We start from the raw sequence: 56,351 nt of genomic DNA, 5'->3' as shown, positions 1-56,351 counted from the left end.
CTGATGGATGAAACGGTGGTTTGGCGTTTCCCGAGGGGCCGGCGCGTCAGGCACATCGGGCTTGTATGTGTAGCGATCGGCGCGGCGCCAGGCGTCCACACGTTCGTGGCATTCTTCCGGGTCGAGCGCATCGAGCACCATCCAGCCGCGTGTGACGTTGTGCTGCCGTTCGGCAAGATGCGGATAGAATTTCTCCAGCACGAAGACGGCGTCGAGAAAGCCCATGCCGAGGCTCGTCAGCGTGGTGGCGAGCTGCTGGCCGGAAAGATCGAGCATGATGCGCTCGGCAAGCCAGCGGCTGGCCGACAGCGCATCGGCAAGCGCGGTCGCGAAATGCATCGCCTCGCGCGAGCGGGCGAAGCGCACCAGCAAAGCCTCCTGGATGTCGGTGAGCGTGCGCAGGCCGAGCCTGTCCTCCTCCTTATGACCGAGATGGCCGGCGAGACCGAGGATGCGCTCGCGCAATGCCTCTTCATTGGCAATCCGCTGTTCTTCCAGCGCATCCGCCTCGTTGGTCTCGGTCGGCGCCGGCGTAAGCGGCACCGTCTGCGATTCTGTGATCGGCGCCGACGCGGCCGCCGGCCGCGGCTGGGTCTGGCGCAGCGACACCAGCGCATCGATGACCTTCGGCGAAAGCGAATCGCGGCTGACGATCGCCCTGACATGCGCTGCACCCTGCATGCGGGCGATGGTGATCAGCGTATCGTCGGCGATCGCCTTGGAGGCGGCAAGAAAAGGGGCGGCGATCTCGATCGGCTGGTTGCCGATGAACAGCGCCACGGCGGCCGGCATTGTCGCGCATTGGGACAGTGCTGCGACCGCTTGGCGCTTAGCCTCGTCGGAGGAGGCCTGGAACAGCGGCATGAAAAGCTCGGCAAATTGACGCAGTTCGGACCGTGTCGGATGAGACAGGTTCTCGAAACTGCTGACAGTCGCCATCAATACCACGTCCTTTTTCCTGACGGCCAAGGGGCCCTCTAGGTCTCGAAACCGGTCACGCACACGAACACCCCGAAAACGCCGAACCAAGGGGAACCACGGGTCGATATGCGTTGGCGGGACGCATGCCGGACCACGTCGGTTATGAACAAATCCTACACCGGTAGGGTTAATGCATGCTGAAGATTTTATTAAAATGCACCAGAAATATACACGTCAGGCGTGTCGCGATTTGTTGAGTCGGCAATATAAAATTGCCCCTTGGAACGCGGCGCTGCCGCGATTGCTGATCGCTGATGTGATGGTGGAAAAGGTCAGGCGGCCTTGCGATCGTGCAACGCGTGCAGCAGCGTTTCGCGACTGTCGTAACCGGCCTGATAAAGGTCGAGTGCTGCGGATACCGCAAACTGCGCCTCGGCGCTCCTGATGTCGACGTGCTGTTCCACGCACCAGGCATCGAGCGCACTGCGCAGCACGTCGAGATCCTCAGGCGAGAAAGATGAATTCACCAGCAAAGACACAGCGTGTCCTCCGCATTCCGGCAAGAGCGTGGAAAATCCGCAATCGCTGGAAAATCCGCCGTCGACCGGCGCCCGGAAACGGCGATCGACGAGAGCAACCATACGCGCATTCGAGTTGGCCGCAATTAAATATTTTCATGCAGTATTTCTGCAACACCATCCATTTCGCCGCAGGCAATCCGCTTGGGTCTCCTACAACTACATGATTTATCTATAATTTAATGCGCCGGTCCGCGTCTGGTGCTTTGCACGAGCGGCATGAAACCAAATCAACTCGTTGCGCGTTACTGTGAAAGTGAGGTGAACTGTATTCGGCATCTGCCGAACATTAGTAAACTGTTAACTGTCATCTGTCTCAATTCGGATAGGAACGACGCGATTTGAGTAACTGGATCGTTGAAACTCCTGATCACGGTATTTCAATCTGGTGCCGTGGGAAAGGCGCGAATGCCCTCGGTCCGGCAATCCCGGCACCGCAGGACGCGCCGGCCCGCACATTGGCGGGCAGGGTGAAATCCATCGCAAGTTCATCCGTCTCGGGCAGTGCATGGAGACGAGCATGGCAATAGTAGTCGCATTGGCGGATCGGCTGCCGCGGGCGCCGCGTCGGCCGGACAAGGAGCCCCGCGAAGCCAAGATCCTATGGTTCACCGGCGTCCGCTACGAGCGGTTGGTCGAGAGCCCGAAACGGCGTCGGGCGTCCGCGCCGCGCGTCAACAAGAAGTAACCGCCTTCTCAACCTCAGCGAGCGGTGAATTGCTCGCAGCCGGCTCCCGTCAGGAAGTTCCGCGCCGCCTCGTCGAAACTCGCCTGCGGCGCCAGCGTCCGCAGCACGGCATAACCGTCCGGCCGTGCCATTTCCACCAGGATCGCCTGCTGCAATTCCTGCGGCAGGTTCTTGCGCAGGTCGGTCAGTTGGATCGGACCTCCGGCCAGCACGTCGAGCGCGCCGCCGACCGACGTCCTGTCGTTCATGCTGAAGACCTCGTTGGAGGCGCTGTCGTAAATCGCGATCGACCAGAAGGGCACATTGCCCTTGGCGCTGAAATGCACCGGCGCATCCTCGACATCGAAGGAGCAGACGGCGGTGCGCAGGAAGGGGTCGCCATTGGCAAGGCCGGCCTCGTCATACCGGTCGCCGAGCAGATAGAAATTGTTGAGGTCGCCCTCAGCCTCCACACGGGTCGCCGCATCCCTGCCGGTGAAATGCGGCAGCGACAGGATGATGACGAGGTGCAGCAACGCTGCGCCGAAAAGCCCGGTCAGGATGGCGAAGAAGATCCTAAGCATTGCCGCATCCGGTCTTGGTCAGCTTCGGCATGGCGAGGTCGATCACCCCGGAACTGCCGGCCGTCGGCGTGTCGAACAGCGTCAGCACCAGCCGGAAGGTGCCGGCCTGCGGCAAGGCCAGCCAGTTGCCCGGCTGCGCGGCGGCGGAGATGTCGATCGAGAAGCTGCTGTCGGGCTGGCGCAGTACCGTCCAGGAATTGAGCGCCGAGGGAAGCCCGCTCTTCACCGCCGCCGGATTGCCGCTATTGTCGGCGGTAAAGAGGGTCCACAGCCGGGCAGGCGGCGTCTGCCCGCTGATGCGGTAGCGGCAGCCGGCATTCAGCCGCGCCCCATCGTCATCGACGCTCGCCGTAAAGGTCAGTCCCTCGGCGCTGCCATACAGCAGCTTGCCGGCGCGCGCCCGGTGCGACTTGGCGTAAGGGTCGGCCTCGACAGTCTGCAGCGCCGGAAAAGCCTCCCAGGCGCCGAGCTTGATCGCCCCGAACCCCTGCGTCGCATCCAGCGCATACAGCGAAATCATGATGCCGCCGCCGAAGGCGACGATCAGCGTGATCAGGATGAAAAGGGGAAAGCGAAACACGTCATGACCTTGGAAACCGAGATGAAAGGGTTACCACTGATTCTGGCAGGGTGGAATGCCGCGCCATGAGATGAGCGTCGATTGATCCATGGTTATATCTGCGAAGCCGTCATGCCAAGTGCGGCAATAAGGCTGCCGGTTGGCGCTAAGGAAGACCCCTCCCCAAACCCCTCCCCACAAGGGGGAGGGGCTTGACCTGCCGCACCGGTTTTCCATATCTGCGACGTTTCGGGTGGAACGAGGCGGGCGCTCGGGGTTAGTCCCTCCCCCTTGTGGGGAGGGGTTGGGGAGGGGTCTTTCACACAGCCGGATGGGCAGCCACCGGCAATCTCCCGCGTCAGTCTACTCCGCGCTCGCCACCTTCGCCGGCGCCAGCGGCGCGGCAGTCTTCAGCTTCTCGCCGAGCTTTTTGAGGATGTCGGTCGATTGCACCGAAAGCATGCGCGGCCGGATGAGCTGCGGCAATCCGTCCTGCGGCTTGGCGGCGGCGGTTTTGGCGAGATCCTTTTCCGAGGGCAGGGGGTTCTGGACGCCGGGGATGGCGCGCAGCGTCACACCCTGGTGGGCGTAATCCATGGCGCGCTTGAAGGTCATCGCCGGCAGCGAGCCGCCGGTCATCTCGTTGGTCGAGGTATAATCGTCGTTGCCGAACCAGACGGCGCAGGTGTAGTTGCCGGTGAAGCCGACGAACCAGGCGTCGCGATAGGCCTGGGTCGTGCCGGTCTTGCCGGCGGTCAGGATGCCGTTGTCGAGGGCCGCCTTGCGCGCCGTGCCGACATAGGGAACGCGCGACAGCATCTGGTTCATATAGGCGTCGGCCTGTTCGGACAGCACGCGTTTCGCCGCCGGCTCGTCGCGGTCGAAATCATAGAGCACGTCGCCTTCGTAATCGAGGATCTGGGTGATGCCGTGGCGGCGCGACTGGTAGCCGCCGGCCGGGAAGGTGGCATAGGCGGTCGCCTGGTCGAGCACCGTGACTTCGGATGTACCGATCGGGATGGTGACGTCGTCGCGGATCGGCGTTTCGACGCCGAGGTTCTTGGCCATCGCCCGGATCGGCTGGATGCCGAGTTTTTCCTTGGCGAGCCGCACCGGCACGGTGTTGATCGACTGGGCGATCGCGGTCTCCAGCGTGATGCGGCCGGCGTAGCGGTTCGCATAATTATGCGGGCTCCAGTTGCCCCAGGAGATCGGCGCGTCGACGATCGTCGTCTGCGGCGTCATCCCGCTCTCCATCGCTACCGAATAGGTATAGACCTTGAAGGAGGAGCCCGGCTGGCGCAGCGCCTTGGTGGCGCGGTTGAACTGGCTCTCGCCGTAATCGCGCCCGCCGACCATGGCGCGCACGGCGCCGCCGTTCTCGATCATCACCATGGCGCCCTGCTTGGCGTGATAGGCCTCGCCATATTCGCGCAGCGACGTTTCGACCGAATCCTCGGCTGCCTGCTGGATGCCCATGTCGATCGTCGTGCGCACGATCAGCGAATGCTGGTGGAAACGCGGCGAAAGCCGCTGCACCTCGTCGAAGGCCCAGTCGAGGAAGAAATCGGGCGATTCCACCTCGTTGCGGTCGACGACGGTCGCCGGATTGCGCCGGGCGGCGATCACCTGGCCCTCGGTCATCAGCCCGCTCTGCACCAGATTGGTCAGCACCTCGTTGGCGCGCGCACGCGCCGCCGGCAGGTTGACATGCGGCGCATATTTCGCCGGCGCCTTGAACAGGCCGGCCAGCATGGCGGATTCGGCAAGATTCACATCGGTGATGTTCTTGCCGAAATAGAATTGCGCCGCCGCCGCTGCGCCAAAAGTGCCGCCGCCCATATAGGCGCGGTCGAGATAGGTGGAGAGGATTTCCTTCTTGGAAAGGTTGGCCTCGAGCCAAAGCGCCAGGAACGCTTCGGTGACCTTGCGGTCGATCGAGCGCTCGTTCGACAGGAACAGGTTCTTGGCCAGCTGCTGGGTCAGCGTCGAGCCGCCCTGCACGACTTCGCCGGCCTGGGCGTTGGTGACCATGGCGCGGAAGAGGCCGATGACGTCGATGCCGAAATGGTCGAAGAAGCGCCGGTCTTCGGTGGCCAGCACCGACTTGATCAGCGAATCCGGCAGCTCATCGATCGGCACGGAATTCTGGTGGATGACGCCGCGATGGCCGATGACGTTGCCGTAGCGGTCGGTAAAGGTGACGGCGAAATCACCGCGGTTGCGCCAGTCCTCCTTGGTCGCCTCGAAGGCCGGCTGGGCGAGCAGCAGCATCAGCACGGAACCGGCCGCCCCGAGCGTCAGCCCTTCGCCTGCAAGTTCGAAGACCATGCGCTTCCAGCCGCGCACCCGGAAGCGGCGGAAGAAGATGGTGATGTCTTCCCAGATCTCGGCGGCGCGGAAGCCGGCGTTCCAGACGGTCGAATCGATCCAGGAATCGATGCGCAGCAGAATGTGACGGCTCTTCGCCGGCCGCTTGCCCGCCGCGTCGTTCGCCGTTTTTTCCGGTCCGTTTTCTGGCCCGTTTTTTGGCCCATTTTCTGGGTTGTCCGGATCCTGCACGTCCTGTATTCCCGCCTGATCGCGCTTGCCTCATGTCCGTCCGTCGGAAGGCGATGGAACGCAAGCCTGCATATGGCCGCAAAGCTCTCCGATACCCCGGAAGAGAATTCTTCGGTATCAGGAGCATGCTGAAGAATTGATTGATTTTGTGGCCGATAACAAGAGAGATGCATGACGGTCACGTGAATTTGCGGGCCGCTGTTGCAAGAAACGAACGATGATCGATCTGCCCTTCTGGAAGCGCAAGACGCTTGCCGAAATGACCGTTGCCGAATGGGAAAGCCTCTGCGATGGCTGCGGCCTCTGTTGTCTCAACAAGATCGAGGAATGGGATAGCGGCGATATCTATTTCACCTCGGTCAGCTGCAAGCTGCTCGACGGCGAAAGCTGTCGCTGTTCCAGCTATCAGAACCGCTGGGATTTCGTGCCGGATTGCGTGCAGCTGACGAAGCAGAATGTGCCCGATATCGCCTGGCTGCCGCCCACCTGCGGCTACCGGCTGGTCAACGAGGGCCGCGATCTCTACTGGTGGCATCCGCTCGTCTCCGGCGATCCGGAAACCGTTCATGCCGCCGGCATTTCCGCCCGCGGCCGCACCATCAATGAAACCGAGATCGATATCGACGATCTCGAGGATTACGTCGTCGACTGGCCGCTGACCGTGGGCGAGGAGAAAGCCTAAGCGGATCAGGATGTCACGGCGGCGAGGAAGCGCCGCAGTTCCGTCTCCACATAGGCGTCCACCGGTCCGTCTGCGCCAAATCCCCACCAGGTCAGCGAGCCCTGCCATTGCGACAGCATCAGCCGGGCGATGGTCTCCGGCGCGCTTGCCGATGCAAAACATCGGGCGATATCAGCCGTCAGCGCGGTTCCCCAGGCCGCGCCGCGGGCCCTCAGCATCGGGTCGCGGAAATCCTCGCGAAGCACCAGCAATCCCTCGCCATAGGCAGCAGCATTGTCGCCGTAATCCTGCGACAGGCCGACGAGCAACGCGACGGCGCCTTCCGGGGTTTTCGCCACGCTCTCGGCAAGCCGCGCCGTCTCCGCATCCAGCCGGTCCCAGGCATAGAGCAGGGCGGCCCGCAGCATCGCCGCTTTCGTGGCGAAACGCTGCACCAGCGTCGAGCCGGAAAGGCCGCTCGCTTTGGCCACCGCCGCAAAGGTCGCCGCATCAGGCCCTTCGGAATGGATGACCGCCAGCACCATGGCGAGAAGCTGCTCATCGGACAGTGTACGGCGGCGCGGCATGACATTCCCCTTGCATTCGCCAATTTTATAAACGATCATTCGTTTATAAACAATAGGCCGGCATCTCGGCCGATCCAACTGAAATCTTGTCTGGCCTGGAGGATGGAAAGATGACAGCACAGTTGCGGGAGAAAGTGGCGTTGGTGGCGGGCGCGACACGTGGCGCCGGTCGCGGCATCGCGGTGGAACTGGGCGCTGCCGGTGCCACCGTCTATGTCACGGGCCGCACGACACGCGCCCGGCAATCCGAATATATGCGGCCGGAGACGATCGAGGAGACGGCCGAGCTGGTGACGTCGGCAGGCGGCAGGGGCATTGCCGTGCCGGTGGATCATCTCGTCGCGCCGGAGGTCGAGGCGCTGGTCGCCCGCATCCGCAGCGAAGCCGGCCGGCTCGATATTCTCGTCAACGACATCTGGGGCTGCGAAAAACTGTTCGAATGGGACAAGGCCGTCTGGGAACATTCGCTGGACAGTGGTCTGCGCATGCTGCGGCTCGGCATCGACACGCATCTGATCACTACCCACTACGCCCTGCCGCTGATGATCGAGCGGCCGGGCGGACTGCTGGTGGAAATGACCGACGGCACGGCGGAATACAACGCAACGCACTACCGGCTTTCGCCCTTCTATGATCTCGTCAAGACAAGCGTCACCCGCATGGCCTGGGCTCATGCGCAGGATCTGGCAAAACATGGCGCCACGGCCGTTTCGATCACACCCGGCTGGCTGCGCTCCGAAATGATGCTGGATGCCTATGGTGTCGGCGAGGAGAACTGGCGCGACGCGACCAGGGTGCAGCCGCATTTTGCCATTTCCGAAACGCCGCGCTTCGTCGGCCGTGCGGTTGCGGCCATATCAGCGGATCCCGACCGCGCCCGCTGGAACGGTCAGTCGCTGTCGAGCGGCGACCTGGCCAAGGTCTACGGCTTCGACGATATCGACGGTTCACGGCCGGATTGCTGGCGCTACCTGATAGAGGTGCAGGAGCCCGGCAAACCGGCCGATGTCAGAGGCTACCGCTGAAGCGCTGTCTGTCCCGCGGCTGCGAGCCGGGCCGCCTCGCGAAACGACACCAGCCGCTTCGTCTGCTCGTCCCACAGCACCAGCTTGACGCAGCGCAGGCTGTCCATGAGCGTGATGCGGCCGAGATCGGCGAGTTCGGGATGGTCCCGCAGCACTTCGGGCAGCCGGTAATAGGGCACCCGGCTGGACAGATGATGCACATGGTGGATGCCGATATTGCCGGTGATCCAGCGCAGCACCGGCGGCAGGTCGTAATGCGAGGCGCCGTGCAGGGCCGCATGCTGGAACTGCCAGTCCGGCTTCTTCGACCAGTGCGTTTCCTCGAACTGATGCTGGACGTAGAACAGCCAGACGCCGGCGGCGCCGGCTAGCAGCACGATCGGCAGATGCACCAGCAGGAAGGGGACGATCCCGACTGCCCAGATCAGCAATGCTGCTGCGAGTGCGATGGCAAGATTGGTCGCCATGGTCGAGACCCAGGGCAGGGCGCCGGAGCGCATCATGCCGAAAGGCAGGCGCTGCTTGATGATGAACAGCCATGCCGGCCCGATCCCGAACATCACCGCCGGGTGCCGGTAGAGCCTGTAGCCGAGCCGGCCCCAGCGCGACAGCGCGTTATATTCGGCGATCGTCAGCGTCTCGATGTCGCCGACGCCGCGCTCGTCGAGGTTTCCGGCCGAGGCGTGGTGTTCGGCATGCGCCCGGCGCCAATAATCATAGGGCGTCAGCGTCAGAATGCCGATCGTGCGTCCCACCCAGTCGTCGAGGCGGCGACGGGCGAAAAACGAGCCGTGGCCGCAATCATGCTGGATCATGAACAGCCGCAGCAGGAAGGCGGCGGCGGGAATGACGAGGATCAGACCGGGCCAGAAGCTATAGTGAACGGCCGCCCATGCGGCAGCCCAAAACAGCGCAAAGGGGATGGCCGTGACGGCAAGCTCGAAGGCGCTGCGGGCAGCCCTCGGCTGGCGATATCCGGCAAGGATCTTCAACCAGGCCTTCTCGGCGAAAGGGGCGGGATGTCCCGCGGGTTTTTCCGGGTTTTCACCAGGGGCGTCGAAAGTGGCGACCTCGATTTCCTCGCTCTCGTAGCGGCGTGCGGATTCGATCACTAGAGAACGCCGTGAAAGGCGGCGACCGGCGACGAAGTGTCGACGCGGCCAATTGGTTGAACAAGAGTCATGCTATGTGGCACCTTCCGGCCTTATTCGAAAACACGGGTCACCCCTCGCGCGTCCGGCAGGACGCGCCGCCGCTTTTAACCGCACATCATCCCCAGCGCAAATCGATCTCGATTTGCGCTGCCCTGCGCCGGTGAAGGCGAGAGGCCGCAGGCGATGCAGGCCTATTTCTTCGGAGCACTGCCGTGCGGTGCGCTCTGGGTCGCGGTCTTCATCTGATTGGCGAATGTATTATCCCCCTTCGCCGCCTGCTTGTCCTTCTTCGGCTTCCGGACCTCGCGGTTGCTTCTCAGTTGTCCCTTTGCCATGGATGAATCTCCCTCTGGATCGAAATTGAAGGCGATAGCGCTTTACCCGCCCCTGAACGAACCCGAGGCGCGGCGCTCGCGGGGCAATCCCTGTATAGCATAGCGATTGCAAACGGGTGTGACCGGTTTCGGTGGCGTCTTCGGTTTGCCGAAATAATAATCGAGTGCCTGTGAGAGCATGGCCGGTGAGGTGACACCCTCCCGGAACAGTCTGATCAGCAGCACGGCTGCGACGTTGAAGACCTCTTCGTCGTCGGCCGTGATTTTGGCGTCGTAGCCAGCAGCGTCGAGCACGCCCTGAAGCATGTCGAGATCGCAGGATGTCAGATACGGCCTTTTGGAGGTGGAAGACATCGGTCCTCCTTTCGTCGGGGCGAGGGGTTTCAAACCCTCAGTCGGCAGCGCCCGTGTAATGGCTGCCGAAGCTGAAACCATGCGCCTTTCGCTGAGGCAGCGCAATGGGATTCTTGGCTTCGATGGAGGCGCCTGTGCATGGGCCGCATCTCGATTTCAAGAGAGGCGGCCTGATCCCCGCCTGTCATCTATTAGTGACGGATTTGAACCATGTGCTGAAGGCGGAAATTGATTTTTGGGGCGATGCCTTGCGGATCAGAAAGTAATTCTCGTGTTCGAGAATCGAAACGTCCGAGAGGACGACAAGGTCGCCGTTTTCGATTTCGCGGCGGCATAACTCGACCGGACAAAGCGCCACGCCATGACCGGCAATGACGGCAGTTGCGAGCAAATTGAAGTCTTGAAACACCGGCCCCTTCAGCGTTTGGGTAAACGGCACGCCGGCCTTGTCGAGCCATTGCGCCCAGTGCGCGGTGGTCTCGTCATGCAGCAGATCTGCCGTTGCGATCTGTGTCGCCTGGCGGAAGTTGCCCTTTCGTTCGAGATAGCGCGGGCTGGCAACAGGTTGAGCGGCACGGGAGAAAAGCGGCTGGCAAACGACGCCTTCGGAGGTGTCGGCGCCAAGTGTGATCAGGATGTCGCAGCCGGTTTCACGCAGGCGCTGTTCGGCCATGGCGTAGACCACCCTTATTGTGACATCCGGATGCCTGGCGAGGAAATCGCCGAGCGACGGTATGAGCCATCGCGTCGCGATGGACGGGATGCAGGCGACGGTGATCTCGGATCTGGTGCTGAGCTTCAGCAATTCCGCTTCGATAGAAATTCTCTCAAAGCTGCTCGATAGGATCTCGGCAAACCTTTTGGCCTCCGGTGCCAGCCGCACGCCGCGTTTTTCACGCAGAAACAAGGCGCGCCCGAACCATTCCTCCAAATGACGGATCTGATGGCTGATCGCCGCATGGGTAACGCGCAATTCGTCGCCTGCGCGCGAGAAGCTCGAGAGACGCGCTGCTGCTTCGAATGCTCTCAATGCGCCGAACGGGAGTGTCATCTGTAAGTTTTCCTTACCTGTCTGATGAGGAATCATCATTTGTCCAAGCAGGAAAATCAAGAGACTATGACTGCGTAAAGCAGATCTCCATAACTGCTTGCATGTCAAATTTTCTTACAGAGGGAGAGCGGAATGTACGTGCGCAGCCTGAAGGATGTCGAAACAACGGACCACTTCGTGGAATGGGGCAACGGAACGAGCCATCGTTTGCTGACGGAAAAGGACGGGATGGGCTTTACCCTTTGCCATACGATCGTACGTGCCAACACCGTCTCACTTCTCGAATATCGCCAGCATCTTGAAGCCTGCTATTGCATCGCCGGCGAGGGCGAGGTGGAGGATATGGCAGGCACTGTCTTCCCGATCCGCCAGGGCGACATCTATGTGCTCGACAAGCATGACAAACATCTGCTGCGCGGCGGCCGCGACCAGGACCTGATCCTTGTCAGCGTCTTCAATCCGCCGCTTCAGGGATCCGAGCGGCACAATCTGAACGACCCCTCGGGATCGGCTTATTGACATTGGCCGGATAGGAAGAGCGCGGGGCTTTCTGCGGCTAACGGCCTGTTAAAGCTCGCCTTTGTGGAAATAGGCTTCAAGGCGGTAGCCGTCCGGGTCGATGATGAAGGCGGCATAATAGAATTGCCCGTAATCCGGCCGGATGCCTGGTTCGCCATTATCCGTGCCGCCGGAGGCGATTGCCGCTGCGTAAAAGGCATCGACCGCCGCCTCGTTCGGGGCGACGAAGCAGAAATGCAGTCCGGATCGCATGTCGGCAGGAACGGGGTGTTCGACCTGCATCACCCAGAGACCGACCCTTTCCGGGCCGTAGCCGATCATGCTGTCGGAGTTGGATAGCCGCTCATATCCAAGCGGCGCCAGCGCCGCATCATAGAAACGGCGGGCTCTTTCGAGATCTTTGACGCCGATGGAGACGTGATCGAACATGGACCGAAAAACTCCTTTTCCCGCTCACTCCCAAGATGGCACGGCGCCGGCATTTTTCAACCGCTGGCTTTGAGTGAACGAACAGACCGGCACCGTCATTGCAGCCTGCCTGCTCGTTCACGGTGGCTGGAATGATCGCAAGCACAGATGGCCGGCGGCTTCACGACGCCGGTGCGCCCTTACTGCAACTGCGGCTTTTTGAGAAAGCTGTTGCGGTCGGCCGACTTGATGCGTAGCCAGGCTTCGCGGCCGTTCCTGAGGATGCGCATCGGAATCTCGGCGCCGGCCGGGCCGCTGCTCCAGACCTTACGGTAGAAATCGGCCAGGCCATCGACCTCTTCGTCGCGAATCTCCGAGATGATATCGCCCTGCCGCAGGCCCGCCTCGGCGGCCGGACCGCCTTCGGCGACGCTCATGACCACGACGCCGCCATTGCTTTCGGCGGAGAATGCGCCGAGCCAGGGCCGTGGCGGTTTGTTGACCTGGCCGCGGTTCAACAGATCGTCGAGGATCGGCGTCAAAAGGTCGATCGGCACGACCATGTTGATGTCGGCGACCTCGTCGCCCTGGCTCATTTGCAGGCGAAGCGAACCGATGCCGAGAAGCTTGCCGTCCGAACCGATCAGTGCCGCACCGCCCCATGAAGGATGGGCGGGAGCCGTGAAAATCGCCTCGTCCAGCAGATATTCCCAGTAGCCGGCAAATTCCTGCCGGGCGACGATGTTGGCCTCGACGAATTCGCCGATGCCGTCGGCAAGCACCACGGGATCGCCGGCCTTGGCGCTTGCCGCGTCGCCGAGATCCACTGCCGGCGCGTTCAGCGCCCCCAGCGCCTGCACCAGGCCGAAGCCGCTTTCCTGATCATAGGCAAGCGCATGCGCCGGAACGACACGCCCGTCATGGGTGGTCAGCCAGACCTCTTCGGCCTCGGTGATGAGATAGCCGATGGTCAGCACCAGCCCATTGTCGCGAATGACCACACCGCTGCCCTCCCGGACGGTGCCCAGCGTCTCCGCCGTGAAGGCATCTTCCGGAATGGAGGAACGAACGGCCACAACTGACCGCAGGATTGGATCGATATTCATGCTTTCATCCCGATCGGCGCGACAGGCTGGAAGCCGGCGCCTTCCACCTAGAATAAGTAAGAAGATGGATGGGCGGCGGCAAGACTGCAGGGCGGGAATTTGCCGAAACCACCTCCATGGCGCGGTAGACAGCAGCGTCATGCAACAATATACAGTCAATCCCATCAGCAATCAGACTGACGCGGATTACGACATGAAAGACTGGCATCCCGATCTCGGCCGCAGCAGCAGCCCCCGTTATATGGCGATCGCCGACGTGATCGAAATGGATCTGCGCAGCGGCCATCTGGTGGCTGGAGACCGGCTGCCGCCACAACGCGAACTCGCCAAGCGGCTGAATGTCGACTTCACGACGGTGGCGAGAGGCTATGTCGAGGCGCAGAAGCGCGGGCTTGTCGATTCGCATGTCGGTCGCGGCACCTTCGTCACCGGTGGTGCGGATAGGGAACGCCGGGGTTTCAGCGCCGACGCCGCGCCCGATCCGCGCCGCGCCTCCGTCGTCGATTTCTCGATGAACATGCCGCCGGAACCGGACGATCCGGACTTGATCGCCCGCATGCGCGAGGGCATGTCGGCAGTGGCGGCGAACCTCATTCCGCTGCTGCGCTATCAGGGTTTCGGCGGCGCCGGCATGGACAAGGCGGCTGCCGCCGCTTGGCTCGACCGTCGCGGGCTCAAGCCCTCGCAGGAGCGGATCTTCGTGACGCCGGGCGCCCACCCCGCCCTGCTGGCGATCTTCGGCCTGCTGGCGAAGCCGGGTGAGACCGTGCTTTCGGAAATCGTCACCTATCCCGGCATGCGCTCGATCGCCGCCCAGTTGCGGCTCAATCTGACCGGTCTGCCGATGGACGAGGACGGTATCTTGCCGGACGCCTTTACCGCAGCCTGCGAGAGATTGAAGCCCAAGGCGCTCTATCTCAATCCGACGCTGCAGAACCCGACGACGCTGACCATTCCGGCCAAACGCCGCGGGGAGATCGCCGCCGTTGCCCGCAAATATCACCTGCCGATCGTCGAGGACGATGCCTATGGCTTCATTCCGCTGGAAGGCCCGCCGCCGCTGGCGGCAACGGCACCCGATCTGACCTGGCATATCGGCGGACTGGCGAAATGCATCGGCGCGGGCCTGCGCCTCGCCTATGTCGTGGCGCCCGACAGCAAGGCGGTGTGGCCCTTCGTCAGCGCCATGCGCGCCAACAATGTCATGGCCTCGCCGCTCAACGTGGCGCTCGCCACCCGCTGGATCGAGGACGGCACCGCCGATGCGATCCTGCGCTTCATCCGTAGTGAAGCCGCCGCCCGCCAGCAGATGGTCGCCGCCATCCTGCCGGCCGGCAGCTACCGTGCCGATCCGATCAGTTTCAACATCTGGCTGCCGCTCGCCAATGGCTGGACCCGCTCCACCTTCGGCAGCCACATGCGCTCCTCCGGCATCGGCGTCGTCGCAAGCGACGCCTTCACGGTCGAGGGCGCAGCACCCGAGGCCGTGCGGATCTGCCTCGGCGGCCCGATCACCCGGGAGAAGCTGCAGGGCGCGCTGGAATTCATGGCCCATGCGCTGGAAGGCCCTCCCGAGATGGCCGCCTCGTTCTTCTGACGTTCAAGCCTCACTGACCGTCAGGCGCGTCCGTCGCGCCCAGCGCCTTGTGCGGCGACTTTTGAATGCCGCCACCATGTTCCCTCTATCAGCCGAGATGTCGGAGCCTGTCCGGCTCTTGGTACGACGCGGAAAATCTGCGGTCAGCCCGCCGGTTCACGGGAGGTGTGCGGCATTCTGACGAGTTGACTGGCAATAGCGAGTCAATGTAGCTATATTGTATGCATGCATTGTCGGGCATTGATTGACTCGATGTCCGCGCAAAACAAGGCGAGATCATTATGGAGACCGAATTCCCCCCGCTTCCTCCGCTGCAGACCGGCATCAGGGGACGCTGCCCGCGCTGCGGCCAGGGCCATATGTTCAAGGGCTTCTTGACGTTGCGGCGGGAATGCGAGGCTTGCGGCCTCGATTATTCCTTCGCCGATCCGGCTGACGGCCCGGCTTTCTTCGTCATCTGCTTTGCCTGTATCCCGAGCGTGCTGCTCGGCGTCTGGCTGGAGGTGGCCTTTTCGGCGCCGATCTGGGTGCAGCTATTGGTCACCGGCCCGTTCATGCTCGCCACCTGCATTCCGCCGCTGCGGCCGCTGAAGGGCTGGCTGGTCGCCAGCCAGTATTTCTACAAGGCGGAAGAGGGCAAGCTCGCCTAGATCCGCGATGATTTTAGGCCGACTGGCCTGGAATCTGAATCCGCTCACACCTTTCGGCATCATGCTCTGGGGCCGTTCAGCGTCGCGCGCAGGCGCGGCGTGGCGAAATCGAGCAGCGCCCGCAATTTCAGCGGCACCAATCCTTGCGCGGGGTAGACGAGATGCACCGGCGCCGGCGGCGATTCGAAATCGGCAAGCAGCGGCACCAGCAGGCCTGACGCCTCGGCGCGGGCGGCCTGGTAGGAAAGAACCCGGGTGATGCCGAGGCCGGCGACCGCCGCATCGACCGCAGCCTCGGCGGTGTTGACGGCAAGCCGTGAACGGATCGGCACGGGGAGATCGCGTTTTCCTTCGGTGAAAGTCCAGCTCACCTTCGAGGCCATGGCCTCGAAGGTGATGCAGTCATGCGCGCTGAGATCGCCCGGATGCAGCGGTGTGGCGTGCCGCGTCAGGTAATCCGGGCTGGCATAGACCGTCCGGCGGATCGCCCCGAGCCTGATGGCAATCAGGTTGCTGTCCGGCAGGTTGCCGATCCGGAGCGCCACATCGATATGATCCTCGACGAGGTTCGACAGCCGGTCGCCAAGCATCAGCCGCAGATTGATATCGGCATAGGCCTTCAGGAAGTCCACCACGACAGGCAAGACATGCAGCCGCCCGAAGACGATCGGTGCGGTCATCGTCAGCTCGCCCTTCGGCGCGCTGTATTCGCCGGCCGCCGCCCGTTCCGCCTCTTCCACCCGATCGAGAATTTCCCGCGCCGCCTCGACGTAAGAGCGGCCGGCCTCCGTCAGCGCCACCTTCCGGTTGGTCCTTTGCAGCAGCCGGGCGCCCAGATGTGCTTCCAGTTCCGAAACCTTGCGGCTGACGGTTGCGAGCGGCGAGCGCAGATGCCGTGCGGCGGCCGACAGGCTGCCCTGTTCGACCACGGCCAGAAGCACGGTCATGGCATCGAGGCGGTCCATTCTATCCTTCCATTAATTGGTAATATCCCTTCCGATTATGCATTCTACTGCTTCCCTGTGGAAGGCAATAAATTACGCCGCAGATGGTTCGAAGCGGCCATCGTCAATCCCCCCAACCGGGGCGACCGAAGGAAACCATCATGAAGCTCTATTATCATCCGCTTTCCGGCCATTCGCACCGGGCTCACCTGTTCCTGTCGCTGCTTGGCGTGCCCTATGAGCTGGTCGAAGTCGACTTGGCGGCAGGCGCCCACAAGGCGCCGGAGTTTCTCAAGCTCAATTCTTTCGGCCAGGTGCCGGTCCTCGACGACGACGGCACGGTCATCGCCGATTCCTCCGCCATCCTCGTCTATCTCGCCCGCAAATACGGCCGCACCGACTGGCTGCCGGAAGAGGCGTTGGCTGCGGCGCGGATCCAGAAATGGCTGTCGGTCGCGGCAGGCGAGATCGCCTACGGGCCGTGTGCTGCTCGCTTGGTCACTGTCTTCGGTGCCGATTTCCGCACCGATGAGGTGATCGCCCGGGCGCATCGCATTCTCGCGCTGATCGAGGCGGAACTCTCTGGCCGCAATTTCCTGCTCGGCGACAAACCGGTGATATCCGATGTCGCCCTCTACAGCTACATCGCCAATGCCCCGGAGGGCAATGTCGACATCTCGGCCTATCCAGGCCTCCGTGCCTGGCTGGCGCGCATCGAGGCGCTGCCGGGTTTCGTCGGCTTCCGCAAGACGAAGATCGGCCTTGCTGCATAAACCATCGGGGCGGGGTCGCCGTCCCGTTTTCCCCAATCATGCCCGTAAGGAGGTCCGTGATGCTGGAGCAGACAAGACAGGACGCGCCGTCACCCTGGCATGAGGGTGAACTTGCCATGCAGCGCAGTGTCGGCGTCGTCGAGCGCATGGACGGGCCGGGACGGAATTTCGTCCGCAAGGCGATGCCGGAGCAGCATCGCGCCTTCTTTCCGATGCTGCCTTTCCTCGTGCTCGGTGCCGTCGACGCCAAGGGTGATGTCTGGGCGACGGTGCGGGCTGGGCGCCCGGGTTTCTTGGCCTCGCCGGAGCCGGAACTCCTTGATGTCGACCTGCCGCGCGACGCCGCCGATCCTGCCGATGCCGGCATGGGGGATGGCGATGCGGTCGCGATGCTCGGCATCCAGCTCGAGACCCGGCGGCGCAACCGGCTGAACGGCGTGATCCGCAGGACGCAGGCTGGGGCTTTCCACGTCCGCGTCGGCCAGAGCTTCGGCAACTGCCCGCAATATATCCAGCCACGCTCTTGCGCTTTTGTCCGCGATCCCGATCTGCCGACGGCAATGCAGCCGCTGCGTTCCGGCCAGCTCGACGATCGCATGCGGCGGATGGTCGAGGGCGCCGATACCTTCTTCGTCGCCTCCTATGTCGATCGCGACGGTGGCGAGCGGCAGGTGGATGTGTCGCATCGTGGCGGCTATGCCGGCTTCGTGCGTCTCGGTGCCGACGGCGTGCTGACCATTCCCGATTTTTCCGGCAATCGCTTCTTCAACACGCTCGGCAATTTCCTCGTCAATCCGAAGGCGGGGCTGGTTTTCGTCGATTTCGAAAGCGGCGACATGCTGCAGATGACGGGAAGAGCCGAGGTGCTGCTGGATTCACCTGACGTCGGCACCTTCGAAGGGGCGGAACGGCTGTGGCGCTTCACCGCGGAACAGATCGTGTTTCGCCCGGATGCTCTGCCGTTGCGGTGGAGCAAGGAGACCCCCGACTTGCCGCGTCGCTCCCGCGGGTGAAAGGAGCCGCGGTTCGGCCTCTGAGGTGAAGCGTGGCTTCGGCGACTTGCCAAGATTGTACCGATCAGTACAATGATAACTGCTCAGTACAGGAGCACCCAGGAGAACCTATGTCCAGTCTCGTCCCACCCTTCACCCTTGAGACCGCCACGCGGAAAGTCCGCCTTGCCGAGGACGGCTGGAACAGTCGCGATCCCGAGCGCGTTTCGCTCGTCTATACGCCGGACAGCCGCTGGCGCAACCGCGCCGAATTCGTCAACGGCCGCGCCGAGATCGTCGCCTTTCTCACCCGCAAATGGGCGAAGGAGTTGGACTATCGGCTGATCAAGGAAATCTGGGCCTTCACCGATGATCGCATCGCCGTGCGCTTCGCCTATGAATGGCACGACGACAGCGGCAACTGGTTCCGCTCCTATGGCAACGAGAACTGGGAATTCGATGCCGCCGGCTTGATGCAGCGCCGCTTCGCCTGCATCAACGACCTGCCGATCCGGGAAACCGAGCGTAGATATCACTGGCCGCTCGGCCGGCGGCCGGACGATCATCCCGGCCTGAGCGAGCTCGGCCTCTGAAAGGCGGCGGTGGGTGAAGACCGTCTATGAACGCGCCGACATCGTGCCGCTGCTGGCGGAAATCTTCCGCGAGCTTGGCTATGAGGGCGCGTCGCTCAGCCGCATCACCGAACGCACCGGCATCGGTAAGGGCAGCCTCTATCACTTCTTTCCCGGCGGCAAGGAGGAGATGGCGGCCGCCGTGCTTGCCGAGGTCGACGCCTGGTTCGAACAGACGATCTATCGGCCCTTGAGAACGGAGGACCCTCATCAGGCGATCGCGGCAATGTGGACTGATGTGAACGATTATTTTCGCTCCGGCCGCCGCATCTGCCTCGTCGGCGCTTTTGCCCTTGACGAAACCCGGGAACGATTTTCGACAGCAATCGGCGGCTATTTCCTCCGCTGGGTCGACGCCTTGCGTTCGGCGTTGATGCGGGCAGGCTGTCTGCAGGAGGAGGCGCAGGCGCTTGCCGAAGAAAGTGTTGCCGGCATTCAGGGCGCACTGGTGCTGTCGCGGGCGCTGGATGACACAAAGGTCTTCACCCGATCGCTGCAAGTGCTGGCCAAACGGCTCGATGCCGTGATGCGATGAGGGGTGGTCAAGCCGCTGGGATGTTTATGGCAGCTGTCAAAAATTCGCCCGGCCAGGTCGATTGGCCGGGGGCATTGATCGCCGCTCGAGCTTACATCGCGACGGTTTTGCGTATATCAGCGTTGCTGTTGAGGCTGCTGGGCCGGGCGCGGATTTTCCCGTTCAAGGCGAATCTGGCGCCACTCGTTTTCCATCTGGTCGACGAGGTGCTGGGGAATGGTGGTTTGCGTCGTGGCGGGCGTCTGCATCGGAAGTCTCCTCAAGGCTTCAGGGCAAGAAGATGCATTGCACAAGACAAAAGGCGTGTAAATCAGTAGCTTAAACACTTTAAACGATTAAATTAATTTTAATCGATTAACTCGGGTTTAACCATGTCATTTTGGAGGAGGCGCGGAATGGTTGTCCACATGGACCGCAGTTTCTTTTTCGAGGCGGTGCGGAGCGAGCTCTTCAAAGGAGAAGTGACGCATCCTCAGGTAGTGGGTATCACGGCGATTCTCGACGCCTGGGAAAAGCGGTTTTCCCATGCCGACCGGCGGTGGCTCGCCTATATCCTCGCCACCGCTTATCACGAAACCGCCTATACGATGCAGCCGGTTCGCGAGACGCTGGCGGAAAGCGATGCACGCGCGGTCGAGATCCTGGAGACGGCTTTTGCCGCCGGTCGGCTCTCCTGGGTAAAGACGCCCTACTGGCGGCCGGACGAGGATGGCCGCAGCTGGCTCGGGCGCGGCCTCGTGCAGCTGACCCACAAGCGGAACTATGAGGCGATGAGCGTGCTGACCGGCATCGACCTCGTTGCCGATCCCGACCGGGCGATGGACATGGATACGGCGGTAACGATCCTGATCGAGGGCATGCTGCAGGGCAGTTTTACCGGCCACAAACTCGCCGATCATCTGAACGCGACGACCGCGGACTGGGTGAATGCACGCCGCATCGTCAACGGCACCGATCGGGCGGAAAAGCTCGCAGCCTACGCCATGGTCTTCGATGCGGCGATACGTCCGGATGCCGGGCAAGGACGCTCGCGCGGTTGAAGGCCTGCGGCGAGCGTGTTATCGCGCGGATGATCTCTGAATCTGACAGGAGCTGCCGCGTGATCCGCCATATCGTCTTCTTCACCGTGCAGGAGGAACATCTGCAGGAGGTGAGGGCCGGGCTTTCGATCCTGACCGCCATTCCGCATGCGCGGCTGCTGGAAATCGGCACCAATGTGAAGACCGATCAATTGGGCACCGAGATCGATCTCGTCGTCTACGGCGAATTCGACGACGAGGCGGCCCTTGCCGCCTATAAGGCTCATCCCGATTACCAGCTGTCGATCGAACGCGTCCGGCCGCTCCGGGAAAAGCGCATCGCCGCCGATTACGACAGCCACACGGCGGTGACGCGGCCGCTCTGATTTTCGCAGACATCCGGCTGCCGTGCCATATCCATTGAATTTCAAATGGATGACTGATTTTCCGGATTCGGATCGGCGCGAAGCTCGCTCAACTTCCGAGCCACCGGATTCAACTTTCGAAAAAGCGGCGGCAAGCGATTCAAAAGATTCGCCAAAAGCGGCTGTGCGCTCATTGCGAACTGGCCGCGACAGGAAAGCGGCCCTCGTCCGGATCTCGATGATAATCAGGACATATTAAGAATGGCTGAGTTGGCGGGTCGGGCTCTCAAGGAACGACCGGGCTCGGCTGCGATGCGTGGGCGCCGCGCACCAGCGCCATCAGCATCAGTATGAAGGCCAGCGCCAGGGCCGCGAGAGCGGCGCCGGTGACGAGCGCCGGGCCGATGCCGGCGCGGTCGAGAATGGCGGTGAAGATGACCGGGGCAATGGCATTGGCAAGGTTTTGCGGCAGCGACAGCCGGGCCGCTTGCAGGCCGTATTCGCCCGGCGAAAACAGCGCCAGCGGCAGAAGCGCGCGGGCGACGGTCATGACGCCGGCGCCGAAGCCATAGAGCAGGACGAAGGTGACGAGCATCGGTGCCGACGGACCGGCGACCAGCATCACCAGGAAGCTCGTTGCCATCAGGCCGATGCCCATGGCCGCGCTGAGCAGGGGGTTGCCGCGCCGGCCGAGCAGCATGTCGAGGAACCGTGCCGAGATGCCGAGCACGCCGCGCGCCGAGCCGAGCTGCAGCGCGAACGCCGGTGAGGCGCCGGACTGGCGGAAGATTTCGAGCAGCGATGGCGAGATGCCGAAGGTGATGAAGGTCGTGATCGTCGTCGCCGCGGCAATCAGCAGGAAGGCTTTGCGCCGCGCCGCCTTGGTGAGCGGCACCGGGGCAATGTCGGCCGCGCCGCCTTCGCCACGCGTTGCGATCGGCTTCGGCAAGGCAAAAAGATGCAGCGGCAGGCAGACGAAGAATTGCAGCGCTGCGCAGACGAGAAAGGTCGGGCGCCAGCCGATCGTCTCGTTGAGCAGGCTGAGGATCGGCCAAAAGATGGCGCTCGACAGGCCGGTGAACAACATCAGGATGGCAATGACGCGTTTGCCGTTTTCGCCTTCGCGCTCGACGACGGCGGTATAGGCCGGTGCCGAAAGGCCGAATGCACCGCCGATGCCGATGACGACCCAGGCGCTGGCATAGAGCATGATGCCGTCTGCGGCGGCAAGCAGACAGAGGCCGAGCGCAAAAGTCAGCGAGGCCGCCGAAAGCACCCGGGCGGCACCGTAGCGGGAGAGCCAGCGGCCGGTCGCCGGACCAAGGATGGCGCTGACCATCATCATGATCGTCAGGCCGGCAAACACCACCTCATTCACCAGGCCGAGAGCGGGCGCCACGATCCGGCCCATGACGCCGAGCATGTCGAATGTCGTGCCCCAGCCGATCAGCTGGGTGACGGCCAGCACGGTCACCGTCTGCGCCGAGCGGAAGCGGAAAGAATTTGGCATTGGTGCTGAAAGGGCCTGAATGCGGGAAGCCACGGACATAACAGTTTCAATCGGTCGGTCAAAGCTGCGATCGCACTTACGGCCTGTGCTTTTTCCCAAGGGACGGAAAGATGGAATGGTACAATTTCAGGACGACCGGCGCGTGAAAACCGGGCCGATGCCAGCAACTGCGGGCGCGGCAGCCAAACCGATGCGGCTGCTTCACGGGTGATCGCATTGGGGTCGGCTCAACCTCGTCCTGCCTTTGCAGGGACCATGTTGCTCCCGAGGTCGAAGGCGATTTTTCGCTGCCGGGAAGGCCGCCGGAGCTGGCCGCGGCGGCGGTTTTCAGCAGCCGGTACCGGCTGCCCGCAAATAGTCGAGAACGGTTCTAAATGCCCTGCATTACAGCGCATTCATTTGCCATTCAGGTCGCGTGAGTACATATTCGCAGCACGTTGGCATTACCTTGAAAGCATAGCACATGGCCCTTCCTCTGAGCGTCGCAGCATTGGTCGCCGGACTGGTGGTATCGGCGCCCTCACCGGAGGGCGCGGGCAACCTCGTCCTGCGCGTGGCAGCCGATTGCAGCGCCGCCGCAGCCCAGGTGGTCGAGCAGACGGGCGGCCAGCTCCTGTCGGTACAACCGGTGGGCGATAGCTGCATCATCACCGTTCTGGTGTCGGGCAACGGCCAGCGTCCACGCAAAGTGACGGTAAAGGTTCCGATGTAGGCGGAATCGGTCTATTCAGGACATGATCGATTTGAAGCGGGCGAAGGCGGACCGATGCGCATTCTGGTAGTCGAAGACGACGTCAATCTGAACCGGCAGTTGGCCGACACGCTGAAAGAGGCGGGTTATGTCGTCGACCAGGCGTTCGACGGCGAGGAGGGGCACTTCCTCGGCGATACCGAACCCTATGACGCCATCATCCTCGATATCGGCCTGCCGGAGATGGACGGTGTCACCGTGCTCGAAAAATGGCGCAGCGCCGGCCGCGGCGTGCCGGTGCTGATCCTGACGGCGCGCGACCGCTGGAGCGACAAGGTCGCCGGCATCGACGCCGGCGCCGACGACTATGTCACCAAGCCCTTCCATGTCGAGGAAGTGCTGGCGCGCATCCGGGCGCTGATCCGGCGCGCGGCCGGGCATTCCTCGTCCGAGATCATTTGCGGGCCGGTGCGGCTCGATACCAAATCCTCGAAGGCGACGGTCAACGGCACGACGCTGAAGCTGACCTCGCATGAATACCGCCTGCTTGCCTATCTCATGCATCACATGGGTGAGGTCGTCTCGCGCACCGAACTGGTCGAGCACATGTACGACCAGGATTTCGACCGTGATTCCAACACGATCGAGGTCTTTGTCGGCCGCCTGCGCAAAAAAATGGGCGTCGATCTGATCGAAACGGTGCGCGGTCTCGGTTACCGCATCCAAGCGCCGAAACATGCGAATTAAGTCGCTCACCGCCCGCGTTTTGCTGCTGACCACGGTCTGGTCGACGGTGGCGCTTGTGGTGATCGGCCTTTTGATCTCCACCCTCTACCGCAAGAGCGCCGAACGCGGTTTCCAGGATCTGCTGCGGGCGCAGCTCTATAACGTCATCAACTCGGTGACGATAGGTGATCAGGGGGCGCTCAGCGGCAGCCCGCAACTCGGCGACCTGCGTTTTGCCCAGCCGAAGACCGGCTGGTATTGGGTGGTGGAGCCGCTCGGCACCTATACGACGGCACCGCTGGTGTCGCCCTCGCTCGGCTCGGCGCTCATTCCGGTTCCCTCCGTCGTCGAGGCGCCCTTCGACAAGAATTACGAACGCTACTATCAGGTGACGGATGCCTCCGGCAATCGCGTGCAGGTGGCCGAAACCGAAGTGGTGCTCGATACCGACGGGCGCGCCGCGCGTGTCCGCGTCACCGGCAATGTCGATGTCGTCGAGGACGATGTCCGCACCTTTTCCCATAGCCTCTATCTGGCGCTCGCCGGTTTCGGCGTCGGCAGCCTGATCGTCAACGCGCTGGCGATTCTCTATGGCCTGAAGCCGCTCGACAAGGCGCGTGCCGCGCTTGAGCGCATCCGCGCCGGCGAGAGCGAGCAGTTGAAAGGCGATTTTCCGCGCGAAATCCTGCCGCTCGCCAACGAGGTCAACGCGCTGATCGACAGCAACCGCCGCATCGTCGAGCGCGCCCGCATGCAGGTCGGCAATCTCGCCCATTCGCTGAAGACGCCGATCGCCGTTCTCCTGAACGAAGCGCGGGTGCTGGAAAAATCCCATGGCGAACTGGTGCGCAGCCAGGCGGAATCGATGCAGGGGCAGGTGCAGTCCTATCTCAACCGGGCCCGCATCGCCGCGCAGCGTGAATCCGTGCTCGCCCGCACCGACGCCGAGCCGGCGCTCGAGCGGCTGGTGCGCGTCATGCGCCGGCTGAACGTTGATACCGAATTCGATCTCGTCGTCTCGCCGCCGCATCTGGCCGTCGCCATGGAGCAGCAGGATCTTGAGGAGACTGTCGGCAATCTTTTGGAGAATGCGGCGCGTTTTGCCAAAAGCAAGGTACGGCTTTCGGCCGTCGAGGCCGGCGACGACGTCAAGGGAGCGGAGGCGAGTGCGCGGCGCCATTGGGTGGAGCTCGCCGTCGAGGATGACGGGCCGGGTCTGGAGCCCGATCAGATCCGTGAGGCGCTGAAGCGCGGCCGCCGGCTCGACGAAAGCAAGCCCGGCACCGGGCTCGGCCTTTCGATCGTCACCGAGATTTCCGGTGAGTATCAGGGGCGGCTCGAACTGTCCCGCGGCGAATGGGGCGGGCTCAAGGCGAAGCTTATTCTGCCCGGCATCACAAAGGATGTTGCATGAGCAACTGCTTGATGTCACAAAGATAGTGGCAAATGCATAGCATGCTTTGCCTTAATGCTGACACGGGGACGCTGCACTTCGATCGGCTGAATTTGACCCCTGATCGTGGTTCGACGCAATGATTTTACGCTCGCAAGGCATGATCGCTTCCGCTCTGCTCGTCGCCGTCGCGCTATCCGGCTGCACGACGACGAAGGGTGGCGCGTCGCGCGGCATTTTTTCGAGCAAGCCCTCGGCCTCGGCCGCCTTCCTGACCGCGCTGCAGGGCGGCCTTGTCGGCCGCAGCGGCGTGACCTTGAGCGATAGCGACAAGCAGCGGGCGCTCGAGGCAGAATATCGGGCGCTGGAAGGTGCCGCCGTCGGCCAGCCGATGCAGTGGACCGGCAAGGACGTCACCGGCAAGGTTGTCGCCGCCGCACCCTATCAGGTCGGTTCGCAGAACTGCCGGCAATATACCCATACGTTGACTGTCGACGGCAAGGACACGGTGGTACGCGGGGCTGCCTGCCGCAACGCCGATGGCAGCTGGTCGCCGCTCGGCTGAACCCGGTGAATTGCGGCGAATAGCCTCAAATCTTCGTCATTCCGGCTTTGGCAGTTGGAATGACGGCCCGCTTCACGTATTTGGGCCGCTATGCTGTTCTGGATTCTCGTTGCCGCTCTGACGGCAGTCGTCGCCGCCATCCTGCTTTACCCCCTTCTGCGTGGAGCGAAGGCGGCGGAAAATAGCCGTGCGGGCGAGGCGGCGGTTTATCGCGACCAGTTGCGCGAACTCGACCGCGATCTCGATGGTGGACTGATCACGCCGGAAGAGGCCGATTATGCGAGAGCCGAAATCGGCCGGCGGCTGATCGCCGTCTCCGACGGCGAACCGGGGCAGACGCCGAAAGCCGCACGGCATCACCGTTTCACCGAAGCCTTCGTCCTCCTGCTTCTGCCGGTTCTCGGGCTCTGTCTTTATTTGACGACGGGCAGGCCGGACCTGCCGTCGCAGCCGCTGCAGGCACGGCTCGATAATCCCGGCAACGATGTGGCGGTGCTGATCGCCAAGGCGGAACGCCACCTGGCTGAGAAGCCCGATGACGGCAGGGGCTGGGACGTGCTGGCGCCGATCTATCTCCGCACCATGCGCGTCAACGACGCGCAGGTGGCCTACCGCAATGCCGTCCGGCTTCTCGGCCCGAGCCCGGTCCGGCTCGACGGCCTGGCCGACGCGCTGATGGCGGTCTCCGAGGGCGTCGTGACGGAGGAGGTGCGTCAGGTGCTGGAACAATCGCTGACGCTGGAACCCGACAATCCGCGCGCCCGCTTTTATATCGCCCTCAGTATGGAGCAGGCGGGACGTTCCGTTGAGGCGCGCCAGGCCTTCGAAGCGCTGGCGAAACAATCGCCGGCCGACGCACCCTGGCTGCCCTTGGTCAACGACCATATCGCCATGAACGGCGGCGCGCCGGCAAATCCCGGCGCCGGTCCGGCTGTTCCCGGCAATCCGAGTGCCTCTGGCAATCCGAGTGCCCTCGGCAATCCCACGCAGCAGGATGTGGCAGCGGCGGAGAATATGAGCACCGGCGACCGGCAGCAGATGATCCGTGGCATGGTCGAGAGCCTCGATGCCAAGCTCAGCGCCGATCCGAACAATTTCGAAGGCTGGGTGCGGCTCGTCCGCTCTTACGCCGTATTGAACGACAAGGATCGCGCAGCCGGCGCCCTGAAGCGCGGGCTTGCTGCTTTTCCGGCAGACAGCGAGCAGGGCAAGCAATTGCTGGCGCTTGCCAGCGAACTCGGCCTGCCCACGGAAGGATCATCACAATGACGCGCAAGCAGAAGCGGCTGGCGGTGATAGCAGGCGGCATGGGCTTCATCGCCGCCGCCGTGCTGCTGGTCATGTTCGCTTTCAGCCAGTCGGTCGCCTATTTCTACATGCCGGCCGATCTGGCGAAGACGCCGGTGGCGCCGGAAACCCGCATCCGGCTCGGCGGCCTGGTCGGCGAGGGCAGCGTCGTGCGCGGCGCCGGCTCGACGGTGGAATTTGCCGTCACCGACGGCAGCGCCAATGCCGTGAAGGTCCAATATACCGGCATCCTCCCCGATCTCTTCCGCGAAGGCCAGGGCGTCGTCACCGAAGGCATGTTTACATCCGGCACGAGTGTCTTCGTTGCCGATACCGTGCTTGCCAAGCATGATGAGACCTATATGCCGAAAGACGTGGCCGACAGGCTGAAACAGCAGGGGCTGTGGAAGGAAGGCCAGGGCCAGGAAAGTCCTGGGAAGGAAAATCAGGCCCAGGAAGTGAAAGCGACGCAATGATCATCGAGATCGGCCATTACGCGCTGGTGCTGGCGCTCGCAACGGCGCTCATTCTTTCCACCGTGCCGGTGATGGGAGCTCGCCGCCATGACCGGGCGATGATGGATGTGGCGACGATCGGCTCGCTGGCGATGTTTGCGCTCGTCGCCTTCTCCTTCGGCGTCTTGACCTATGCCCATGTCGTCTCGGACTTCTCGGTCGAGAACGTCTGGGAGAATTCGCATTCGCTGGTGCCGTTGATCTACAAATATTCCGGCGTCTGGGGCAATCACGAGGGATCGATGATGCTCTGGCTGCTGATCCTGACGCTGTTCAGCGCCCTGGTCGCCGTCTTCGGCCGCAATCTGCCGGAGACGCTGAAGGCCAATGTATTGGCCGTGCAGGCCTGGATTTCGGTCGCCTTCACGCTGTTTATTCTGCTGACCTCCAATCCCTTCCTGCGGCTTGATCCGGCGCCGGCCGAGGGCCGCGATCTCAACCCCGTCCTTCAGGATATCGGCCTGGCCATCCACCCGCCGCTGCTCTATCTCGGTTATGTCGGCTTCTCCGTCTGCTTCTCCTTTGCCGTCGCGGCGCTCCTGGAAGGCCGTATCGACGCCGCCTGGGCCCGCTGGGTCAGGCCCTGGACGCTGGCTGCCTGGACCTTCCTCACATTGGGCATCGCCATGGGCTCCTACTGGGCCTATTACGAGCTCGGCTGGGGCGGCTGGTGGTTCTGGGATCCGGTGGAAAATGCCTCTTTCATGCCGTGGCTGGCCGGCACTGCGCTGCTGCATTCGGCGCTCGTCATGGAAAAGCGCGAGGCGCTGAAGATCTGGACGGTGCTGCTCGCCATCCTCACCTTCTCGCTGTCGCTGATGGGAACCTTCCTGGTGCGCTCCGGCGTGCTGACCTCGGTGCATGCCTTTGCCAGCGATCCGAGCCGCGGCGTCTTCATTCTCTGCATCCTGTTGATCTTCATCGGCGGGGCGCTGTCGCTCTTCGGCTTCCGCGCGCCGCGGCTTTCGGCCGGCGGGCTGTTCGCGCCGATTTCGCGCGAGGGGGCGCTCGTCGTCAACAATCTGATCCTGACGGTCGCCTGTGGCACGGTCCTGACCGGCACGCTCTATCCGCTGCTGCTGGAAACGATCACCGGCGACAAGATTTCCGTCGGGCCGCCCTTCTTCAACCTGACCTTCGGCCTGCTGATGGCGCCCCTGATCGTCATCGTGCCCTTCGGGCCGCTGCTCGCCTGGAAGCGCGGCGATCTGCTCGGCGCCCTGCAGCGGCTCTATGTGGTGGCGGGCCTCGCCTTTCTTGCCGCGGTGGCCTTCTTCTATATCGAACATGGCGGTCCGGTGCTGGCGGTGCTGGGGCTGGCCGCCGGGCTGTTCCTGATTCTCGGCGCCATTGCCGATCTCTGGTATCGCGCCGGCATCGGCAAGGTTGCGGGCTCCGTCGCCTGGCGCCGCCTGACCGGCCTGCCGCGTTCGGCCTTCGGCACGGCGCTCGCTCATGTCGGGCTCGGCGTCACCGTGCTCGGCATCGTCGCGGTCACGACCTTCCAGACCGAGCACGTCATCGAGATGAAGCCGGGCGAGACCGCCGATGCCGGCGGCTACAGCCTCAATTTCGACGGCATGCAGGCGGGCAGAGGGCCGAACTATACCGAGGAGCGCGGCCACTTCACCGTCCGGCGCGCCGGTGTCACGGTCGCCGACACCTGGTCGGCCAAACGTCTCTATACCGCCCGCCAGATGCCGACGACGGAGGCAGGTATCCTGACCTTCGGCCTCAGCCAGCTCTACGTCTCGCTCGGCGACGCCACCAAGGACGGCGGCATCGTCGTGCGCATCTGGTGGAAGCCGTTCATCCTCTGCATCTGGGGCGGCGCAGTGATCATGGCTTTGGGTGGTTTCGTGTCTCTCAGCGACCGCCGCCTGCGCGTCGGCGCGCCGCGGAGGAAGGCGAAGGCAAAACCGGCAGCGCCTGCCATGGAGCCGGCCGAATGACGCGCCGCTCCCCACCTCCCTCATTCCTGTGCTTGTCACAGGAATCCAGTGCGCCCAAGTCTTTGGGCGCAGGAGACTCATTCAAGGGGGGAAAAGATTCATTCACAGCGCGGACGCGCCGTGGCTGGATTCCTGTGACAAGCACAGGAATGAGGGGAGGAGAGGTTCGGCGCGTTTCGCAGGTGTCGCAGTTTTTCTCCCGACTCCTCGTTATCCTTTTCATCCTTTTCACCCCCATGTCCGCCTTCGCCGTCAATCCGGACGAGGTGCTGGCCGACCCGGCGCTCGAGGCCCGTGCCCGCGCCCTGTCGGCGGAACTGCGCTGCATGGTCTGCCAGAACCAGTCGATCGACGATTCCAATGCCGATCTCGCCAAAGACCTGCGTCTGCTGGTGCGCGAGCGCATCACCGATGGCGACAGCGACGATCAGGTCTTGAACTATATCGTCTCGCGCTATGGCGAGTTCGTGCTGCTGAAGCCACGCGTCGGCGCGAAGACGGTGCTGCTCTGGGGCGCGCCGGTGCTGCTGGTGCTTGCCGGCGGATTGTCGTTACTCCTCTTTGCGCGCAGGAGATCCGGTAAGCCGACCGGCAGCAAGCTGACGGCGGACGAGCAGGCGCGGCTGAACGAGCTTCTGGAAAAGTGACAGCCTGAAACGGCAATGGTTTGCCACGCCAAGCGTGCCGGGACTTCATCGCAAACATTACCAACTTTTCATTGGCCGGACAGTTCGCAGTAAGGTGCGGCGTCCTATATCTTCATCCATCGACTGATCCGGCGCCGCCGGTTCTGAGAATTAAGAACAAGAGAAGGTGCTCCAATGCTGAAGAATTTCAACGGACGTCCGTCCCTCGCCACGGTGCTCAAGGCTTCTACCGTTGCCGGTATCGCAGCTGCTGTGCTCGCAACCGGCGTTCCGCTCGAAATCACCAAGTCTTATGCTGAAGCCGTGAAAGTTCAGGCGCCTGCCGTGCCGAGCTTCGCCAATGTCGTCGATGCCGTTTCCCCGGCCGTTGTCTCGGTTCGCGTCGAAAACCGCGTCAATCCCGTCTCCGACAACAATGACGGCTTCTCCTTCGACTTCAATGGCCGCGGCTTCGACGACCTTCCCGACGATCACCCGCTGAAGCGCTTCTTCAAGCAGTTCGGCCAGGATCCGAATGACCAGCAGGGCCATCAGCGCCGCTTCGGCCAGAACGGCCCCGGTGGTCCGGGCGGCCCGAATGGCCCGGGCGGCAAGGGCCGTCTGCGCCCGGTCGCTCAAGGCTCCGGCTTCTTCATCTCCGAAGACGGCTACATCGTCACCAACAACCATGTCGTTTCCGATGGCCAGGCCTTCGTCGCCGTGATGAATGACGGCACCGAGCTCGATGCCAAGCTGATCGGCAAGGATCCGCGCACCGACCTCGCCGTGCTGAAGGTCGACGGCAAGGGCAAGAAGTTCACCTACGTCAACTGGGCCGATGACAACAATGTCCGCGTCGGTGACTGGGTCGTCGCCGTCGGCAACCCCTTCGGCCTCGGCGGCACGGTGACGGCAGGCATCGTTTCGGCCCGCGGCCGCGATATCGGCTCCGGTCCCTATGACGATTACCTGCAGGTGGATGCCGCCGTGAACCGCGGCAACTCCGGTGGCCCGACCTTCAACCTCAACGGCGAAGTCGTCGGCATCAACACCGCGATCTTCTCGCCGTCCGGCGGCAGCGTCGGCATCGCCTTCGCCATTCCCGCTTCGACCGCCAAGGATGTCGTCGCCGATCTGATGAAGGACGGCCAGGTTTCGCGCGGCTGGCTGGGGGTCCAGATCCAGCCTGTCACCAAGGATATCGCCGAATCCATCGGGCTTTCCGAGCCGAGCGGCGCCCTCGTCGTCGCCCCGCAGTCCGGATCGCCGGGCGACAAGGCGGGCATGAAGGCCGGCGACGTCGTCACCGCGCTGAACGGGGAAACGATCAAGGATGCCCGTGACCTCAGCCGCCGCATCGGTGCGATGCAGCCGGGCAGCAAGGCCGAGCTGTCGGTCTGGCGCGCCGGCAAGGCCCAATCGCTCACCGTCGAACTCGGTACGCTGCCGGCCGACCAGAAGGATGCGAATGCCGACGACAACAACCAGCCGCAGCAGCCCGAGACGCCGGCGTCCGAAAAGGCGCTTGCCGATCTCGGCCTGACGGTCGGTCCCTCCGACGACGGCAAGGGCCTGGCGATCACCGGCATCGATCCGGACTCCGACGCTGCCGACAAGGGCATCAAGGAAGGCGAGAAGATCACCTCGGTCAACAACCAGGAAGTCTCCACCGCCGCCGATATCGTCAAGGTGCTGAACCAGGCCAAGAAGGACGGCCGCACCCGTGCGCTCTTCCAGATCCAGTCCAGCGAAGGAAGCCGTTTCGTCGCACTTCCGATCAACAGCCAGGGCTGATCCTCGAGAAAACAGGAGCCGTGCGGAGGAAACTCCGCGCGGCTCGATTCTTCTGACCTTTCAAGGATGATCGCGATGAGCGCCGCCCCGCAGGAAGATGCTTTGAGCCTTGCCGAAACGCAGCCGGTGGGTAATGTCGGCCGCATGAAGATTCTCATCATCGAAGATGATCTCGAAGCCGCCGTCTACCTCACGAAAGCCTTTCGCGAGGCGGGCATCGTCGCCGATCACGCCAGCGACGGCGAGGCCGGCCTGTTCATGGGGTCGGAAAACACCTACGACGTCATCGTCATCGACCGCATGCTGCCGCGCCGGGACGGGCTCTCCGTCATCAGCGAGCTGCGCCGCAAGGCGATCCATACGCCCGTTCTCATCCTCTCCGCCCTCGGCCAGGTCGATGACCGCGTCACCGGCCTGCGCGCCGGCGGCGACGACTACCTGCCGAAGCCCTATGCCTTCAGCGAGCTGCTGGCCCGCGTCGAGGTGCTCGGCCGCCGCAAGGGTACGCCGGAGCAGGACGTCGTCTATCGTGTCGCCGATCTCGAACTTGACCGGCTCTCGCATGAGGTACGCCGCGGCGGCAAGGAGATCCTGCTGCAGCCGCGCGAATTCCGTCTGCTCGAATATCTGATGAAGAATGCCGGCCAGGTGGTGACCCGCACCATGCTGCTCGAAAACGTCTGGGATTATCACTTCGACCCGCAGACCAACGTCATCGACGTTCACGTTTCGCGCCTGCGCTCGAAGATCGAGAAGGATTACAGCCAACCGCTCCTGAAGACCATCCGGGGCGCGGGGTACATGATCAAGGACGACGGATGAGCCGCTTCCGGGTTCTCTTCAAGTCCACCGCAGTCCGCCTTTCGGCACTCTATATCCTGCTTTTCGCCATCTGCGCCGCGACGCTCGTCTTCTATGTGACGGCGATGTCGGAACGGCTGCTCACCGGCCAGATCCGCGACGCCGTCAAACAGGAGGTCGAGCAGGTGCAGCGCGCCTATGACAGCGGCGGCATGAACCTTCTGCTGCGCACGATGGAGCGGCGCGCCCGCCAGCCGGGCGCCAATCTCTACGTCATCGCCGGCCCCTCCGGCGATATTCTCGCCGGCAACGTCGCCTCGGTGCAGCCTGGCGTTTTCGAGGAGGTCGGCTGGGCCTCGGCGCCCTTCAGCTACCAGCGTTATACCGACAGCGGCGTCGAGCGCCGCCACAAGGCGATCGCCAATATCTTCGTGCTCGACAACGGCTTGCGGATCCTGATCGGCCGTGACCTCGGCGATCCCGAGCGTTTCCGCCTGCTGGTGCGCCAGGCGCTGATGGTGGCCTTGGCGATCATGGGGCTTGGCGCCATCATCATCTGGTTCGCCATCGGCCGCAATGCGCTGAAACGCATCGACCGCATGTCGGATGCGAGCAAGAAGATCATGGCCGGCGATCTTTCGCAGCGCCTGCCGGTGGGTGGCTCGGGCGATGAATTCGACCGTCTGTCGATGTCGTTGAATACCATGCTGGAGCGCATCGAAAAGCTGAACGAGGGCCTCAGGCAGGTCTCCGACAACATCGCCCATGACCTGAAGACGCCGCTGACGCGGCTGCGCAACAAGGCGGCCGATGCGCTCGATATCGGTGACGGCGAGACGCGGCGCACCGCGCTCGAAGGCATTATTTCCGAATCCGACCAGCTGATCCGCACCTTCAACGCACTGCTGATGATCTCTCGCGTCGAGGCCGGATCGGTCGCTGCCGAGATGTCGGCTGTCGAGCTTTCGGCGATCGTCTCCGACAGCGCCGAGCTTTACGAGCCGGCGGCCGAGGAAGCTGGGCTTGGCCTCAGCGCCAGCGTCGAACCCGGTGTCGAGGTGCAGGGCAATCGCGAGCTGATCGGCCAGGCAATCTTCAATCTGCTCGACAATGCCATCAAATATTCTTCCGATACGGAAGGGGCGGGCATCGTGTCGTTGAAGCTTGCCCGCCGCGCCGACGGCATCTGCCTGTCGGTCGCCGATCACGGGCCGGGCGTTCCGGCCGACCGGCGCGATGACGTGGTGAAGCGCTTCGTCCGCCTCGACGAAAGCCGTTCGAAACCCGGGACCGGGCTCGGGCTTTCGCTGGTGGAGGCTGTGATGGAGCTGCACAACGGCCGGCTGGAGCTCTCCGATACCGATCCCGACAAGCCCGAGCAGCGCGGTTTGACCGTCAGCATGATTTTCCCGGCCAAGGCTGCCTGATCTCTTCCGCCGAAATACGATCGGGTGAATCGCGTATTGGCGGTTTTCCGCCAAAACCCTAGTTTAATGTCGATCGAAGGCGCGGGCTGCGATTCTGCGGGGTCGCTCCTTCCGCCGAAAGCCAGGGAGAACGCATGCTGACGAAATCGACGCATGGCCTGAAGGACGTGGGCGAAGGGCTGCTGCGTCCGCTGAACCAGACGGAGTTGAAGCTGGCGCTGGCCGACCTTCAGGAGGCCGGCAAAAGCGAGCCGTCGGTTGCTGCGGTGCTGAAGACGGAAGGTCCGCTCCGCGATTTCATCGCGGCTGCGCTGACGCTGTCGCCTTATCTGCGCGATATCGTCAATCTCGACCCGGCCGTCCTCGCCGGCGCCATCACCGAGCCGCTGGAACCGCAGATCGAGGCGCTGATCGCCGAGGCCAGGGGCTGCTGGCGACCGGACGGCGAGGGGGCGGCGCCGGCGGAATCGGCGGTGATGACCAGCCTGCGCATCATCAAGCGCAAGGTCGCCTTCCTCGTCGCGCTCGCCGATCTCTCGCGCATCTTCGACGGTCGGGCGACGACGGCCTGGCTGAGCGAGCTTGCCGAAGCTTCGGTTGCCGCTGCGATCGACCATCTGCTGCTGTCGGCGCATGAGGGGGGAAAGCTCAGGCTGCGTGATCCGACGGCTCCCAGCGACAGCTCCGGGCTGATCGTGCTCGGCATGGGCAAACTCGGCGCCTGCGAACTCAACTATTCCTCCGATATCGACCTCGTCGTGTTCTTCGACGAAGAGGCCGGCATCGTGCCCGATCCCGATGACGCGATCGAAGTCTTCCCCCGGATGATGCGCCGGCTGGTGCGCATCCTGCAGGAGCGCACCGCCGACGGTTATGTCTTCCGCACCGATCTGAGGCTGCGCCCCGATCCCGGCTCGACGCCGCTGGCGATCCCGGTCGATGCGGCGATGATCTATTATGAGGGCAGGGGCCAGAACTGGGAGCGGGCCGCCTTCATCAAGGCGCGCGCCGTTGCCGGCGACCTTGCGGCCGGTGGCGCATTCCTGCGCGGGCTTTCCCCTTTCGTCTTCCGCAAATATCTCGATTATGCGGCGATATCAGATATTCATTCGATCAAGCGGCAGATCCACGCGCATAAGGGCCATGGCGCCATTGCGGTCAAAGGCCATAACGTCAAGCTCGGCCGCGGCGGCATCCGCGAGATCGAATTCTTCGTCCAGACCCAGCAACTGATCGCCGGCGGCCGCATGCCGGCGCTGCGCGGCCGGGCGACGGAAGAGACGCTCGGTGAACTCACCAAGGCGAAATGGATCGACGCGGAGACCCGTGACGAACTGACGGAAGCCTACTGGTTCCTGCGCGATGTCGAACATCGCATCCAGATGGTCCGCGACGAGCAGACCCACCTGCTGCCGGAGACGGACGCGGATCTGAAGCGCATCGCCTTCATGATGGGTTTCTCCGACACGCCGAGCTTCGCCGAGCGGCTGGTCGGCGTGCTGAAGACGGTGGAGCGCCGTTATGCCCATCTCTTCGAACAGGAGAGCAAGCTTTCCACCGACACCGGAAACCTCGTCTTCACCGGCCAGGGCGACGATCCCGATACGCTGGAGACGCTGAAGAGACTGGGTTTCACCAGGCCATCAGACATTTCCCGCATCATCCGCACCTGGCATTATGGCCGCTACCGCGCGACGCAATCGGTCGAGGCGCGCGAAAGGCTGACGGAGCTGGCGCCGGAGCTTTTGCGGGTTTTCGGCGAAAGCAAGCGCGCCGATGAGGCGCTGCTGCGTTTCGACAGTTTCATCTCGGGCCTTCCCGCCGGCATCCAGCTCTTTTCGCTGCTTGGCAGCAATCCGGCATTGCTGTCGCTGATCGTCAACATCATGTCCTCGGCACCCCGGCTTGCCGAGGTGATCGCCGCCAGGCCGCATGTCTTCGACGGCATGCTCGATCCCGGCCTGATGGCCGAGCTGCCGACCCGCGACTATCTCGGCGAACGGCTGAAAGGCTCGCTTGTCCAGGCGCGCCATTATGAAGAAGTGCTAGACCGGTTGCGCATCTTCGCCGCCGAGCAGCGTTTCCTGATCGGCATCCGCTTGCTGACCGGCGCAATCAACGGCGAGATGGCCGCCAGCGCCTTCACCCATCTCGCCGACCTTATCATCGCTGCCGCGCTCGATGCCGTGGTGAGCGAGATGTGGGCCGCCCATGGCGACTATCCCGGCGGGCGCATCGCGGTTGCCGGCATGGGCAAGCTCGGCAGCTTCGAGCTGACGGCGGGGTCCGACATCGATCTGATCCTGCTCTATGATTATGACGAAGCGGCTGGCGAATCCGACGGGCCGAAGCCGCTCGACGCAACGCGTTACTTTACCCGCATCACCCAGAGGCTGATCGCCGCTTTGTCGGCGCCGACCGCCGAAGGCGTGCTTTATGAGGTCGACATGCGGCTGCGCCCGTCCGGCAACAAGGGGCCGGTCGCCACCCGCATCAACGCTTTCGGCAAATACCAGCGCCAGGAGGCATGGACCTGGGAGCATATGGCGCTCAGCCGCGCCCGGCTGATCTCGGGCGATGACAGTCTGATCGCCGAGACCGAACAGATCGTCCGGGAGGTGCTGTCGGCCGATCGCGATATTGCCAAGGTGGCGCATGACGTTGCCGAAATGCGCGAACTGATCGAGACGGAAAAGCCGCCCTCCGGCCCATGGGATTTGAAGCTGATCCCCGGCGGCGTCATCGACCTCGAATTCATCGCCCAGTATCTGGCGCTGATTGCCCCCACCAGGGGCGCCGGCATCGCGGTGAACGGGATGAGCACCGGCGAAGCCTTGAAGGTGCTCGGCGACAGGCTGATGGCGCCGGCCGATCTCGACATCTGCCTCGAGGCCTTCGCCCTTTATACCGGTCTTTCGCAGCTGATACGCCTCTGCATCGACGGCGAGTTCGATCCGAAGGACGCACCCGCCGGTCTCGTCGAACTCGTCTGCCGCGCCGGCGATTGCCCTGATATCAGGACGCTGGAAGGCGAGGTGAAGCGGCTTTCGAAGGCAGTCAGGAAGATATTCTTGAACGTGGTGAAGGCCTGAGGGATGCACCCGGAAATCTGCAGAGATTGTCCACGGAGCGATCGCCTGACGAACCGTCTTCTCCTATGCTGCCGTCTCAACTCACGGGAAATGGAAGATGAAGAGCTTCAACTTTGCACTGGCCCCTGAACAGCTCTGGCAGGCCATCAATCCATGGACATTTTATCAGCAGGGATCACAGATCGGTTTCATCAACATCGACCTTGGATCGACGCCGGCCCCCGAAACGGAACAGTCGATTCTGGATGAGGTGGGGAGCTATGGTCGGCAGATCGGCCGCATTGGTGATGCGCTGGAGGTTCTGCTGAAACGTGTTCCGTTGGAGAACCTGTCACAAGACGAACAAGACGCCTTGGCCGTACTCAAAGGTCAGCTTGCCGAGATCCGGCAGATAAAGGAAAGGCAGGGCCGAAAACAGCCCCAAGATCACTCAGGCCAATGAAGAGCTGACTTGGTCCCTTCTGGAAAAGGTTCCTAAAGCTCGGCTGATGACATCTGGCGAGCCTTTTTTGTCCTGCCTGTCTTTTTAAACATCATCCGGAATCCGCAGCGAGATCACCGTGCCCACGGCTTCGCGCGAGCGGATCTTCATGCGGCCGCCATGCAGTGCGGTCAGCGAGCGGGAGATGGCAAGCCCGAGGCCGGAGCCGCCCTTGCTCTTGGCATATTGGCTCTGCACCTGCTCGAAGGGCTGGCCGATCTTCGATAGCGCCGAGCGTGGAATGCCGATGCCGGTATCGGCGATGGTGACGAAGACGGCGCCGTCGACGCGCCGCGTGCGCACCGCGATGCGGCCGCCATTGTCGGTGAACTTCACTGCATTGGAGAGCAGGTTCAAAAGCACCTGTTTCATCGCCCGGCGGTCGGCCATTAGCGTCAGGCCGGAGGAGATCCGCTGATCGATGACGATGTTCTTTTCGGCCGCCGGCATGGCGGTGAAACGCAGGCTTTCCTCGATCAGCGGCACGAGGTCGATGCGCTCGCAGTGCAGTCTGAGGTGGCCGGCCTCGATCTTCGACATGTCGAGAATGTCGTTGATGACGTTGAGCAGATGTTTGCCGCTGTCATGGATATCGCGGGCATATTCGTCGTATTTCAGCGAGCCGAGCGGCCCGAACATCTGGTTCTGCAGGATTTCCGAGAAGCCGAGAATGGCGTTGAGCGGCGTGCGCAGCTCATGCGACATATTGGCGAGGAATTCCGATTTCGCCTTGTTGGCGGCCTCGGCGCGTTCCTTTTCCGCCTGGTAATTGGCATTCGCCGTCGAGAGTTCGGATTTCTGAATCTCCAGCGTCTGGCGCGAGGCGGAGAGATCGCCGATCGTCGCCATCAGCCGGCGTTCGGATTCACGCAGCCGCTCCTGATGGCGTTTCATCAGGGTGATGTCGGTTCCCACAGAGACCCTGCCGCCATCGCGGGTGCGCCGCTCGTTGATCTGCAGCCAGCGCTCGTCGGCAAGCTGCACTTCCGTCGTGCGCGAATAGCCGGGGCCGTCGGCATCGGCGATCCGCCGCTCGATGACCGGGCGGGCCGCGGCGGCATTGACGATCGAGCGCTCGGTGCCCGGCACCAGCACGCTGTCCGGCAGACCGTAGGCCTGCTGGAAATGCGTGTTGCACATGACGAGCCGATCATTCTTGTCCCAGAGCACAAAGGCTTCCGAGGTGCATTCGATGGCGTCGGCGAGCCGCTGATCGGCTTCTGCATAACGCTGAGCCAGCCGATGCTGTTCGGTCACGTCCATGGCGATGCCGATCAGGTGCATGCGGCCGGAATTGCTGCGGATCACCTGGGCGCGGGCGCGCATCCAGACATAGTGGCCGCCGGCATGGCGCATCCGGAAGATCTGATCGACCTGGCCCGAATGGCCTTTGGCGATGGCGCGGGCGATTTCGTAGAGCCCGCCGTCATCGGGATGCATCAGCCGCGCGGCTTCGCCGAAGCCCATCGCCTTGTCGGAGCCCGGCAGGCCGAGCATGTCGTACATCGAGCGCGACCAGAAGAATTCGCGGCTGTCGAAATCGAAGTCCCAAAGGCCGCAGCGGCCGCGCGACAGCGCCGTTTCGACGCGCAGGTTCGATTCCAGGAAGATGTCGTCGGCGTCGCGGGCGCGTTTGACCTGGGTGTAATAGGCATAGAGGATGACCAGCAGGATCGAAGAGATGCCGGCAAACAGCGTGACATTGAGCGCCATCTGCTCGCGCCAGAGCTGGCCGATCTCGTCGAGCGAGGTGGCGGCGACGATATAACCGCCGGCATTGCCCATCAGCGTGATTTCGGCGTAATGCGGCACGCCGCCGATCGTCGTTTCGATGACGTCGGCGCGATCGCCGAAACGCCGGATCGCCGAAACCTCCGGGAAGAAATCGCCGACATTGCTGCCGACATGCGAAAGCCCGGCGGTTGTCGCGGCAAAGACCTTGCCGCTTGCCTGCACGAGCATCACGAAGGCGCCGTTATCCAGCCGGTCCTGCGGCAGGAACCGGGCGAGCCGGGCTTGCGCTTCCGCGGCATCGCCGCTGTCGAAGATCTCGGACGCATCGGCAAACACGGCCGAGGCGGTTGCTGCCGAAAGCGCGGTGGCATGGCGGGCCGAGGCTTCCAGCCGGGAATATTCGCTGACCATGCCGAAGAAATGCGACGCGGCGACGACGAAGAGGAAGGCGACGATCAGCGCCGGAATGGCGCGCTTCAAGAGCAGCTCGGCCTTCGGCAGATGACGGAGAAGCGGCTCCGATGTCGCATGGCCGGAAAGGCTGTCTCGCCAGGCTTTCAGCCCGTCAAAGTCGACACGCAGCCGTCCACCGGCCACGGTTGCCCGCCGCACGTCCATCATCTCTTCGCCTTGTCCCTCGTGTGATTCGCGCGCCGCTCGCTCGAACCTGACCTAGAGAATCATGGGTGATTCGCCTTGTCCAGAGGCAAAGGTAAAAATCCGTTAACTATTTATAATTTCGTGTTTTTCGAGCGATTCGATCGGCTCGGCCGCCGGCCGCCGAATTTTTTGCGACGGCCGGCCGAAGCAAACTACCCTTTAAGCGTGCGCTCGACGATATCGCGCACGTCTGTCGAAAGATCGGGAGCCTGTTCGATCTTGGTCAGCGCCGAGCGGGCATGATCGGCCCGCACCGGTTCCAACGAGCGCCAGGAGCGCATCGAGGTGAGAATACGGGCGGCAAGCTGCGGGTTGCGCCCGTCGATATCGAGGATCTGATCGGCAAGGAAGCGATAGCCTTCGCCGTCGGCGCGGCCGAAGCCGGTCGGATTGGCAAAGGCGAAGGTCCCGACCAGCGACCGCATCCGGTTCGGATTGGTCCGCTTGAACAGCGGGTTGTCCATCAGGGCGCGGACCCGCTCCAGGGTTTTCGCACCGGGAATGCCGGCCTGGATGGCGAACCATTTGTCGATGACCAGCGCATTTTCGGCGAAGCGGTCGCGGAAGCTTTCGAGAGCCTCGCGGGTCTGCGCACTGTCGGGGAAACGATGGGCGAGGATCGTCAGCGCATGGCTGAGATCGGTCATGTTGTCGGCGGCATCGAAGGCGGCCTTGGCGCGGGCCGGCGTCTGCTCGGCATGCGAGAGGTAGGTCAGCGCCGTATTCCGCAGCGCCCTGAGGCCGGCGCTTTTCGCATCCGGGCTGAAATCATCAGGTGTCGTCATCGCGGCGTAAAGGCCGGCAAAGACATCCTTCCCGGCCTCGGCGATCTGTTTCAGGATCGCCTGCCGGCCGGCATGGATGGCGTCGGGATCGTTGTTGCCGCCGAGTTCGCGGGCAATGTCGGATTCGCTCGGCAGCGCCAGCGCCTGAGCGCGGAAGGCCGGTTCGAGGCTCTCGTCGGCGGCTGCCGCAAGCAGAGTCTCGACGAATGTCGCTTCGCAGACGACGGGCTTGCCTTCGCGGGCGTCGCGGGCGGCTTTCAGCAGGTTCGGCAGCGCCAGATCGGTCAGCGCCTGCCAGCGGGCGAAATGATCCGTTTCATGGCGGGCAAGGTGGGCGAGATCGGCCGGGCTCTGATCGAAATGCAGGTTGATCGGCGCCGAGAAACTGCGGTTGATCGAAACGACCGGACGCGAGCCGATGCCATGGAACACCGCCGTCTGCGTACGGCCGGTGAGATGCAGCACCTCGCCGGCATATTCCGCGCCCTCGACCGAGCTCGGCTCGAGTTTGCCGCCGTTTTCGCCGAAGAGCGCCAGGCTGAGCGGAATATGCATCGGCTCCTTGGTCTGCTGGCCGGGCGTTGCCGGGATCATCTGTTCGAGCGACAGGGTGAAGCTGCCGGCGGCCGCATCGTAGCTGCCCGATGCGGTGACCAGCGGCGTGCCGGCTTGATGGTACCAGAGCGAGAATTGCGTGAGGTCGCGCCCGCTCGCATCCTTGAAGCACGTGACGAAATCCTCGATCGTCACGGCCTGGCCGTCATGGCGATCGAAATAGAGGTCCATGCCCTTCTTGAAGTCGTCCTTGCCGAGCAGCGTCGCGATCATACGCGTGACTTCGCTGCCCTTCTCGTAGACAGTGCGCGTGTAGAAATTGTTGATCTCGCGATATGTCGTCGGCCGCACCGGATGGGCGAGCGGGCCGCCATCTTCCGGAAACTGCTCGGATTTCAGATGGCGCACATCGGCGATGCGCTTGACCGGGCGCGAGCGCTGGTCGGAGGAAAATTCCTGGTCGCGATAGACCGTCAGGCCCTCCTTGAGGCACAGCTGGAACCAGTCGCGGCAGGTGATGCGGTTGCCGGTCCAGTTGTGAAAGTATTCGTGCGCGATGACCGCTTCGATATTGGCATAGTCGGCATCGGTTGCGAGCTCGGGATCGGCAAGGACGTATCTGTCGTTGAAGACGTTGAGCCCCTTGTTCTCCATCGCCCCCATATTGAAGTCGGAGACGGCGACGATCATGAAGATGTCGAGATCGTATTCGCGTCCGAACCGCTCTTCGTCCCACTTCATCGAGCGTTTCAGCGCGTCCATCGCATAGGTCGCGCGCGGCTCCTTGCCGTGCTCGACATAGATCTTCAGCACGACTTCGCGGCCGGATAGGGTGGTGAACGTGTCTTCGACGACGCCGAGATCGCCGGCGACCAGCGCGAAGAGATAGCTCGGCTTCGGATGCGGGTCGAACCAGGCGGCGAAATGCTTGCCGGGGCCGTAGCCGGCGCCGCCGAGGAAATTACCGTTCGACAGCAGCAGCGGATTGGCGTCCTTGTCGGCGATGATGTTGACCGTGAACGGCGCAAGCACGTCGGGCCGGTCGAGGAAATAGGTGATGCGGCGGAAGCCTTCGGCTTCGCATTGCGTGCAGTAGATGCCGCTGGTGCGGTAAAGGCCCATCAGCTGGGTATTGGCTTCGGGATTGATGATCGTGGTGATCGTCAGCTCGAAGGGCGCGCTTTCCGGCAGGTCGCGCACCGTCAGGCTTTCCGGTGTCGCGTCATAACGCGAAGGATCCATCTCCACCTGGTCGAACAGCAGGCCCGACAGCGTCAGCTCGTCGCCGTCGAGCACGATCGGTGCGGCGGGATCGGCGCCCGGACGGCGATGAAAGATCAGCCGGGCCTCGACCTTTGTTTCCGTCGGGTCGAGTTCGAAAGTCAGGTCCACGCGTTCCAGCACGAAGTCGGTGGGACGGTAGTCTGCCAGATGAATGACCTGGCCGGTATCTGTTCGCATGGTGTTTCCTGAAGACCGTTATTTGACAACCGCGGAATACAGAGGCGGGCGCACTCTGCCATAATTTGCCGGGCATGATTACATTAAAGTCTGAACTAAACTTAAAGCAAATTGCCCGCGAACACCAAGTTCGCGGGCAAAATATCGTATTGGAAGCGGATGAATGCGGCTGTCGCACGAAAGACGCTATTTCAGATTGAGCGCGGCCTTGATCGTCGCGTCACTTTCGGTCCGCTGCACGACGACGCCGTACCAGCCGAGGCCGTCGTAATCCTCATAGCCGAGGGTGCGCGCGAAGGCGACGATCGAGCCGTTATTGTCGTAGTAGCTTCCTTTCGCCTGCCCAGTAGGGTTGGCGAGGGCGAAATGCGAAAAGAGCAGGGCGGGATTGGTGGTGGCGATCACCCGGCTCTTGCCGTCGAGCAGCATGACCGTCGTTCTTTCCGCCAGCTGCGGCGGCAGATTCGCCTCCTTCTCGACGATCGCCTGGCCCTGGTTCTGCCAGTCGAAATAGACGCCGAGCGTACCGATCAGCCGGCCGTCGAGCTTGCCTTGTTCGCGGACGCCTGTGGCGTAGACGAGCGTATGCCTGTTGTCATGCGTCGGGCTCGCCTTGACCTCGTCGACAATATAGGCGTCGCCGGAGGAACAGGCGGACGCGGCGCGGAACCACGGATCGCCGGCGAGGCTCGTCCCCATGATCTTGCGCTGAAACTTGGGATTGGCGGAGGCGATCACCTTGCCCGAGAGATCGGTCATGACCAGATCGAGATAGACGGTGTAGAAGCGGTTGATGGCGCCGAGACGCTCCGCCGCAAAGGCGACGCTTTCCCGATCCGGATTCTCAAGCGCCTGCCAGAGTGCCGGGTCTGTCGCCCACCAGCGCACATCGGCCGTGCGCTCGAAAAGATTGCGGACGATGAGCTGCACCAGCGTCTGCGCCAGGTCGGTGAGGCGAACGCCCTCCATCTCCTCGACCAGCGAATCCGCCATGGCGCGGCTAAGGCCGATGCGGCCGAGCACGTTGCTTTCGAACCTGCCGGTGATGTCGGTTGCGATCTGCGCCAGCCGCTGCACCTCGTTGGCAACGACCGCAAAGCCCTTTCCGGTCTCGCCGGCTCTTGCCGCCTCGATCAGCGCATTGATCGCCAGCAGCTTGATCTGCTTGACGATATGGGTGTTGTCGGCGCTGAAGCGCTCGAGGTCGGTGCTGATGTCGTCGGTGACGACGCGCATCGAGCGCGGTGTCGCATTCTGCGACTGGGCAATGTTTTCTGCGCTAAGCGGCTTCATCAAATGATCCTGGGAGGGGGCGGCGGGCAATCGTTTGTCGGCGAAGAAAATTTCGAGATCAGCAAAAACGATGCGTGCCTATGGTTTTCAATTGGTTAACACCAAGCGCTCAGAGGTAAACATTTTCGGGCGAATGGCGAAAGAGAGGAAAAAAAATCGACGCGGGCGCGCCCATGCGGCACGATCGAGCCCGCAGCTGAAAGCGATTTTGCGATTCTTCCGCGCTGTGCGCGATTTTTCGCCAATCCGGATTTTCTTTCGTTACGATAGAGGCATCATCCTTTGCGTTCCCGAGTCGAACGCGCCTCCCCGTTGCTGGTAAGTCGATAGAAGAGCCAGGATCATGCACGCGGTTCTCAAAAACCCGATGAGAGGCATTGCGCTGAAAGTCTCGTCGGTCGTGGTCTTCCTGGCCATGCAGACCTTCATCAAGCTGGCCGGCTCGGAGATCCCGCCGGGTCAGGTCACCTTCTGCAGATCCTTCTTCGCGCTTTTTCCAATCATGGCCTATCTCGCCTATATCGGCCAGCTGCGCGCCGCCTTCTACACCGCCAACCCGGTCGGCCATCTCAAGCGCGGCACGATCGGCATCATGTCGATGGCTTTCGGTTTCTACGGCCTCCTGCATCTGCCGCTGCCGGAGGCGATCGCGCTCGGCTACGCCTTGCCGCTCGTCGCCGTCATTTTTGCCGCCGTCTTTCTCGGCGAGACCGTGCGAATCTATCGCTGGAGCGCCGTCCTGGTCGGCTTCGCAGGCGTCGCCATCATCTCCTGGCCGAAACTCACCCTGTTTCGCGATGGCGGCATGCAGGCAGAACAGGCCGTCGGGGCGCTTTCAGTGCTGTTTTCGGCCGTTCTCGGCGGCATGGCGATGATCCAGGTGCGCCGTCTCGTCGAGGAGGAGAAGACGGCGACGATCGTGCTTTACTTCTCGCTCACCGCCTCGGTCTTCTCGCTGGCCTCCCTGCCTTTCGGCTGGCTCGTCCTGCCATGGCCATCGGCGCTCTATCTGATTGCGGCCGGTTTTTGCGGCGGTGTCGCGCAGATCCTGCTGACGGAAAGTTATCGTCATGCCGACGTCTCCACCATCGCGCCGTTCGAATATACCTCGATCCTGCTCGGCAGCATCGTCGCCTATTTCGTCTTCGGCGACGTGCCGAGCGTCACCATGCTGATCGGCACGCTCATCGTCGTCGCCGCCGGCATCTTCATCATCTATCGCGAGCATCAGCTGGGCATCGAGCAGCGGGAGGCGCGCAGGGCCACGACGCCGCAAGCCTGACGCCTGCAAGCTCATGAAACAAAAAGCGAAAAGAATGGTCAATTCTTAGGATAGCGTCATTTCGCAGAATATGTTTGAAGGTGAGAGAGTATCATTTATTCGAAGCTGTGCATGTCTGAATGGCCGCTGATACCGGGAGGGCTTCGGTATTGCTGCTCCGAACGCCGGCCTTTGAGCGGGGGTGAAGAAAAGCACAATGGCATTCACGGCGGAGCAATTGGCGGGGAACTGTTCCTTTCTGGTGAGCATCCGCTTTTTGGCCGGGCAGATGCGCGGCATGTTCGATGCCGGCCCGCGTCTGGCGCGATTGCTTGCTTCGCATCAGCGTTGGCTTCTGACCCAGACGGCCTATGCCCTCAATCTGGAATATGATCCGCGCGACCCGACCTCGGGTTTCACCGCCGTTCGGCTGACCGCGCGCATCACCGCGCATAAGGTGGCCAGCCGCAACACCGTGCTCGCCTTCATCGAAGAGCTCTTTACCTACCGCTTCATTGTCCACACACCCGGCGACGAGCGGCGGCGGCCGCGGCATTTCGAGCCGGCCGATGTCAGCCATCAGGCGATGTTTGCCTGGATTCTCGGCAATCTCGCTGCGCTCGATCTGCTTGATGGTGGTCAAAGGGCAGCGTTTTTCCAGGCAAACCCGACATTGATGCGGCTCGTTCAGCCGCGCATTGCCCGCCATTGCCTGGAAGATGCCGCCTGGCGGGAGCCGCCGGAACAGGTGGCGATGTTCCTCTGGACGGAAGCCGGCGGCCTCGTCGTCGACAACTTCATCGCCCGGATGGATATCGAAAACCCCGAGCCGGAGAGGTATTCCGTCGGCCGCGTCGAAACCCGCGCGCTCGCGGCCGATTTCATGATGTCGCGCACCCATCTGCAACGGCTCCTGTCAAAGGCGGCACAACGCGGCTGCGTCGGCTGGGATGACGAACCCCGCAAGGCGCATCTCTGGATATCGCGGAACTTTGTCGAGGAATACTGCGCCTGGCAGGCGGTCAAATTCGCCTATGTCGACGAAGCTTTCGAATGGGCGAAAGCCCAGATCGAGGAAATGGCCGTCCGATCTGAGAAGGGCTGATCAGGGAATGCTTGCCGCAACGACGGCATCCGCCGGCCCGAGCCGTTCGCGCTCATAGTCCCGCGCGGCGCAGATTGCGGAGCGGATATGCTCGAACGTGTCGACATTGCGCAGAAGCGATATCAGAATTGCAGTCATTTCAAGGGTACTCTTGACGCGAAAGGGCAGGCAAAACCTGCCGCTCAATATTGCTGGAAATCCGAGAAAATTGCGTCGGGGCGCGCTGTGCGGCTGTTGATGCCGGTGCCGCGGGCGATCATCTGTTCGTTCGCGGCAAAGCCGAAACGGCTGTAGCCGTGGGTGGAACGAACCTGGTCGCCGGCGAGGCGGAGGGTTTCAAACCCGCTATGGATAGGACGAAAACGCTTGTTCATGGCCTTGGTTCCTGTGGTTCCTCCCAAGACACAGCTCATATTGCGATGCAGCATTGATTCCGCAATGCATCATGACGGGATGCAGTTATGCGCGCAGCGCATAGATAATTTCATAAATTATTCAATCTTGGCTAATTTCTAAGCAAGGAGAGGGACTTAAGCTTCGCTTGAAAGGCGAGCAGATCATTCCAGGCCAGCCGTTTGTTGACCGGCGCGGTCAACAGATCCTGCGGATGCAGGCTGGCTATGGCAGGAATGACACAGTCGGCGACGGCAATCTCCTTCCAGCGGCCGCGCAGGCCGTGGATCGTGTCGTTTTCGCCGAAGAAGAAACGGGCGGAAAAATTGCCGAGCAGCAGGATCGCCTTGGGTTCTGCCAGCGCGATCTGCCGTTCGATGAAGGGCCGGCAGATGTCCATTTCCGCGGCCGAGGGCGGACGATTGCCAGGCGGCCGCCAGGGGATGACCTGCGTCAGCAGCACGCTTGAGCGCGTCAGCCCGATCGCCGCCAGCATCTTGTCGAACAACTGGCCGGATTTTCCCGAGAAGGGCACACCTTCGCGATCGTCCTCGGCGCCCGGCGCCGAGCCGATCACCATGATACCGCTTGTCGCATCGCCGCTGGCAAAGATGGTCGAGCGGGCGCTGTGCTTGAGGTTGCAGCCGTTGAAGGCTTCGATCGCGGTCTTGAGCTCTGCCAGCGACCGCGCCGTTTCGGCGACGAAACGCGCCTGTTGCACCGCCTCGCCATCCGGGATTGCCGGTTGCGGGCCGGAGGCGGCGGTCGGCGCCGGGCGTGCCGCTGCAAGCGGCCGCGGCGGTGTCCGGCCTTCTCCGGCACCGGGACGTTCCCCGGCGGGAGCTTGCGGCTGCACCTGCGTCGCCGGGCGCCGGGCGGCCTTCATCGCCTCGAACTCGGCGAAGCGGTCGACCGCCTCTTCCTCCAGCAGCCATTCCACACCGGCATCCGCATGGAAATGCAGAAGCGCTGCGAGCTCGGCGGGGGAAAGGTCGTTGGCGGAGATCATCCGACAGGTTTAGCGGAGAGACTGGGGCATGGAAAGGGCAGGCGACAGATTGCCCGTCCGTGCCGGCGCTATTGCACAGTCCATTGCGCGATGTCGTCGCGTTCGCCGATCAGCGCCAGGCCGTGGGCGATCGACAGCAATTCGCCGCCGCTCTCGATCTTGTCGCTGTCGAAGCGCTCGGTGAAAATGCGGCGCACCGCCGGCACGAAGGAGGTGCCGCCGGTCAGGAACACCTTGTCGATGCCGGATGCATCGGTGTTGGTCTTTTCCAGCACGTCGTCGAGCGCGCCTTCGATACGGGCGAGGTCATCGACGATCCAGCTTTCGAAATCGCTGCGCTTGATCGTGCGATGGCCGGCGCGGCCGAGCGGGGCGAAATCGAACGGAGCCTCTTCGGCGGAGGAAAGCGCCATCTTCGTTGCCGAGACCGCCTGGTAGAGCGGATAGCCCTCGTCATGGTCGATCAGGTCGACGAAGATTTCCAGCTTCTCCGGTTCCAGCGCCGTGCGCACCAGTTTCTTGAGATCTTCGAATTCCCGCGAGGTCTTGAAGATCGATAGCTGATTCCAGCGGCTGAAGCTCGCATAGTAGTTTGACGGCACCTCGAGGATCTTGTCGAAGCTCTTGAAATGGCTGCCCTTGCCGATCTGCGGCGCGACGATGTTGTCGATCATGCGCGCATCGAAATGGTCGCCGGCCACACCGACGCCCGAATGGCCGATCGGTGTTGCCGTCAGTTTGCCGGCTCTGGTCTCGAAGCGGATCAGCGAATAGTCCGTCGTACCGCCGCCGAAGTCGGCGACGAGCACGGTCGCATCGGACTTCAGGTTCTGCGCGAAGTAGAAGGCGGCGGCAACCGGCTCGTAGACATAGTGAATTTCCGGAAAGCCGAAGCGCGTCAGCGCCTCGTTGTAGCGCTGCACTGCCAGCACCGGGTCCGGACTGGCGCCGGCAAAATGCACCGGGCGACCGGTGATGATTCGGCTGGTATCATCGGGCCAGCTCTCGCCTGCGTAATGGCGAAGGCGCCGGATGAAGATTTCCATCAGGTCTTCGAAGCTCTGCCGCTTGCCGAAGATGATCGTGCCCTGGAAGAGCGCGCTCGCGGCAAAGGTTTTGATCGATTGCAGGAAACGGCAGTCGCCGGGATTGTCGATGAACTGCCGGATCGCCGCATGGCCCGCCTCCACCTTCAGCGCCGAAGCGCCGAGTTGCGCATCCTTCATGAAGGAGAGCGCCGTGCGCATGCTGTCGGCCGTGCCTGCCGTGCTCGTGAACGCCATCGAGCGCGTCGCCCGACCATCCGTCGTGGCGAGAACCGTATTCGTCGTGCCGAAGTCCAAACCCAGCGCCCGAGCCATGCCCGCACCTCTTCATGCCGATCGTTATTGGAAACGGAGCGCTGCTCCGCAAGGGGCGTGCGAACGCCCGGATCAAGGAGGGCGGGTGATGCCACAGAGGCGTGACACATTCAAGAGGCGCCAAACTCGATCTGATCGAGGCGCACTTCTCCTCCTTGCTGGAAGAAGAAGTGCGCCGCAAGAAGCGTCGATCGGCTATGCCGAACTCAGAGGGCCGTCATCATTCGGCAGCCATGGCCCGTACCTCCTGCATCTGCACGGGCTCCTCGACCTTCTTTGCGCCGATCAGGCGGCCGAGGAAGTTTCCGAACCGGTCCATCTCGACGAAGATGACCGGGGTGATGAACAGCGTCAGCATCTGCGAGACGATCAGACCGCCGACGACGGCAATGCCGAGCGGCTGGCGCAGTTCCGAGCTTGCGCCGGTGCCGAGCGCGATCGGCAGGGCGCCGAGCAGGGCGCAGAAGGTCGTCATCATGATCGGCCGGAAGCGCCGCACGCAGGCCTCGTGGATCGCCGCCGTCGCCTTTTCGCCCGTCGTGCGCATCGTCTCCACCGCCACGTCGATCATCATGATCGCGTTCTTCTTGACGATGCCGATCAGCATCAGCAGGCCGATAAGGGCGATGATCGACAGGTCGAAGCCCATGATCTTCAATGCCAGCAGCGCACCGAAGGCCGCCGCCGGCAGGCCGGAGAGGATGGTGAGCGGATGGATGAAGCTTTCATAAAGCACGCCGAGCACGACATAGATGGTCAGGATGGCCGCCAGGATCAGATAGGGCGTATTGCCCTGTGACTGCTGGAAGATCTCCGCCGTGCCGCCATAGGAGGTGAAGACGTCTGCCGGAACGCTGATGTCCTTCTTGATCTGCTCGATCGCCGCCGTCGCGTTGCTGAGCGACACGCCTTCCGGCAGGTTGAAGGAAACCGTGGTCGAGACCAGCTGGCCCGTCTGGTTGATGGTCACCGGGCCCGTGGTGCGCTGCACATGCGCGAAGTTCGACAGCGGCACCAGACTGCCATTGGAGGAAGCGACGCGAATCTCTGACAGCTTCTGGTCGTCCCAGGGTTTGCTGGTGTCGTATTCGACGATGACGTCGTAGCTGTCGCCGGTCGACTGGATTTCCGCCGCCGCATAGCCGCTGAAGGATTCCTGCAGCGTCGTGCGCAGCGTGTCGTTGTCGATCCCGTAAGCGGCGGCCCGCTCGGTATCGATGACGATATTGGCCTGCAGAGCGTTGTTCTGGGCATCCGAGGTCACGTCGGTGAACAGGCTTCGGTCGCCACGCATCGCCGCCTGGATCTTGCCGGCCCAGAGATTGGTCTGATCGGCGCTCAGCGCCTGCACCACCAGCTGATACTGGCTGGCGGTCTGGCGACCGCCGAAGCGCAGGCTCTGGTTCGGCGTCACGAAGGCCTGCAATCCGGGGATCTTGTTGATCGCCGTGCGCAGCTCGCGCAGCGTCTGGTCAAGCGGCGGGCGCTCGTTCTTGTCCTTGAGTTCGACGAACATCGAGCCGTTGTTCTGCGGTTTGTTCGGGTTGCCGCCGATCGTCGACATCACGTGATTGACCGCCGGGTTGGCCTTGACGGCGGCTGCCGCCTGCTGCTGCAGCGCCTCCATGGCGGAATAGGAAATGTCCTGCCGTGCCTGGGTGCTGATTGTCAGGCGGCCGATATCCTCCTGCGGGAAGAAGCTCGTCGGCAGCGTCATGAAGAAATAGACCGTCAGCGCCACCGAGCCGAGGAAAACCCCGAGGATCGTCAGGCGATGCCGCAGGCACCAGCCGACCGATCTGTCGTAGCCGTTGAGCGTCCGCTCGAAGCCGGCATCGAAGAGACGGATGAGAAGCGGCGGGCGGCTGTGATTGTTGGAGAGCCGCGAGCCGAGCATCGGCGTCACGGTCAGCGAGACGATCGCCGACGAGATGATGGCGATGGCGACCACCATGCCGAATTCGTTGAAGACTCGGCCGACGACGCCGCCCATCAGCAGGATCGGGATGAACACCGCGATCAGCGAAACCGACATGGAAATGATGGTGTAGCTGACTTCGCCGGCACCCTTGATCGCCGCCTCCCGCACCGGCATGCCTTCCTCGACATGGCGCAGGATGTTCTCGAGCATGACGATCGCGTCGTCCACCACCAGCCCCACCGCGAGCGTCAGCCCCAAGAGCGAGATGTTGTCGATACTGTAGCCGAGCACATACATCATGCCGAAGGTCGCAATCAGCGACAGCGGAACGGCAAGTCCGGGAATGATCGTTGCCGTGGCATGGCCGGTGAAGAGGTAGATGACCAGAACGACGAGGCCAATCGTCAAGAGCAGCGTGAACTTGACGTCGGCGATGGCGGCGCGAATTGGCTTTGCGGCATCGTTCATGACGACGGTATTGACCGAAGGCGGAATTTCCGCGTGCAACTGCGGCAGCTTGGCGTTGATCGCATCGACGACATCGACGGTGTTGGCGTCGGGCTGACGCTGGATGGCGAGGATGATGCCGCGCTGGCCGTCATACCAGCTGCCGGTATATTGGTTCTCGACGCTGTCCTGCACATCGGCGACGTCGCCGAGGTGGATCGGCGCGCCGTTCGGATTGGCAATAACCAGCGAGCGGAATTGTTCGGCGTTGGTGCGCTGCGTGTTCGCCGTGATCGTCATGCTCTGCGAATTGTTCTGCAGCGTGCCCACAGGCTGCTGGCTGTTGGCCGCAGACAGTGCCTTGTTGACGGTATCGATGCCGATGCCGCGGGTCAAAAGCTTGTTGGGATCGACCTCGACGCGCACGGCATAGGTCTGTGCACCGTAGACGCTGACCTGGGCAACGCCCGGAAGCGTCGACAGCGACGGCGAGATGATGTCCTCGGCGATCTCGTCGAGCTTGCTGCGCGGCATGGTATTGCTCTGCACCGAGAGCAGCATGACGGGCGCGTCGGCCGGGTTGGTCTTGCGGTAGCTCGGCGGCGTCGTCAGGTTATCGGGCAATTGCCGGGTCGCATGCGAGATCGCTGCCTGCACGTCGGCCGCAGCGGCGTCGATATCGCGGTTGAGATCGAACTGCAGCACGATGCTGCTGCTGCCGAGCGAGCTCGAGGCGCTGATTTCACTGATCCCGGGAATGGTCTCGAACTGCTTGATCAGCGGTGTCGCAACCGACGTCGCCATCGTCTGCGGCGAGGCGCCGCTCAACTGCGCCGAAACGTTGATCGTGGGAAAATCGACCTGGGGCAGGGCTGCGACCGGCACGAGCTGGTAACCGGCAAGGCCGGCCAGAATGACGCCGATGGCAAGCAGCGTCGTCGCGACGGGGCGCTGGATACAGAAATTGGGGATCATTGCTGCGCTCCCACCGCGATCGTCTCGGATTGCTGCTGCCGAGGCTCTTCGGCGGAGGCGACATCAAGCGTCTTTTCGTCGAACTGCTCGTTGATCGCCTGCTGGTCGCTGAGCTGCCCCTGGCCCTCGACGACGACATGGTCGCCGGCCTGAAGGCCCGATTCGATGGCTGTGAAGCCGCCATTGGCGCGGGCAACGGTGACCGGCGTCAGATGCGATTTGCCGTCCTTGGCGACGAAGGCGAAGAAACCGTCCGGGCCGGGGCTGACGGCAACCGTCGGCACCACCACCTGCTGCTCGTCATTGTCGAAATGCACGACGATGTTGACCGACTGGCCAGGCCAGAGCGCGCCGGAGGCATTCTCGAATTTCGCCTTGGCGAGGATGGTGCCCGAGGCCGTGTCGACCGTATTGTCGTAGAAGCTGATCTCGCCCTTGCGGACCTGCCCCTTTGTCGAGGCGGGAACCGTGCTGACCTCGACCGGGCCGGCTGCCAGAGCTTTCTTCAGCACGCGCAGATAACGTTCCTGCAGGTGGAATTTCACATAAATCGGATCGTATTTGGCGATGGTGACGATCGCTGATCCGGCATTGAGGAAGGCGCCCTTGCTGATCGCGATATCGCCGAGCCGGCCGTCGAAGGGAGCGCGGATATCGGTGTTTTCGAGGATGATCTGATCGGAGGCCAGCGACGCCTTGTCGGCATCGACGGTGGCAGCGGCGGTATCGCGGGCGGCGACCGCCTGGTCGAGGCTCTGCTGGGTCCCGGCCTTCTGGTCGAAGAGGTCCTGCGCGCGCGTCAAGGCGGTTTCGGCTTCCGCAAGGGTTGCCGTATCGCGCACGATCATCGCATTGTCCTTGTCGACGGCGGCCTTGGCTGTCCGATCGTCGAGCTTGGCGATCAGATCGCCGGCTTTGACGCTCGCCCCATCCTTGGCGCTGATGCTGACGATCAGGCCCTGTTCCTGGGCGGCAATGGTCGTGTTGTCATCCGCATCCGCCCAGCCGGAAGCGGTCACATCCATCGGCAGCGTCGTTTTGACAGCCGCGACCGTTTTGACGACGGTCGGGCCGCCGCCGCCGCGTTTGCGCCCCCCGCCCTGTTGCCCGCCGCTCTGCGCTTGATCGGCCTGCGCTTGTTGCCTGCCGCCATTGCTGCCGGCCGGCTGCTTGATGAACTGCGAGAGGTACGGAATGCGGGAGGCATAGGGGATCAGATTCCCGAATTGCCAGACGCCGACGGCGGCAACGGCGATAATGCTGACGGTGATCCAAAATTTCTTCATGGGCGAGACCGGTTTTTGGCAAGGTTGCGGGGGCAAGGTTGCGAAATTTTATGCCCTGATAGAACCGCTTATATTGCGGCGCAAAAAAGACATAATTCCGGAGTCGCGATCACTAAGTGGTTATAACGGCTTAAATTTTTGTAATGAATATTCCGTAATATTCAAACTATACTAATATAGACCCAGTGTAACCCGATGCCGTTTGACGGCGCAGGGGCAAGCGGCTCGCGACTAGCCGATATCCATCCGCAAGCCGCCGGGAAAACAGGGAAAAACTAGAGAAGGCAGGTCGTCATGACCGAGTTGAACGCCAGCGAATTTCGCTCTCTCATCACAAGCGTGTTTCCGGAACTCACCGCCTCCGTCTTCAGGCTGGCGGCGAAAAGCTGGGATTCCCTTGCCGTCGACGTCGATGACACGCTGATCTTCAAGTTTCCCCGCCATCCAGCCGCGGAACGAGCGCTTGTCAAGGAAGCCGCCTTGCTCGACATCATCAGGCCGTCGCTGTCGATGGCGGTTCCCGACATGCACATTCACGACGGGCCGCCGATCTTCTCCAGCCATGCCAAGCTCGATGGCGAACATCTGATCGCCGAAGATTACCAGGCGCTTAGCGAAGGCGATCGTCAGCACCTTGCAGATGATCTGGCGCGTTTTTACGCCGAGCTGCATGTGCTCGATGCCGATCGTTTACGGTCGGCCGGCGCCGGGCCGATCCAGCCCTGGCAATCGCCGGAGGCGGTGCGAACAAAGGCTTTGCCGCTGCTGCCACCCGAGATCCGCAGCTTTGCCGAGGCCGTCATTGCCGATTTCGTAGCCTTGCCGCCTGATCCCCACGGCAAGACCTACGGCTTCTTCGACGGCCATGGCTGGAACATGGCCTTCGACCATGCCCAGAGGAGGCTCAACGGCATCTACGATTTCGCCGATTCAGGTTTTGGCCCGCTGCACCAGGAATTCATCTACTCGAATTTCATCTCGCCGGATCTGACCGCCCGCATCGTATCGGCCTATGAAATGCTGACCGGACGCAAGCTCGACCGGCGGCGCATTGCGATCTTGACGGGCTTCCATCGTCTGTCCGAGCTCGCCGAAATCGCGGACGATCCGGCCCATGTCGGATCGATGGTTCAAAGTGCCGCGAGTTGGGCGGCTGTCGCGGCCCATGCCGGCTAATGCATCGGGCCGATGTGATGATTGAAAAGTGTGAGAGCGCCGTCAGACGGAGCGTGCCGCGCCGCCGTCGCAGCGGATCAGCGAGCCGGTGATGTAGCTGGCCGGCTGGCTGCAGAGGAAGGCAGCCGTTGCGGCAAATTCTTCCACCCTGCCGTAGCGGCCGACGGGAATGCGCGCTTCCTTGTCGGCCCGGATTTCCTCCATGCTCTTGCCCGTCCGCTTGGCCGCCGCCCCGTCGAGATCGTCGAGCCGCCCGGTCAGGATGCTGCCCGGCAGGAGCAGGTTGGTGGTAACGCCGAAGCCTGCCACTTCGGAGGCAAGCGTCTTGCTCCAGCCGGCAAGCGCCGGGCGCAGCGTATTCGACAGCGCCAGATTGGCGATCGGTTCGATCACGCCGGAGGAGGCGACCGTCAGGATGCGGCCCCAGCCCTGTGCCTTCATGCCGGGCAGCAGCGCATTGGTCAGCGTAATCACGCGGGCGACCATGGAGAGGAAATAGGTCTCGAGTTTTTCGCCCGTCATCTCCTCGGTCGTGCCGGGCGTCGGCCCGCCGGTATTGTTGACGAGGATATCGAGCCCGCCGAATTTCTCCTTCACCGCCGCCGTCGCCGTCTCGACGAAGCGTTCATCGCCGAGGTCGGCCCAGATCCAGTCGGCCCGGCCTTTGCCCTCGCTATTGATCGTCTTGCAATTGGCCTCCAGCTGTTCGCCGCTGCGTCCGCAGAGCAGCACGTTCGCGCCTTCGCGCGCCAGTGCAACGGCGATGCCGAGACCGAGCCCGCGCGAGGAGGCGAGGACGAGCGCGCGTTTGCCTGTGATGCCGAGATCCATGATTGTCCTCCAAATTTCTCTAGGCGATGTATAAGGCGCAAGCGGCGGAAAAGGAAAGGGAGCACCATTGGTTCCGCCAGGTTTGCGAATTGATGTTGACGTAAGCGTTATAATTTGGCCTCGCAGCGCATATCGTTGTGCGAATTGAAGATTGGCTGTCGTATCCCGGCTCGACAATGCTTTCTCGTTTTGACAAGAAGTGCTTATGAGGAGATGACGGCCGCGTGCCGCCAAGCGGAGACGAGTGAATGACCGAGACGACTGAGCTGCCCGAACGCGAAAGCATGGAATTCGACGTGGTGATCGTCGGCGCGGGGCCGGCCGGTCTTGCTGCGGCGATCAGGCTGAAGCAAGTCAATCCGGAATTGGCGGTCGTCGTGCTCGAGAAGGGCTCGGAAGTCGGCGCCCATATCCTCTCGGGCGCCGTCGTCGATCCGATCGGCATCGACCGGCTGCTGCCGGGCTGGCGCGAGGATGCCGACCATCCCTTCAAGACCGAGGTGACGGCAGACCACTTCCTGGTGCTCGGGCCGGCCGGTTCGATCCGGCTGCCGAACGCGCTGATGCCGCCCTTGATGAACAATCACGGCAATTACATCGTCTCGCTCGGAAACGTCTGTCGCTGGCTGGCGACCAAGGCCGAAGAACTTGGCGTCGAGA

The 56,351-nt window shown here is 62.7% G+C and carries 53 protein-coding genes and 1 pseudogene (2 of these 54 running past the window's edge); 29 read left to right on the top strand and 25 right to left on the bottom strand.

Going from position 1 to position 56,351, the window contains the following annotated elements; all coding sequences use genetic code 11:
- Positions 1–1,002 carry the 5' portion of a DUF2336 domain-containing protein gene (locus CO666_RS06950; RefSeq protein WP_097611332.1) on the bottom strand. The gene continues 48 nt to the left of window position 1, outside the view, so the window shows 1,002 of its 1,050 coding nt (coding positions 1–1,002); the start codon lies at positions 1,000–1,002; the stop codon falls past the left edge of the window.
- A gap of 251 nt (positions 1,003–1,253) precedes the next feature.
- Entirely contained in the window at positions 1,254–1,460 is a 207-nt protein-coding gene (locus CO666_RS06945) for a hypothetical protein (protein ID WP_097611421.1), read from the bottom strand.
- Positions 1,461–2,019: 559 nt separating this feature from the next.
- Here CO666_RS06945 and CO666_RS34075 point away from each other — a divergent pair.
- A complete protein-coding gene (locus tag CO666_RS34075) occupies positions 2,020–2,187 on the top strand; it encodes a hypothetical protein (protein ID WP_164517668.1) in 168 nt (55 codons plus the stop codon).
- 14 nt (positions 2,188–2,201) lie between these two features.
- On the opposite strand, the gene CO666_RS06935 is transcribed toward CO666_RS34075, so the two are convergent.
- The 3 genes from CO666_RS06935 to CO666_RS06925 form a co-directional block, all read right to left on the bottom strand.
- On the bottom strand, positions 2,202–2,750 hold the full coding sequence (locus CO666_RS06935) for a DUF1254 domain-containing protein (protein WP_097611331.1): 549 nt from the start codon (positions 2,748–2,750) through the stop codon (positions 2,202–2,204).
- Entirely contained in the window at positions 2,743–3,330 is a 588-nt protein-coding gene (locus tag CO666_RS06930) for a DUF1214 domain-containing protein (protein ID WP_097611330.1), read from the bottom strand. The genes CO666_RS06935 and CO666_RS06930 overlap by 8 nt, the downstream gene beginning before the upstream one ends.
- Before the next feature lie 342 nt (positions 3,331–3,672).
- Positions 3,673–5,871, bottom strand: coding sequence for a transglycosylase domain-containing protein (locus tag CO666_RS06925; protein WP_097611329.1), 2,199 nt, complete (start codon positions 5,869–5,871; stop codon positions 3,673–3,675).
- 217 nt (positions 5,872–6,088) lie between these two features.
- On the opposite strand from CO666_RS06925, the gene CO666_RS06920 reads away from it, so the two are divergent.
- On the top strand, positions 6,089–6,553 hold the full coding sequence (locus tag CO666_RS06920; RefSeq protein WP_097611328.1) for a YcgN family cysteine cluster protein: 465 nt from the start codon (positions 6,089–6,091) through the stop codon (positions 6,551–6,553).
- Positions 6,554–6,558: 5 nt separating this feature from the next.
- Here the strand turns inward: CO666_RS06920 and CO666_RS06915 are convergent, their stop codons facing one another.
- Positions 6,559–7,119: a TetR family transcriptional regulator gene (locus CO666_RS06915; RefSeq protein ID WP_097611420.1), complete on the bottom strand. Its 561-nt coding sequence runs from the start codon at positions 7,117–7,119 to the stop codon at positions 6,559–6,561.
- 110 nt (positions 7,120–7,229) lie between these two features.
- On the opposite strand from CO666_RS06915, the gene CO666_RS06910 reads away from it, so the two are divergent.
- Entirely contained in the window at positions 7,230–8,144 is a 915-nt protein-coding gene (locus CO666_RS06910) for an SDR family oxidoreductase (RefSeq protein WP_097611327.1), read from the top strand.
- Here the strand turns inward: CO666_RS06910 and CO666_RS06905 are convergent.
- From CO666_RS06905 to CO666_RS06895, 4 genes are all read right to left on the bottom strand, one after another.
- Complete coding sequence (locus tag CO666_RS06905) at positions 8,135–9,256, bottom strand: fatty acid desaturase (protein ID WP_097611326.1); 1,122 nt, start codon at positions 9,254–9,256, stop codon at positions 8,135–8,137. The genes CO666_RS06910 and CO666_RS06905 overlap by 10 nt on opposite strands.
- A 233-nt stretch (positions 9,257–9,489) precedes the next feature.
- Entirely contained in the window at positions 9,490–9,633 is a 144-nt protein-coding gene (locus CO666_RS34070) for a hypothetical protein (protein WP_164517669.1), read from the bottom strand.
- Between the two features lie 42 nt (positions 9,634–9,675).
- On the bottom strand, positions 9,676–10,068 hold the full coding sequence (locus tag CO666_RS06900) for a hypothetical protein (protein ID WP_179869624.1): 393 nt from the start codon (positions 10,066–10,068) through the stop codon (positions 9,676–9,678).
- A gap of 103 nt (positions 10,069–10,171) precedes the next feature.
- Entirely contained in the window at positions 10,172–11,038 is an 867-nt protein-coding gene (locus tag CO666_RS06895; RefSeq protein ID WP_097611324.1) for a LysR substrate-binding domain-containing protein, read from the bottom strand.
- Between the two features lie 132 nt (positions 11,039–11,170).
- On the opposite strand from CO666_RS06895, the gene CO666_RS06890 reads away from it, so the two are divergent.
- The gene (locus tag CO666_RS06890) at positions 11,171–11,557 is read left to right on the top strand and encodes an ectoine synthase (RefSeq protein WP_097611323.1); all 387 of its coding nucleotides are present in this window, start codon (positions 11,171–11,173) and stop codon (positions 11,555–11,557) included.
- Positions 11,558–11,605: 48 nt separating this feature from the next.
- Here the strand turns inward: CO666_RS06890 and CO666_RS06885 are convergent, their stop codons facing one another.
- Both CO666_RS06885 and CO666_RS06880 read right to left on the bottom strand, forming a co-directional pair.
- A complete protein-coding gene (locus CO666_RS06885; protein WP_097611322.1) occupies positions 11,606–11,986 on the bottom strand; it encodes a VOC family protein in 381 nt (126 codons plus the stop codon).
- Between the two features lie 179 nt (positions 11,987–12,165).
- The gene (locus tag CO666_RS06880) at positions 12,166–13,071 is read right to left on the bottom strand and encodes a S1C family serine protease (protein ID WP_097611321.1); all 906 of its coding nucleotides are present in this window, start codon (positions 13,069–13,071) and stop codon (positions 12,166–12,168) included.
- A 193-nt stretch (positions 13,072–13,264) separates the two neighbouring features.
- Between CO666_RS06880 and CO666_RS06875 the strand changes: the two genes are divergently transcribed.
- Together CO666_RS06875 and CO666_RS06870 are read left to right on the top strand one after the other, a co-directional pair.
- Positions 13,265–14,668, top strand: coding sequence for an aminotransferase-like domain-containing protein (locus tag CO666_RS06875; RefSeq protein WP_097611419.1), 1,404 nt, complete (start codon positions 13,265–13,267; stop codon positions 14,666–14,668).
- Positions 14,669–14,949: 281 nt separating this feature from the next.
- Complete coding sequence (locus tag CO666_RS06870; protein WP_097611320.1) at positions 14,950–15,318, top strand: DUF983 domain-containing protein; 369 nt, start codon at positions 14,950–14,952, stop codon at positions 15,316–15,318.
- Between the two features lie 59 nt (positions 15,319–15,377).
- On the opposite strand, the gene CO666_RS06865 is transcribed toward CO666_RS06870, so the two are convergent.
- Entirely contained in the window at positions 15,378–16,283 is a 906-nt protein-coding gene (locus CO666_RS06865; protein ID WP_097611319.1) for a LysR family transcriptional regulator, read from the bottom strand.
- A gap of 140 nt (positions 16,284–16,423) precedes the next feature.
- Here CO666_RS06865 and CO666_RS06860 point away from each other — a divergent pair, with 140 nt between their 5' ends.
- The 4 genes from CO666_RS06860 (at position 16,424) to CO666_RS06845 (ending at position 19,194) form a co-directional block, all read left to right on the top strand.
- Positions 16,424–17,035: a glutathione S-transferase family protein gene (locus CO666_RS06860; RefSeq protein ID WP_097611318.1), complete on the top strand. Its 612-nt coding sequence runs from the start codon at positions 16,424–16,426 to the stop codon at positions 17,033–17,035.
- A 59-nt stretch (positions 17,036–17,094) separates the two neighbouring features.
- Positions 17,095–18,048, top strand: coding sequence for a pyridoxamine 5'-phosphate oxidase family protein (locus CO666_RS06855; protein ID WP_097611317.1), 954 nt, complete (start codon positions 17,095–17,097; stop codon positions 18,046–18,048).
- Positions 18,049–18,158: 110 nt separating this feature from the next.
- Positions 18,159–18,620, top strand: coding sequence for a nuclear transport factor 2 family protein (locus tag CO666_RS06850; protein WP_097611316.1), 462 nt, complete (start codon positions 18,159–18,161; stop codon positions 18,618–18,620).
- Positions 18,621–18,633: 13 nt separating this feature from the next.
- Entirely contained in the window at positions 18,634–19,194 is a 561-nt protein-coding gene (locus tag CO666_RS06845; RefSeq protein ID WP_097611315.1) for a TetR/AcrR family transcriptional regulator, read from the top strand.
- 116 nt (positions 19,195–19,310) lie between these two features.
- Here the strand turns inward: CO666_RS06845 and CO666_RS34860 are convergent, their stop codons facing one another.
- Positions 19,311–19,442 (bottom strand): hypothetical protein, encoded by a 132-nt coding sequence (locus CO666_RS34860; protein ID WP_280951780.1) that lies wholly within the window; start codon positions 19,440–19,442, stop codon positions 19,311–19,313.
- A gap of 147 nt (positions 19,443–19,589) precedes the next feature.
- On the opposite strand from CO666_RS34860, the pseudogene CO666_RS06840 reads away from it, so the two are divergent.
- Both CO666_RS06840 and CO666_RS06835 read left to right on the top strand, forming a co-directional pair.
- Positions 19,590–20,266 (top strand): annotated as a pseudogene (locus CO666_RS06840) (hypothetical protein); the annotation flags it as partial.
- A gap of 27 nt (positions 20,267–20,293) precedes the next feature.
- Positions 20,294–20,599, top strand: coding sequence for a Dabb family protein (locus tag CO666_RS06835; protein ID WP_097611418.1), 306 nt, complete (start codon positions 20,294–20,296; stop codon positions 20,597–20,599).
- A 265-nt stretch (positions 20,600–20,864) separates the two neighbouring features.
- Here CO666_RS06835 and CO666_RS06830 read toward each other — a convergent pair whose 3' ends face one another.
- Positions 20,865–22,088, bottom strand: coding sequence for an MFS transporter (locus tag CO666_RS06830; RefSeq protein ID WP_097611417.1), 1,224 nt, complete (start codon positions 22,086–22,088; stop codon positions 20,865–20,867).
- Positions 22,089–22,551: 463 nt separating this feature from the next.
- Between CO666_RS06830 and CO666_RS06825 the strand changes: the two genes are divergently transcribed.
- The 13 genes from CO666_RS06825 (at position 22,552) to CO666_RS06760 (ending at position 37,399) form a co-directional block, all read left to right on the top strand.
- A complete protein-coding gene (locus CO666_RS06825) occupies positions 22,552–22,800 on the top strand; it encodes a hypothetical protein (protein ID WP_097611314.1) in 249 nt (82 codons plus the stop codon).
- Between the two features lie 54 nt (positions 22,801–22,854).
- Positions 22,855–23,526, top strand: a complete 672-nt coding sequence (locus CO666_RS06820) for a response regulator transcription factor (protein WP_097611313.1) — start codon at positions 22,855–22,857, stop codon at positions 23,524–23,526.
- The gene (locus CO666_RS06815; RefSeq protein WP_003569355.1) at positions 23,516–24,919 is read left to right on the top strand and encodes a sensor histidine kinase; all 1,404 of its coding nucleotides are present in this window, start codon (positions 23,516–23,518) and stop codon (positions 24,917–24,919) included. Before CO666_RS06820 ends, CO666_RS06815 begins: the two co-directional genes overlap by 11 nt.
- A 118-nt stretch (positions 24,920–25,037) precedes the next feature.
- Positions 25,038–25,463 carry a hypothetical protein gene (locus CO666_RS06810; protein ID WP_097611312.1) on the top strand — a complete coding sequence of 142 codons (426 nt, stop codon included), beginning with the start codon at positions 25,038–25,040 and terminating at the stop codon, positions 25,461–25,463.
- 90 nt (positions 25,464–25,553) lie between these two features.
- Entirely contained in the window at positions 25,554–26,732 is a 1,179-nt protein-coding gene (gene ccmI / locus CO666_RS06805) for a c-type cytochrome biogenesis protein CcmI (protein WP_097611311.1), read from the top strand.
- Entirely contained in the window at positions 26,729–27,226 is a 498-nt protein-coding gene (gene ccmE, locus CO666_RS06800) for a cytochrome c maturation protein CcmE (RefSeq protein ID WP_097611310.1), read from the top strand. Before ccmI ends, ccmE begins: the two co-directional genes overlap by 4 nt.
- Complete coding sequence (locus CO666_RS06795; protein ID WP_097611309.1) at positions 27,223–29,217, top strand: heme lyase CcmF/NrfE family subunit; 1,995 nt, start codon at positions 27,223–27,225, stop codon at positions 29,215–29,217. The genes ccmE and CO666_RS06795 overlap by 4 nt, the downstream gene beginning before the upstream one ends.
- Positions 29,218–29,366: 149 nt before the next feature.
- A complete protein-coding gene (locus CO666_RS06785; protein WP_097611307.1) occupies positions 29,367–29,864 on the top strand; it encodes a cytochrome c-type biogenesis protein in 498 nt (165 codons plus the stop codon).
- 174 nt (positions 29,865–30,038) lie between these two features.
- Positions 30,039–31,637, top strand: coding sequence for a Do family serine endopeptidase (locus CO666_RS06780; protein ID WP_097611306.1), 1,599 nt, complete (start codon positions 30,039–30,041; stop codon positions 31,635–31,637).
- A 66-nt stretch (positions 31,638–31,703) separates the two neighbouring features.
- Positions 31,704–32,459, top strand: coding sequence for a response regulator transcription factor (locus tag CO666_RS06775; RefSeq protein ID WP_425352401.1), 756 nt, complete (start codon positions 31,704–31,706; stop codon positions 32,457–32,459).
- Positions 32,456–33,865 (top strand): sensor histidine kinase, encoded by a 1,410-nt coding sequence (locus CO666_RS06770; RefSeq protein ID WP_097611305.1) that lies wholly within the window; start codon positions 32,456–32,458, stop codon positions 33,863–33,865. Before CO666_RS06775 ends, CO666_RS06770 begins: the two co-directional genes overlap by 4 nt.
- A 134-nt stretch (positions 33,866–33,999) precedes the next feature.
- Positions 34,000–36,957, top strand: coding sequence for a bifunctional [glutamine synthetase] adenylyltransferase/[glutamine synthetase]-adenylyl-L-tyrosine phosphorylase (locus tag CO666_RS06765; RefSeq protein WP_097611304.1), 2,958 nt, complete (start codon positions 34,000–34,002; stop codon positions 36,955–36,957).
- Positions 36,958–37,054: 97 nt separating this feature from the next.
- Entirely contained in the window at positions 37,055–37,399 is a 345-nt protein-coding gene (locus tag CO666_RS06760; protein ID WP_097611303.1) for a hypothetical protein, read from the top strand.
- An 84-nt stretch (positions 37,400–37,483) separates the two neighbouring features.
- Here the strand turns inward: CO666_RS06760 and CO666_RS06755 are convergent, their stop codons facing one another.
- From CO666_RS06755 to CO666_RS34855, 3 genes are all read right to left on the bottom strand, one after another.
- Entirely contained in the window at positions 37,484–39,793 is a 2,310-nt protein-coding gene (locus tag CO666_RS06755; protein ID WP_097611302.1) for a PAS domain-containing sensor histidine kinase, read from the bottom strand.
- A gap of 191 nt (positions 39,794–39,984) precedes the next feature.
- Positions 39,985–42,633, bottom strand: coding sequence for an aminopeptidase N (pepN, locus tag CO666_RS06750; RefSeq protein ID WP_097611301.1), 2,649 nt, complete (start codon positions 42,631–42,633; stop codon positions 39,985–39,987).
- A gap of 186 nt (positions 42,634–42,819) precedes the next feature.
- On the bottom strand, positions 42,820–43,926 hold the full coding sequence (locus tag CO666_RS34855) for a methyl-accepting chemotaxis protein (protein ID WP_097611300.1): 1,107 nt from the start codon (positions 43,924–43,926) through the stop codon (positions 42,820–42,822).
- 343 nt (positions 43,927–44,269) lie between these two features.
- On the opposite strand from CO666_RS34855, the gene CO666_RS06740 reads away from it, so the two are divergent.
- Both CO666_RS06740 and CO666_RS06735 read left to right on the top strand, forming a co-directional pair.
- Positions 44,270–45,208 (top strand): DMT family transporter, encoded by a 939-nt coding sequence (locus CO666_RS06740; protein ID WP_097611299.1) that lies wholly within the window; start codon positions 44,270–44,272, stop codon positions 45,206–45,208.
- A gap of 196 nt (positions 45,209–45,404) precedes the next feature.
- On the top strand, positions 45,405–46,292 hold the full coding sequence (locus CO666_RS06735; RefSeq protein ID WP_097611298.1) for a hypothetical protein: 888 nt from the start codon (positions 45,405–45,407) through the stop codon (positions 46,290–46,292).
- On the opposite strand, the gene CO666_RS34065 is transcribed toward CO666_RS06735, so the two are convergent.
- From CO666_RS34065 to CO666_RS06710, 6 genes are all read right to left on the bottom strand, one after another.
- The gene (locus CO666_RS34065) at positions 46,293–46,430 is read right to left on the bottom strand and encodes a hypothetical protein (RefSeq protein ID WP_179869623.1); all 138 of its coding nucleotides are present in this window, start codon (positions 46,428–46,430) and stop codon (positions 46,293–46,295) included.
- Between the two features lie 44 nt (positions 46,431–46,474).
- The gene (locus CO666_RS06730; RefSeq protein WP_010069253.1) at positions 46,475–46,666 is read right to left on the bottom strand and encodes a hypothetical protein; all 192 of its coding nucleotides are present in this window, start codon (positions 46,664–46,666) and stop codon (positions 46,475–46,477) included.
- Between the two features lie 131 nt (positions 46,667–46,797).
- Entirely contained in the window at positions 46,798–47,694 is an 897-nt protein-coding gene (locus CO666_RS06725) for a uracil-DNA glycosylase (RefSeq protein WP_097611297.1), read from the bottom strand.
- A gap of 68 nt (positions 47,695–47,762) precedes the next feature.
- The gene (locus tag CO666_RS06720) at positions 47,763–49,055 is read right to left on the bottom strand and encodes an Hsp70 family protein (RefSeq protein WP_097611296.1); all 1,293 of its coding nucleotides are present in this window, start codon (positions 49,053–49,055) and stop codon (positions 47,763–47,765) included.
- A gap of 220 nt (positions 49,056–49,275) precedes the next feature.
- Positions 49,276–52,398, bottom strand: a complete 3,123-nt coding sequence (locus CO666_RS06715) for an efflux RND transporter permease subunit (protein WP_097611295.1) — start codon at positions 52,396–52,398, stop codon at positions 49,276–49,278.
- On the bottom strand, positions 52,395–53,684 hold the full coding sequence (locus tag CO666_RS06710; RefSeq protein ID WP_097611294.1) for an efflux RND transporter periplasmic adaptor subunit: 1,290 nt from the start codon (positions 53,682–53,684) through the stop codon (positions 52,395–52,397). Before CO666_RS06710 ends, CO666_RS06715 begins: the two co-directional genes overlap by 4 nt.
- Before the next feature lie 294 nt (positions 53,685–53,978).
- Between CO666_RS06710 and CO666_RS06705 the strand changes: the two genes are divergently transcribed.
- Positions 53,979–54,860: a phosphotransferase family protein gene (locus CO666_RS06705; RefSeq protein ID WP_097611293.1), complete on the top strand. Its 882-nt coding sequence runs from the start codon at positions 53,979–53,981 to the stop codon at positions 54,858–54,860.
- 42 nt (positions 54,861–54,902) lie between these two features.
- Here CO666_RS06705 and CO666_RS06700 read toward each other — a convergent pair whose 3' ends face one another.
- Positions 54,903–55,691 (bottom strand): SDR family oxidoreductase, encoded by a 789-nt coding sequence (locus tag CO666_RS06700; RefSeq protein ID WP_097611292.1) that lies wholly within the window; start codon positions 55,689–55,691, stop codon positions 54,903–54,905.
- A 248-nt stretch (positions 55,692–55,939) separates the two neighbouring features.
- Between CO666_RS06700 and CO666_RS06695 the strand changes: the two genes are divergently transcribed.
- Positions 55,940–56,351, top strand: partial view of an electron transfer flavoprotein-ubiquinone oxidoreductase gene (locus tag CO666_RS06695; RefSeq protein WP_097611291.1) — the 5' end (the start) only. 1,253 nt of this gene lie beyond the right edge of the window; 412 of the gene's 1,665 nt are visible here — the first part of the coding sequence; its start codon is at positions 55,940–55,942; its stop codon lies beyond the right edge, outside the window.

The sequence above is a fragment of the Rhizobium chutanense genome (genome assembly GCF_002531935.1).
Lineage (GTDB): Bacteria > Pseudomonadota > Alphaproteobacteria > Rhizobiales > Rhizobiaceae > Rhizobium > Rhizobium chutanense.
The sequence above is the reverse complement of the archived record's forward strand: the minus strand, read 5'-3'. Positions and strand labels throughout refer to the sequence as shown.

Excerpts from the sequence above, each read along its gene's own strand:
- CO666_RS06760 (WP_097611303.1), top strand. The coding sequence starts at position 37,055 with ATGAAGAGCTTCAACTTTGCACTGGCCCCTGAACAGCTCTGGCAGGCC.
- CO666_RS06825 (WP_097611314.1), top strand. The coding sequence starts at position 22,552 with ATGGCCCTTCCTCTGAGCGTCGCAGCATTGGTCGCCGGACTGGTGGTA.
- CO666_RS06710 (WP_097611294.1), bottom strand. The coding sequence starts at position 53,684 with ATGAAGAAATTTTGGATCACCGTCAGCATTATCGCCGTTGCCGCCGTC.
- CO666_RS06785 (WP_097611307.1), top strand. The coding sequence starts at position 29,367 with ATGAGGGGAGGAGAGGTTCGGCGCGTTTCGCAGGTGTCGCAGTTTTTC.
- CO666_RS06935 (WP_097611331.1), bottom strand. The coding sequence starts at position 2,750 with ATGCTTAGGATCTTCTTCGCCATCCTGACCGGGCTTTTCGGCGCAGCG.
- CO666_RS06865 (WP_097611319.1), bottom strand. The coding sequence starts at position 16,283 with ATGGACCGCCTCGATGCCATGACCGTGCTTCTGGCCGTGGTCGAACAG.
- CO666_RS06875 (WP_097611419.1), top strand. The coding sequence starts at position 13,265 with ATGAAAGACTGGCATCCCGATCTCGGCCGCAGCAGCAGCCCCCGTTAT.
- ccmI (WP_097611311.1), top strand. The coding sequence starts at position 25,554 with ATGCTGTTCTGGATTCTCGTTGCCGCTCTGACGGCAGTCGTCGCCGCC.
- CO666_RS06735 (WP_097611298.1), top strand. The coding sequence starts at position 45,405 with ATGGCATTCACGGCGGAGCAATTGGCGGGGAACTGTTCCTTTCTGGTG.
- ccmE (WP_097611310.1), top strand. The coding sequence starts at position 26,729 with ATGACGCGCAAGCAGAAGCGGCTGGCGGTGATAGCAGGCGGCATGGGC.
- CO666_RS06700 (WP_097611292.1), bottom strand. The coding sequence starts at position 55,691 with ATGGATCTCGGCATCACAGGCAAACGCGCGCTCGTCCTCGCCTCCTCG.
- CO666_RS34075 (WP_164517668.1), top strand. The coding sequence starts at position 2,020 with ATGGCAATAGTAGTCGCATTGGCGGATCGGCTGCCGCGGGCGCCGCGT.
- CO666_RS06900 (WP_179869624.1), bottom strand. The coding sequence starts at position 10,068 with ATGGTTTCAGCTTCGGCAGCCATTACACGGGCGCTGCCGACTGAGGGT.
- CO666_RS06775 (WP_425352401.1), top strand. The coding sequence starts at position 31,704 with ATGATCGCGATGAGCGCCGCCCCGCAGGAAGATGCTTTGAGCCTTGCC.
- CO666_RS06855 (WP_097611317.1), top strand. The coding sequence starts at position 17,095 with ATGCTGGAGCAGACAAGACAGGACGCGCCGTCACCCTGGCATGAGGGT.
- CO666_RS06830 (WP_097611417.1), bottom strand. The coding sequence starts at position 22,088 with ATGCCAAATTCTTTCCGCTTCCGCTCGGCGCAGACGGTGACCGTGCTG.
- CO666_RS06720 (WP_097611296.1), bottom strand. The coding sequence starts at position 49,055 with ATGGCTCGGGCGCTGGGTTTGGACTTCGGCACGACGAATACGGTTCTC.
- CO666_RS06860 (WP_097611318.1), top strand. The coding sequence starts at position 16,424 with ATGAAGCTCTATTATCATCCGCTTTCCGGCCATTCGCACCGGGCTCAC.
- CO666_RS06915 (WP_097611420.1), bottom strand. The coding sequence starts at position 7,119 with ATGCCGCGCCGCCGTACACTGTCCGATGAGCAGCTTCTCGCCATGGTG.
- CO666_RS06715 (WP_097611295.1), bottom strand. The coding sequence starts at position 52,398 with ATGATCCCCAATTTCTGTATCCAGCGCCCCGTCGCGACGACGCTGCTT.
- CO666_RS06890 (WP_097611323.1), top strand. The coding sequence starts at position 11,171 with ATGTACGTGCGCAGCCTGAAGGATGTCGAAACAACGGACCACTTCGTG.
- CO666_RS06755 (WP_097611302.1), bottom strand. The coding sequence starts at position 39,793 with ATGATGGACGTGCGGCGGGCAACCGTGGCCGGTGGACGGCTGCGTGTC.
- CO666_RS06770 (WP_097611305.1), top strand. The coding sequence starts at position 32,456 with ATGAGCCGCTTCCGGGTTCTCTTCAAGTCCACCGCAGTCCGCCTTTCG.
- CO666_RS34860 (WP_280951780.1), bottom strand. The coding sequence starts at position 19,442 with ATGCAGACGCCCGCCACGACGCAAACCACCATTCCCCAGCACCTCGTC.
- CO666_RS06740 (WP_097611299.1), top strand. The coding sequence starts at position 44,270 with ATGCACGCGGTTCTCAAAAACCCGATGAGAGGCATTGCGCTGAAAGTC.
- CO666_RS06920 (WP_097611328.1), top strand. The coding sequence starts at position 6,089 with ATGATCGATCTGCCCTTCTGGAAGCGCAAGACGCTTGCCGAAATGACC.
- CO666_RS06895 (WP_097611324.1), bottom strand. The coding sequence starts at position 11,038 with ATGACACTCCCGTTCGGCGCATTGAGAGCATTCGAAGCAGCAGCGCGT.
- CO666_RS06815 (WP_003569355.1), top strand. The coding sequence starts at position 23,516 with ATGCGAATTAAGTCGCTCACCGCCCGCGTTTTGCTGCTGACCACGGTC.
- CO666_RS34065 (WP_179869623.1), bottom strand. The coding sequence starts at position 46,430 with ATGACTGCAATTCTGATATCGCTTCTGCGCAATGTCGACACGTTCGAG.
- CO666_RS34855 (WP_097611300.1), bottom strand. The coding sequence starts at position 43,926 with ATGAAGCCGCTTAGCGCAGAAAACATTGCCCAGTCGCAGAATGCGACA.
- CO666_RS06795 (WP_097611309.1), top strand. The coding sequence starts at position 27,223 with ATGATCATCGAGATCGGCCATTACGCGCTGGTGCTGGCGCTCGCAACG.
- CO666_RS34070 (WP_164517669.1), bottom strand. The coding sequence starts at position 9,633 with ATGGCAAAGGGACAACTGAGAAGCAACCGCGAGGTCCGGAAGCCGAAG.
- CO666_RS06910 (WP_097611327.1), top strand. The coding sequence starts at position 7,230 with ATGACAGCACAGTTGCGGGAGAAAGTGGCGTTGGTGGCGGGCGCGACA.
- CO666_RS06885 (WP_097611322.1), bottom strand. The coding sequence starts at position 11,986 with ATGTTCGATCACGTCTCCATCGGCGTCAAAGATCTCGAAAGAGCCCGC.
- CO666_RS06780 (WP_097611306.1), top strand. The coding sequence starts at position 30,039 with ATGCTGAAGAATTTCAACGGACGTCCGTCCCTCGCCACGGTGCTCAAG.
- CO666_RS06705 (WP_097611293.1), top strand. The coding sequence starts at position 53,979 with ATGACCGAGTTGAACGCCAGCGAATTTCGCTCTCTCATCACAAGCGTG.
- pepN (WP_097611301.1), bottom strand. The coding sequence starts at position 42,633 with ATGCGAACAGATACCGGCCAGGTCATTCATCTGGCAGACTACCGTCCC.
- CO666_RS06850 (WP_097611316.1), top strand. The coding sequence starts at position 18,159 with ATGTCCAGTCTCGTCCCACCCTTCACCCTTGAGACCGCCACGCGGAAA.
- CO666_RS06810 (WP_097611312.1), top strand. The coding sequence starts at position 25,038 with ATGATTTTACGCTCGCAAGGCATGATCGCTTCCGCTCTGCTCGTCGCC.
- CO666_RS06870 (WP_097611320.1), top strand. The coding sequence starts at position 14,950 with ATGGAGACCGAATTCCCCCCGCTTCCTCCGCTGCAGACCGGCATCAGG.
- CO666_RS06730 (WP_010069253.1), bottom strand. The coding sequence starts at position 46,666 with ATGAACAAGCGTTTTCGTCCTATCCATAGCGGGTTTGAAACCCTCCGC.
- CO666_RS06765 (WP_097611304.1), top strand. The coding sequence starts at position 34,000 with ATGCTGACGAAATCGACGCATGGCCTGAAGGACGTGGGCGAAGGGCTG.
- CO666_RS06820 (WP_097611313.1), top strand. The coding sequence starts at position 22,855 with ATGCGCATTCTGGTAGTCGAAGACGACGTCAATCTGAACCGGCAGTTG.
- CO666_RS06725 (WP_097611297.1), bottom strand. The coding sequence starts at position 47,694 with ATGATCTCCGCCAACGACCTTTCCCCCGCCGAGCTCGCAGCGCTTCTG.
- CO666_RS06880 (WP_097611321.1), bottom strand. The coding sequence starts at position 13,071 with ATGAATATCGATCCAATCCTGCGGTCAGTTGTGGCCGTTCGTTCCTCC.